Raw genomic sequence first — 56,300 nt, 5'->3', positions numbered from 1 at the left:
ACGAAAGACCCCGTCCGCCGAAGCGGGACGGGGTCTTGTCGCTGGAGCGCCGGGCAGGCCTTGCACCTGCATTTCCCCACAGGAAGTGGGGCGTCTTTCCTTGGACCACCGACGCGTGCGCAGTTCCCGGGACTCCCGGGCGGCTGCTCTGTGATCATCTTACCGCACGAACGGACCGTTGCCGAACACCCCAACGCCGCCCCCGGACAACGCGGCTGCCGGACCGTCAGTACGTGCCCACGTTCACCCGGGGCGGCCCGTCGTGCCAGGTGCAGAACACCGACACCCGGTCGGCGCCGGAACTGAACTCCACCCGGATCCACCGCTCCGTCTTCCACACCTGCATCGACCAGCCGGTGGCCGGCGTCGCCGACACCAGGGAGGCGGAGGTGGCGCCGACGTCGAAGACCGCACGCCCGCCCTCGGTGTCGTAGCTGCGCACCCGGCCCGTCGTGCTGGAGGCGGTGGCGGACGTGCTCGGCGAGGGCTCCCGGGTCGTCGCGGAGGGCTGCCGGGTCGGCGGCGGCGCGGCCTGGCTCGGGGCGGCGGGCGGCGGAGCCGACGACGACCGCGCGGAAGGCGTGTCCTCGGGCTCCTCCTCCTCGGACACCGTCGGGTCCGCGGCCGTCACCGGCAGGGCGCGCGGGGGGTCGTACGCCGTCGCGTCCAGGACGGTGTGGACACCCCAGGACGAGAGCGTGACCGCCGCGCCCGTGGCGAGCGACCAAGCCAGTACATGGGTGAGTCCTCGGAGCATCGGCCCATAGTGCCGCACGCGCTCCCGGGGTGTCCCGCCCGTGGACGCAACCGGTGTCAACCACCGCGTAGTCCACAGGCGCCCGCTGCGTGCCCCCGAATGGACTACGGTGCGGCGCATGGCAAGTGTGCTTGTGGTCGAGGACGACCAGTTCGTACGCTCGGCGCTGATCCGGCATCTGACCGACGCCGCCCACACCGTGCGCAGTGTCGGTACGGCCCTGGAGGCGCTCCGCGAGGTCGCCCATCACCGCTTCGACGTGGTGATCCTGGACCTCGGCCTGCCCGATCTGGACGGCGCCGAGGCGCTGAAGATGCTGCGCGGCATCACCGACGTACCTGTGATCATCGCCACCGCGCGCGACGACGAGACGGAGATCGTCCGGCTGCTCAACGACGGCGCGGACGACTATCTGACCAAGCCCTTCTCGGTGGAGCACCTGTCCGCGCGCATCGCCGCCGTGCTGCGCCGCTCCCGCGCCACCGCCGGAGAGGCCCCGCCCTCCCCGGTGCTGAGCGTCGGCGGCCTCACCGTCGACCCGCTGCGCCGCCAGGCCGAACTGGACGGCGTACGACTGGATCTGACCCGACGCGAGTTCGACCTGCTGGCCTTCCTCGCCGGACGGCCCGGTGTGGTCGTGCCGCGCCGTGAACTGCTGGCCGAGGTGTGGCAGCAGTCGTACGGCGACGACCAGACCATCGACGTCCATCTGTCCTGGCTGCGCCGCAAACTCGGCGAGACCGCCGCCAACCCCCGCTATCTGCACACCCTGCGGGGCGTCGGGGTCAAGCTGGAGCCCCCCGGAGCGGAGTCGCTGCGATGAGATGGGCCCTGGTCAAGGTCTCCCTCGCGGTGACCGCGATGGTCGTGGTCGCCTTCGCCGTACCGCTGGGCATGGTCATCAAGGAACTGGCCCGCGACCGCGCGTTCTCCGACGCCGAGCGGGACGCCGCCGAGATCGCGCCCGCCCTGTCCATCACCACCGACCACGAACAGCTCCAGCGCGTCGTCGCCTCGGCCGGCTCCGGCGACCGCATGGCCGTGCACATCCCGGCGGCCGGCGGCGGCATGGCGGCGGTCAACCTGGGGGTGCACCGCGCCGCCGAGGAGGACGTCGAGACCACCCGCCGGATGGGCCGGGCCTCCACCGCCAAGGTCCCCGACGGCTCCGCGCTGCTCCAGCCCGTCGCGCTCAGCTCCGGACAGATCGCCGTGGTGGAGGTCTACGTCCCCGACGCCGCCGTCGGCCGGGGCGTCGGCACCGCGTGGGCGACCCTCGCCGCCGTCGGTCTCGCCCTGATCGTCGGCTCGGTCGCGGTCGCCGACCGGCTCGGCATCCGGATGGTGCGGCACGCCCAGCGGCTGGCCGAGGGCGCGCGCGAACTCGGCGACGGCCGGCTCGGCGCCCGGGTCCCGGAGGAGGGCCCCTCCGAACTGCGGCTCGCGGCGGTCGCGTTCAACTCCATGGCCGACCAGGTCGTCCAGCTCCTCGCCAACGAGCGTGAGCTGGCCGCCGACCTCTCCCACCGGCTGCGCACCCCGCTGACCGTGCTGCGGCTCAACGCGGCCTCGCTCGGCGAGGGACCGGCCGCCGACCAGACCCGCGCGGCGGTCGAGCAGTTGGAGCGCGAGGTCGACACGATCATCCGCACCGCGCGCGAGGCCAAACCGCAGACCGCCGCGGCCGGACCCGGCGCCGGGTGCGACGCCGCCGAGGTGGTACGGGAGCGGATGGTGTTCTGGTCCGCGCTCGCCGAGGACGAGGGACGCAAATGGCGGGTGGCCGGGGCGGAACGGCCGGTGCGCATCCCGGTCGCCCGCGCCGATCTCGCCGCCGCCCTGGACGCCCTGCTCGGCAATGTCTTCCGGCACACCCCGGAGGGCACGGCGTTCGCCGTCGACCTGCACAACGGCGAGGACGCGGTGATCGTGCTGGTCTCCGACGCGGGCGCCGGAATCTCCGACCCGGAGGCGGCGATGGCCCGGGGCCGCGGTTCCGGCAGCGACGGCTCCACCGGGCTCGGCCTGGACATCGTCCGCCGGCTCGCCGAGGCCACCGGCGGTGACGTCCGTATCGGGTCCTCCGTCCTCGGCGGCACCGAGGTCCGGATCTGGATCCAGATCGCCGGCAGCCGCCCGGAACGCCGGGGCCACCGGGGCACGGTCCGCCGACGCCGCCCCCGCCGCTCGGCGCTGAGCTTCAACCGGTCCTGAGAGCGGGCCCATCCATCAACCCCCACCATCAACCCACCAGCAACCCACCATCAACCCCACCATCAACCCACCAGCAACCCCACCATTAACCACCCCCCATGCCATCCTTAAGCCCGTCCTAAGAATCCTGACTCAGATGCCCATGACAGGGTTTGCCCGGTTCGGATCCGCTAGCGTGCATCTCGTTCCCCCAGGGCATCGCCTCGGCGCCCGAACCTCCCCTGGCACACGGCGCCCTGACACGCCCGAACCCCGAGGGGAGTCAACCGGGGCGCGACACTTCCCCCCCCATTCGGTGTCGCGCCCCGTATCAACTCGCCCTCCGACGCGCCGCCGCCTCCTGCGCGCCGCCGCTCCCTACGCGCCGCCGCCACCGACGTCGCCCACCCCCGGCAGCACCCCGGTCCGCGCCGCCTGCCCGTACCACCGCGCGCTGGACTTCGGCGTCCGCTCCAGCGTCCCGTAGTCCACGTACACGGCACCGAACCGCTTCTCGTAGCCGTAGGCCCACTCGAAGTTGTCCAGCAGGGACCACAGGTAGTAACCCCGCACGTCCGCGCCGTCGGCCAGCGCCCGCCGCACCGCCGACAGATGCCCGTGCAGATACGCGATCCGCTCCGGGTCGTGCACCCGCCCGTCGGGGTCCGGCTTGTCGTCGTACGCCGCCCCGTTCTCGGTGACGTACAGCGCCAGCCCCGGCGCCTCACGCGCGTACCGCGTGATCAGGTCGTACAGCCCGCTCGGGTCGATGGTCCAGCCCATCTCGGTGCGCTCACCCGGCGTCTGGTGGAACACCACATCGTCCGCGCCCGGCCACGGCGAGTGCGCGCTCGCCCCGTGACCGTCGGCCCGCGGCCCGCCCGCCGCACCGTCCTCGGCCGGCCCCGACACCAGCGCCGGGGTGTAGTAGTTCAGCCCCAGCGCGTCCAGCGGCTGATGGATCGCCGCCGGATCGCCGTCCTGTACGAACGACCAGTCGGTGAGCCCCGCCGTCGCCGCCGTCAGCGTGTCCGGATAGGCGCCGTGCAGGACCGGCCCGTGGAAGATCCCGTTGGCCAGATCGTCGATCTTCCGTACGGCGGCCAGATCCGCCGGATCCCGCGAGAACGGCCGCACCACCGCGGAGTTGAGGCTGAGCGCGACCGAGTTGCGGGCCGGCATGACCGACCGCAGCGCCGACGTGGCCAGTCCGTGCGCGAGATTGAGATGGTGCGCGGCCCGCAGCGCGGCCACCGGGTCCGTACGGCCCGGCGCGTGCACCCCCGAGCCGTAGCCCAGGAAGGCGCTGCACCACGGTTCGTTGAGGGTGATCCACTGCTCCACCCGGTCGCCCAGCGCCTCCCCGACGAGCTGCGCGTACTCCGCGAACCGGTACGCCGTCTCCCGCTCCGGCCAGCCGCCCGCGTCCTCCAACTCCTGCGGCAGGTCCCAGTGGTAGAGGGTGATCGCCGGTTTGATGCCCCGGGCGAGCAGCACGTCCACCAGCCGCCGGTAGAAGTCCAGGCCGACCTGGACGGCCGGACCGCGGCCGGTGGGCTGCACCCGCGGCCACGACACCGAGAACCGGTAGGCGTTCAGCCCCAGGTCCGCCATCAGCGCGACGTCCTCGCGGTAGCGGTGGTAGTGGTCCACGGCGATGTCACCGTGCTCCCCGCCGGCCGTCCGGCCCGGTGTGTGGCTGAAGGTGTCCCAGATCGACGGGGTACGGCCGCCCTCCCGCGCGGCGCCCTCGATCTGGTAGGCGGAGGTCGCGGCACCCCAGAGGAAGGCCGAGGGGAAGGCCGAAGGGAAGGCGGCCGGGTGCTGCGGCGGTACGGACTCGGACTCGGACTCGGAACCAGACATGGAAGCGCTCCCATAGCGGGTCGTGAGGGGTGGTGGGAAGGGACTGGAAAGGCCGGGGACGGAGGCCGGGGAAGGGAAAGGGGAAGGGGAAGGGAACGGGAAAGGGGAAGGGAACGGGAAAGGGGAAGGGGGAGGGGACGTACCCCGCGCCCGGGCGGGTCACCCCTTGACCGCGCCCTGCATGATCCCGCCCACGATCTGCTTGCCGAAGACCGCGAACACCAGCAGCAGCGGCAGGGTGCCCAGCAGCGCGCCCGCCATGATCAGGGACTGGTCGGGGGTGTAGCCGCGACCCAGGCCCGCGACCGCGACCTGCACGGTGGGGTTGCCGGTCTGGGTGAGCACCAGGAACGGCCACAGGAAGTCGTTCCACGTCTGGACGAACATCAGCATGCCGAGGACGGCCATCGCGGGCCGCGCCGCCGGGAACACGATGTGCCACACCACACGCCAACTGCTCGCGCCGTCCACCCGCGCCGCCTCGATCAGCTCGTCCGGCAGCGCGGAGATCAGATACTGCCGCATGAAGAACACCCCGAAGGCGCTCACGATCGACGGCAGGACGACCGCCTGGAGCTGATCGGTCCAGTCCAGCTCGGCGACCATCATGTACAGCGGGATCACACTGAGCTGCGGCGGCACCATCATCGTCCCGATGACGATCAGCATCAGCGCGCCCCGCCCCTTGAACCGCAGTTTGGCGAAGGCGAACCCGGCGATGGTCGACAGGAACACGATCGTCGTCGCCGAGATCCCGGCCACGAGGGTGGTGTTCACGAACGCCTCGCCCAGGTTGGCGTCCGTCCAGGCCGTCTCCAGGTTGTCCATCAGGTTGGAGCCGAACCAGAACGGTGGCGGGGTCTCGGCCAGCCGCTGGTTGTCGCGCGAGGCGGCGATCGCCGTCCACACCAGCGGGAACAGCGAGCCGACGGTGAACAGGGCGAGTACGACGTAGGCGAGCGGACCGGCGTGCAACTGGCCGCCCGCACGGGCCGCCCTGGGGCGCCGCGGGCGTTCCTTCCCGGCGGCCGGGTCGGTCCGCCCGGGGCGGTCGGGGGGAGTCAGGGTCGTCGTCACGGCCGGTCTCCTAACTACCGGCGCCACTGCTGGCGCTGCTGGCGCGCAACCGGCGCGAGATGACGTGGTTGACGAGCCCGACCACGATCAGGATCAGGAACATCGTCCAGGCGATGGCGGAGGCGCGGCCCAGGTGCTGGTTGATCCAGCCCTGTTCGTACAGGTACAGGCCGAGCGTCTGGAACTGGTGCTGGGAGCCGCCCGACGCCCCCTTGTTCGCGTCGAACAGGAGTGGCTCGCCGAACAGTTGGGAGGCGCCGATGGTCGAGACGACACAGGTGAACAGGATGGTCGGGCGCAGCGACGGCAGCGTCACATGGAGGAACTGCCGCCAGCGGCTCGCGCCGTCCAGCGCGGCCGACTCGTACAGGTCGTGGGGGATGGCCTGCATCGCCGCCAGGTAGATCAGCGCGTTGTAGCCGGTCCAGCGCCAGATGACGATGGTCGACACGGCGATCTGGGAGGGCCACTTGTCGTTCTGCCAGTCGACGTGGTCGAACCCGACCGCCCCGAGCGCCCAGTTGATCATCCCGTAGTCGCGGCCGAAGAGCAGGACGAAGACGAGCGAGGCGGCGGCGATCGAGGTGGCGTAGGGGGCGAGCATCGCGACCCGGTAGAAGGTGGAGGCGCGCAGCCGGTAGTTGAGGATGTGGGCGAGGCCCAGCGCCATCAGCAACTGCGGGACGGTCGAGATGATCCCGATGGTGAGGGTGTTGCGCGCGGCGTTCCAGAAGAAGTCGTCGTCGAGGATCCGGGTGTAGTTGCGCAGCCCCACCCAGTTCATGTCGGTCGGCGCGGTCAGCTCGACCTGGTGCAGGGAGGCCCAGCCCGTGTAGAGCAGGGGGAAGAGTCCGAAGGCCAGGAACAGCAGGAAGAACGGGGCGACGAACGCGTACGGGCTCCATCTGACGTCCCGCTGCCAGCGCCGGGACAGCCGGGCCCGCCGCCTGCCCTCGCCGTCCGCCGGGCCCGTGCGCACGCTCGCCCCGACCGGGGCCGCGCCCCCCTCCTCGGCGGGGGACGCGGCGGTGGTGTCGTGCCGGGTGGCCATGCCGGTCACTGCTCCAGGTTGTTGTCGATGGTCTTCACGGCCGTGTTCCAGGCGTCCTCGGGGGACTTGCCCTGGGCGACCAGGATCACTCCGTTGTCGGTGAGGCCCTGCTGGATGATCTGGTCCTTCGGTCCGATCACCTGGACGGGGCTGTTCTTCGCGGCCTCGGCGAAGATGGTGCCGATGGGGGCGTCCCCGGTCATGTCGTTCTTGGCGTCCTTGACCACGGGCATGTCGTAGGCGGCGGGTGAGCTGGGGAAGCTGCCCTGCACCTCGAAGAGCTTGGCCTGCTGCTCGGGGGCGGTCAGCCAGGCGGCGAGCTTGGCGGCCTCGTCGGTGTTCTTGCCGGACTTGGGTACGGCGAGGAAGGAGCCGCCCCAGTTGCCGGCCTGCGGCGCGGCGGCCACGTCCCACTTGCCGGCGGCGTCCGGCTTCGACTTGCCCTTGATGTAGCCGAGCATCCACGGCGGGCAGGACATCGCGGCGAACTTGTTGTTGGCGATGGTGGTGTCCCAGGCGGGCTGGAACTGGGTCTGGTTGCCGACCAGCCCGTCCTCGGCGGCCTCGGCGGTCAGGTCGAAGGCCGCCTTCACCGCCGGGTTGGTCTTGTAGACGACCTTGCCGGAGGAGTCGTAGAACCGCTCGGTCTCACTGCCGAGGATCGCCTGGATCAGTCCGCCGGGGGAGTCGAGGAAGGTGGTCCCGTCGGGTGCCTTGTCCTGGTACCGGCGGCCCACGTCCACGAAGGTGTCCCAGGAGCCCGCCCAGAGCTTGCCGACCTCCTCGCGGTCGCTGGGCAGCCCGGCCTTCTCGAAGAGGTCCTTGCGGTAGCAGATCGCCATGGGGCCGACGTCGGTGCCCAGGCCGATGGTCTGCCCGTCCGCGGTGGTGGCCTGCTGCCACTTCCACTCCAGGAAATCGGCCTTCTTGCCGTGCTTCGACAGGTCGAGCAGCTTGGCGGCCTGGGTGTCCACCACCTCGGCTATGTTGCCGACTTCGACGGCCTGGATGTCCATGAGCCCGCTGTCGGTGGTCAGATGGTTGACCAGCGCGGGGTAGTAGTTCTCGTTCCGTTCGACGACGTTCTCTTTGATGGTGATGTCGGGGTTGAGCTTCATGTACGCGTCGTAGAGGCCGGCTTCCTTGAACCCCATCTGACCGAACAGGCCGAGCGTGATCGTGGTTCTGCCGCCGCCGCCCTCGGACGTGTCCGACGTGTCGCCGCCGTCGTCGGCACAGCCGGCCAGCAGGCCGGTGCCCAGTGACACGGCGGTCGCGAGGACCACCGCCTGGCGGCGGATCCGGGAAGGTGCTCGCATGTGCGTCCTCCTGTTGCCCAGTTACCAGTTGCCCAGTTGCCCTGACGTGCCGACCCCCGGCGCGACGCTCTGTCCGGCCCGCGGACACACCCGTGGACCCGACCGCCGTCGAGGGCGGACGCGCGGGCTGTTTCACGGCTGGTTCACGGCGGACAGGGGCGCACTGCCGCGTGGGCGGGGAACGTGCGGGAAGTGTATGGATCAGCTGCGTCGAGAGTGTGGGAGCGCTCCCATAAGTGATGTGTTGAAGGGTCGTGGCTCCCGGCGGGGGTGTCAAGGGACCGGACACGGCGAGCTGTGTTCAGTTATCGGCCTGTTAACCGCCCCTGGGGGGAAGGGGGAGGTGGGAGATCGGGACCGGCGTGTGCGGGGCGGTGACCGGGATCGTGCCTGGGCCTGTGCCTTGTGCCTTGTGCCTGGGCCGGGGCCCGTGCCTGGGCCCGTGCCTGTGCCCGCGCTTGTGCGCGTGCCTGGGCCTGCGACCCTGCCTCGGTCTGTGAGCCTGCCCTGTGCCCGGGTCTGTGACCAGGGCCGTGCCGGGGTCTGTGACCGTGTGCCGTGCGGGGGCTTGGGGCTGGGCCTGGGCTGGGGCCTGGGCTTGGGGCTGGGCTCATGACCATCCCCTGGCCTGGGCCCATGACCATCCCCCGGCCTGTGACCCTGTGCCGTGCCCCGGTCTGTGACCCTGTGCCGTGCTCCGGCTGTGATCATGACCCGCACTGTGATCGAGCCCGTACGGCCCCGCGGGCCCGGCGCACTGTTAGATTCCAGGCCAGCGTCTGTCGTCCGGATGGGCCCGGTTGTCGAAGCCGGGGTCGGTGGCGGGCCGGAGCGGGGGCGGATGCGCGGGCGAGGGTCCGCGACGGATGCCCGGGACGATTCACATGACCGGCCCTAGAGGTGTCCGACGGGAGGGTGAGCCGATGGCAGGCCAGGGAACGCGGGGCCGAGGGGGCGGGAGACCGACTCTGGAGGAGGTCGCCGCACGGGCGGGGGTGGGCCGGGGCACGGTCTCCCGGGTGATCAACGGTTCGCCCAGGGTCAGTGCCGCCACCCGTGCCGCCGTCGAGGCCGCGGTCGCCGAACTGGGCTACGTCCCCAACACTGCCGCCCGCGCGCTGGCCGCCAACCGCACCGACGCCATCGCGCTGGTCGTCCCCGAGCCGGAGACCCGGTTCTTCGCCGAGCCGTATTTCTCCGACATGCTGCGGGGCGTGGGCGCGGAGCTGGCCGAGACCGAGATGCAGCTGCTGCTGATCTTCGCGGGCAGCGACCGGGAGCGGGCCCGGCTGGCCCAGTACCTGGCGGCCCACCGGGTGGACGGCGTCCTCCTCGTCTCCGTCCACGCCGACGACCCGTTGCCCGACCTCCTGGCCCAACTGGAGATCCCCGCCGTCATCAGCGGCCCGCGCTCGGCGGCCGAACCGCTGCCGTCCGTGGACTCCGACAACTACGGGGGCGCCCGGGCGGCCGTGGAGCATCTGCTGGCCCAGGGCCGCCGCCGTATCGCCCACATCACCGGCCGCCTGGACGTGTACGGGGCCCAGCGGCGTATCGACGGCTACCGGGACGCCCTGCGGGACGCGGGCCGCGAGCCCGACGAACTCCTCGTGGAACCCGGGGACTTCACCGAGAGCGGCGGTTCCAGGGCGATGGCGGCGCTGCTGTCCCGCCGCCCCGACCTGGACGCCGTCTTCGCCGCCTCCGACGTCACCGCGGCGGGCGCCCGGCAGACCCTGCGTGAGGCGGGCCGCCGCATCCCGGACGACGTCGCCCTCGTCGGCTACGACGACTCCGCGATCGCCCGCCACATGGACCCGCCCCTGACCAGCGTCCGCCAGCCCATCGAGGAGATGGGCCGCCGCATGATCGACCTTCTCCTCACCGAGATAGCGGACCGTCGCCCGCGGGGCTCGCGCCGTGTGGAACGCCGGCAGGTGGTCCTGGCGGCGGAGCTGGTGCGGCGCAAGTCGTCGTGACGGTCGGCCCGCGATGTCCGGCGTGCGTCCGCGTGGTGAAGGGCCGGCGATCCGCCGTCGGTTTCCTGTCGGTCAGTTGGAGGGGTCGTGATAGCGGGGAGGGCCGCCCGCGTCGATGCGGTCCTGACCTGCGGGTGGCCGCGGACGGGGTGCGGTTCGCAGGGGGAGAGGGACCAAGGGCCGTCCCGGTCGATCGGGACGGCCCTTGGTGGTGAGGGTGAGTGACGGGACTTGAACCTCATTCCCATGGGAACCAGCCGCGAGGGCAGCCCGTGCTGGGGCAGCGGTGAATGGAAAAGTCCCCATCCGAGAGCACGAAGCTCAGCTCCCTCCCTCCCTGCTGTGTCTGCCGTCGGCACGAGACGCGTGTATCCGCGTGCACCCCGCTGTGCGCGCCGTCCGGGCCGCGCTTCACGGGCGGCCAGCGCTTAGCGAGCGAGGGGGCAAGCCGTTCATGGCCGCTCCGGGTTCGTGGACGGGGGCGGTCTGTCGGGGGGTTCTCGGGCACAGGTCGCGGCAGACGTGGATGTCGGCGCCGGGCCCGCTCGCCCCCGGATTCATGATCACCTCGGCGATTGCCGGGATCAGGGGCTTGTCACACCGAGCGCAGTGCACGAGGGCTCCCCGTTCCGGGCGGCGGGCCGCAGAGACCGGTGTGCGTGTACGCGCGGACCGGGACGGTGGCGGTCTCCCGGATGTGCGGCACGACGTGCTGGTCGGCGATCATCGCGACACCCTCGCAATCCGGGCAGTGCGGCGGACGCGTGGTCACCGCGGCGCGGGCTGCATCGTGCGCCTCGGCCAGCGGCCGGGCCTTGGCGCACCGGCTGGTGGAGCAGATCCAGCAAGTGTCCGTGTGTGCGCTCCAGGCGAGGTAGGTCCGCAGCGCGGTCAGGCGGGTCTCCCAGCAGCGGGGGCACGCCGAGGGCCGCCGGTCGCCGACGAACGCGAGTGGCACCATCCCGCCGCTTGCCGCTGCTCCGATTGCGCACCACACGCACGACTCGCCGAGCCGCTGGGCCCGGGTCAGTCTGGCCGGGGCCGACATCTCGTCGGTGAGCTGCCGGGTCTCCAGGTCGATCCCGAAGTGCTCCTCTATGGCGTCCATGGCCCGGTCAGGCATGGCTCACCGGCTCGTGGGTCAGAGACTGGTAGTGGTCGCACAGGGCCATCACCGAGCGGGCGAGAAGCTGCGCGTGCGCGATGCCCGCGGCCCGGGTCGCGGCGGGCTCTTTGTCGAGCCGCAGCCGTGCGTCCTGGACGCCGACGAGGGCGCAGGCGGCGGGGATGTCGTCCTCGGGGTGCTTGGTCGTCGCTTCCTGGACGGCGGGGATGGCGAGCATGAGGTGCCCCCGCAGGCGGCTGGTGAGGAGTTCCAGCTCGTCGTCGGTGACCATGCCCATCTGCCCACCGAGGGTGCTCCGGGCGGCGTCGCGCATCGCGTCGAGGTCGAGCGGGCCGCTCACGCCCCTTCGCACGGCGAGCCGGTAGAGGGCGCGGCCGATGTCGCACATGGCCTTCCGCTCCGTGCATTCCTCGCACTGGGGTACGTGGTCCAGCAGTGCGAGGTGTGCGCGGTCTCCGGCGTGCGCGCGGCAGGCGCGGGGGAACCAGTGGACGCCGGTGACCCGCTCGCCGAGGTCGACGGCGGACTCGGCGGTGAGAGGGCGCGTCTCACTGGCGTCCCAGACGCAGGTGGCGCCGCGCGCCTGGTCGTCCGTGAGCGTGTCCAGGGGAGGCAGGCCCAGCAGGTCGGCGACTGTGACGGGCGTGGCCTGGATGGCGTTGGTCATGGGGTCGCCCCCTCGGGCGGCCGGGCGGTACCGTGCTGCATGTCGGCGCTCCTTTGCGGCGTCGGTCACACCCCGGGAGGCTGCGCCGCCTCGCCGGGGTTTCCTCGTATCTCCCGACGCTAGGAAGTGAGGCATGGCCGTTGCCAGGAAGTTGCACCGAATTACAGAGCAGTTGAATCGTCGTGCTCATGGCCGACATGCGCTCTTGACCCTGTGGCACATGGCTACCAATGTGATGTAAATCGCTGCAATCGACTAGCGCGGAAGGCCAGCCACGATGACCATTCACTTCATCGGGATCGACCCCGAGACGGATGAGGACGGATGCCCCACAGTCTGGGTAGACACGAAGTCGAAGGACCTGCTGATCCAGAGCTACGAGGCCGACGACGAGACGACGGCCCAGTGCGACGCGCTGTCGCCGGCGAAGGCGCCGATCCCACCCGGCGAGGCCATCCTCAGGGTCCCGGCCCGAATGATCTCCATCATCAGAAAGGCATGCGATGAACTCGATCCCGGAGTTCGCTGAACTCCTGGCAGGTGCACGCGAATCAGCCGTGCACCTGGAGATGCGCGATGCCTACTACAGCAACCCCCGCTTCGAGGCGTGGCGAGACGGCCAACGCGTCGCCTGGGACAACCGGGCCACCTGGTGGCGTCCGTTCCACCAGGACATCGCGGACGCTGTCGCCCGCGGCGTTCACGTGCGCCGGGCCAGGGTGGTCTCCGAGCCGGTCACTGAGTACATCCGCTGGGAGCACTACCAGACGCGCGCCAATGTGGAAGCAGGCGAACAGGTGCGATGGCTGCCTCGGCATCGGGCCTGGGACCTGCTCCTGCCGGGCAGCGATCTATGGATCTTCGACGGGGCGCTGCTACGCGTCCATCACTTCTCCGGCGACGGCGAGTGGATCAGCAAAGAACTGTGCGACGACCCTGCCGTGGTCGGCCAGCACTCGACGGCGTTCGAGCAGGTGTGGGAGCGAGCCATCCCACACGACGAGTACGAGGTCGAGTAGCCGCTCATGTCGCCCTTCCCCACGTCCAGCGCGCAGAAAGCCCGTGCGGCGCTCGCGGCCCGCCTGCGGGAACTGCGCCTGGACGCGGGCATTACCGGCAAGGAACTCGCCCGCGCGGCTGGATGGTCCGTCGCCAAGTCCTCCCGAATAGAGAACGCCGTCACCGCGCCTGCTGACGCAGACATCCGGGCCTGGTGCTCGGCGTGCTGCGCCGATGATCAGGCCGAGGATCTGATTGCGGCGAACCGCCAGGCAGACGCCATGTACATGCACTGGAAGCGGCTTCAACGCACAGGTATGAAGCAGTTGGCCGAGTCCTCCGCGAAGCTCTACGAGAGCACCCGCTCGTTCCGCGTGTACGCCTCCCACGTGATGCCGGGCTACTTGCAGACCCCTGGGTACGCGTCCGCCCTCATGGGCACGATCGCGGGCTTTCGGGGAACGCCCGACGACGTGGCCGACGCGGTCGAGGTCCGGATGCGGCGGGGGCGCGTCATCTACGAGGGTGATCACCGCTTCGCGACGCTCGTTGAGGAGCACGTTCTCCATCACCGTGTCGGAGACGAGAACGTGATGATCGGCCAACTCGGCAATCTCCTCGCTGCGATGAGCCTGCCCTCCATGTCGTTGGGAATCATTCCGACCAGCGTGCCGCGAGAGGGCATGATGTGGCCCCTGGAGCAGTTCACGGTGTTCGATGACGCGCGCATCCATGTCGAACTGCTCGCGGCGAAGGTGACCGTTACAGCACCTGGCGAGCTGGACATCTACCTGCGGGCGTTCACGCGGCTCGCGGAATTGGCTGTGTATGGAGCGGAGGCGCGCGCGCTGATCCTGCGGGCCATCGAGGCACTGCGCTGACACACCGTTTCCGCAGGTCAGCTCTGGTGTGGGAATCCGTGTAGTTTTATGACCGCGAATCACACACCCCAGGACATGACGAATCGCCCCCTGCACAGCCCGCTCACGGCGGGGCTGTGCAGGGGGCGAGGTGGTTCAACTACGCCGATCATCGGCGTGACCCCCGCTCGTGCGGGGACTACCCCGCCTGCGCTCGCTTTCTACGCGGCGCTCGGAGCCGAGCCGGGCCAGGGGAAGGTGTTCTACCGAACGGGGGTCGAGTGACCGCCTGACGCGAGCGAGCCCGATCGGGAGGCGAGGGCGGGGAGTTCGCTGAGGCTGTCGATGCGGTAGTCCGCGTCGGCGGCTGCGGGCGTGTCGGCCCAGAGGTGCCCCCATGGGCCGTCAGGGTAGGTATCCCCGATGTCGAGCATCCGCGGATCGCGCGGCAGGCACTACGAGCAGATGTACCGAAAGGCCGGCGGCGTCGGGACCCGCGGACGAGTCCACCGGCTCGCCACCCTCGCCGCCACCCGCAGCGCGTCCACGCGCGAGGTGGTCGACCGGATCGACGAAACCCTTCGCATCCCGCTGTAGCCGCCTGTGATCGGATAGTGCGGGTCCCCTGAGGAGAGGCAGCAGCGTGTCAGTGTGGCAGAACCTCGGCGAGCACACCGTGTACGAGAACAGGTGGGTCAAGGTCGCAATGGCAGATGTCGAGCTGCCCGACGGCCGGCACTTGGACCACACCGTCATCCGGCTGCGCCCGGTGGCTGTGGCCACGGTCGTCAACGATGCGAACGAGGTGCTGCTGCTGTGGCGCCACCGCTTCATCACCGATGCGTGGGGGTGGGAACTCCCCTCCGGCGGCACTGGCGAGGGCGAGGACCCCGCGGCTGCAGCAGCACGCGAGTTCGAGGAGGAGACCGGCTGGCGCCCCGGGCCCATGCAACTGCTCCTGGCGGTCGACCCCATGCCGGGAATCTCGACCAGTCACCACCGCGTGTACTGGTCCGACCAGGCCCAGCGAGTCCGCGACGACCCGCGCGACGCATTCGAGTCGGCCCGCCGTGAGTGGGTGCCACTGGACCAGGTCCCCGATCTCATCGCGCGCGGCGATGTCCGGTCGGCCAACGCGGTCGCCGCACTGCTGATGCTCCACCATCGCCGCATCACACAGGCAGACGGCCACTGACCTGAGCATGGCGAATTGCGCGCTAGATCACCTGGAGCGCACTTGGTATGCCATGGGCATGGACCGGGTGCGCGAGGTACGCCGGACGCTGGCTCGGCACCAGCATGAGCAGTGTGTGAGGGAGCTGGACGACCGGCTGTACGGATGGTCCACGACGGTCAGCGCCCTCGCTCGTTGAACTGGCGGATGTGGCCCGACAGCTCCAAGAGGCTCTCGACGCGGAACGTGGGCAGTTTCTGCGCGGCCTCGCTGTTCCATTGGATCGTCGCCCAGGGGCCGCGGCGCACGAGAGCGGTGTGCATTCCGGCCTGGCGTGCGGGGCGGATGTCGTTGTCGACCCGGTCCCCGACATACAGCATCTCGTCGGGCTCGGCCGGGACGATTTCGGCGACGCGATCGAAGAAGGATCTGTCGGGCTTGCTGGCGCCCCAGTCGTCGGAGGTGCCGATCAGGTCCACGTCGGTGCTGAACAGCTCGCGGAGGATCTTCCCCGCGCGGACTGTCTGGTTCCCGGCGATGCCCAGCCAGAGGCCGTCCGCGCGGAGCGTGGCGAGGGTGTCGCGAACATCCGGGTACAGGTCGTCCTCCCCGAAGTGCTCGGGCCGGCCGGCCTCGGCGCGGCGCTCGCGCTCGGCGTAGAGGTCGAAGCCGGGCCGGAACTCCTGGAAAGCCTCGCGGTAGTCGCGGCCCTGGGCGATCACGGCTCCGAACACCGCGGCAAAGGTGTGCCTCGGCGTGCCGAGCCAGTCGGCCCAGGTGCCGTACTCCCGGGTCTCGTCCACGAGGCACTCGCCCACGTCGAAGATCACAGCTCGAATCATGCGGCGAGGGTACCGACCAACTTGGCTACCGGACCTGTCAGGCCGGTCACACTCCAGTTCGGTTGTGCTCGTCTCCCCACGCGGGCGGCGCAGGCGGCTCAATCCCATGCCCCCGCGTGGTGAAGGGTCGGCGATCCGCCGTCGGTTTCCTGGCGGTCAGTTGGAGGGGGCGTGACAGTGGGGCGGGCCGCCCGCGTCGATGCTGTCCTGACCTGTGGGTGGCCGCCGAAGGGGTGCGGTCCGCAGGGAGGGGAAAGACCAAGGGCCGTCCCGGTCGATCGGGACGGCCCTTGGTGGTGAGGGTGAGTGACGGGACTTGAACCCGCGGCCACCTGGACCACAACCAGGTGCTCTACCAACTGAGCTACACCCACCATGACCGGCGGTCGAAACTGCTGTCTCCCCGACCGGCTGAGAAAAAGTGTACAGGGTCCGAAGGGGTGCTCGCGCCCGGCTTTTCCGGGGGCGTCCCGGGGTCTTCCCGGTGGCCCCGGACCCGGCTACTGCGCAGGCAGGACGTGCTTCGCGGCGATGGATCTCGCGGTGTCGGAGTCGGGCCCCGGCTGGGGTACGAAGATCGCCTCGCGGTAGTAGCGCAGCTCGGCGATCGACTCCCTGATGTCCGCCAGCGCGCGATGGTTGCCGTTCTTCTCGGGGCTGTTGAAGTACGCCCTCGGGTACCAGCGGCGGGCCAGTTCCTTGACGCTGGAGACGTCCACGATGCGGTAGTGGAGGTAGCTCTCCAGGGCCGGCATGTCCCGCAGCAGGAAGCCGCGGTCCGTGCCGACGGAGTTGCCGCACAGCGGAGCCTTGCCGGGCTCCTTCACATGTTCGCGGATGTACGCCATGACCCGCTCCTCGGCGTCCGCGAGCGTCGTGCCCTCGGGAAGCTCGGCGAGCAGACCGGACGCGGTGTGCATCTCCCGTACCACCTCCGGCATCGTCTCCAGGGCGGTGTCCGGTGGACGGATGACGATGTCCACGCCCTCCCCGAGCACGTTCAGCTCGGAGTCGGTGACGAGGGCGGCAACCTCGATGAGCGCGTCGTCGGACAGCGAGAGGCCGGTCATCTCGCAGTCGATCCACACCATGCGATCGTTCATGCGACCACCCTACGGCCGACGTCCACGGATGCGGTCCCCGCGGGGGGTCCGGCGTCGCGGCCCGGCGTCGCGGCCCCGTGTCGTGGCCCCGTGCCGTGGTCCGGCGTCGTGGTCCTGCGTCGTGGTCCGGCTCGTTCCTGTCGGGTGGGCCGAAAGCGCCGTGGGCGCGGAAGGTGGTCCTTCCGCGCCCACGGCGTCGATCAGGTCGTCCCGGTCAGCTCACCCGGTCGTCCTCAGGGTCGTCCTCAGAGACGGCCTCATGAACCACTGCGCTGGCCCGGCAGGCTCGCCAGTGGTGCGCCCGCGCCCATCGCGCTCCCCGCGGGGGTGCGGCGGGTCTGGAGCGGGACCGGCGGGTCGGGGTGGAGATGGTGGGGCGGTGGGAGGTGGGACGGGGAGTGGGGCGAGGGTACGCCCTGGTCCGGGTCGATCACCTTGTCCGGCTGCGGTCTGCGGGCGCGGTACGCCGCGCGGTAGGCGGCCGGGGAGGAGCCGAGCTGGCGGCGGAAATGGCCGCGCAGGGCCACCGGGGAGCGGAAGCCGCAGCGGCCCGCCACCTCGTCCACCGAGTAGTCCGACGTCTCCAGCAGCCGCTGTGCCTGGAGCACCCGCTGGGTGATCAGCCACTGGAGCGGCGCGCTCCCGGTCAGCGACCGGAACCGGCGGTCGAACGTACGGCGGCTCATGTACGCGCGAGCCGCCAGGGTCTCCACGTCGAACTGCTCGTGGAGGTGTTCCAGCGCCCAGGCGACGACCTCGGCCAGCGGGTCGGCGCCGATCTCCTCGGGTAAAGAGCGGTCCAGGTAGCGCTCCTGGCCTCCGCTCCGACGCGGTGGGACCACCAGTCTGCGGGCCAGTGCCCCGGCGGCCTCGTTCCCGTGATCCGTGCGCACGATGTGCAGACACAGATCGATTCCGGCGGCGGTGCCCGCCGATGTCAGGACGTCCCCGTCGTCCACGAAGAGTTCCCGTGGATCCACGTGGACCGACGGATAGCGCTTGGCCAGCGTCGGCGCGTACATCCAGTGGGTGGTCGCCGGGCGGCCGTCCAGCAGGCCCGCCGCCGCGAGGACGAAGGCGCCGGTGCACAGCCCGACGATCCTGGCGCCTTCCTCATGGGCCCGGCGCAGTGCGTCGAGCGCCTCCTCCGGTGGCGGTGAAGTGATCGACCGCCAGGCCGGCACGACGACCGTGCCCGCTCGCGAGATCGCTTCCAGGCCATGCGGCGCACTCAGCTCCAGGCCCCCTGTGGTCCGCAGGGGGCCGTCCTCACCGCCGCACACCAACAGTCGGTAGCGCGGTACGCCGGCGTCCTGGCGGTCGATCCCGAACACCGACAGCGGTATGGAACTCTCGAAGATGGGGCCGCCGCTGAACAGCAGCACCGCGACGATCTCCTTGCGCCGTCGCCCGGACAGCTTCCGGGTCGCGGCTTCCGGCGCGGCAGTGGAGTCGTGGCTCATACTGCTAAGCCCCCCTCGGTGGTCGCGGCTCCTCGGTTGTGTCGCTCCTGCACGTTTCCCCTCGGTCCAGCACGAGTCCCCCGCCATACGACATTCAAGATCGAATCTACTGGGTTTCGCCCCGCCGGTGTGACCGGATCGCCACCCCTGCGGATTGTCGACTTGGCAACTTGGCGTAAAGCATTCGATCACGAAGCGTTGCACTCGCGGAGCGTGCAGGGAAGTACGCCTTGTCGCGGTGGCCAATCCGCATAGGGTGCGGAAGTGACCCGGGGCCCTTTCCGTGCAGGTCGAACGGGGGGTAGGGGGGAGGAAGACCAGTGGATGTGCGGCAACCAGAAGTTGGCTGAAAAGATACGGCCCGGTGCGCTGAAACCGGTCAGTCGGACGGGTATTGCACGCCGCCGCCCGCCCGTGTCCCGCCGGGCCTATCGCCCTCCCGGCCCGGCGGCCCCGTCCGGCCCGTCGGACCGCCCGCGGCACCGTCCGCCTGCCCGGCGTCCCATGATCCATACTTCTCGGCCGCGCCACGCTCCGCCGTCACCCCCCGCTCCGCCCGGCGCAGCAGCAGCCGGCACACCGCCGTGACGGCGGCCAGACCGAGCGCCGTGCCCGCCGTTCCGGCCAGCGAGGTGCCGTACCAGAGCAGGACCAGGGGGACGAGTACGCAGCTGAAGACCGCCCACCGGACCACATCCCCGGCCGGGTCCGCCGCCGGGTCCGTCACAGGGTCCGCCGCCGGGTCCACTGCCAGGTCCGGTGCCGGGTCCGGTGCCGGGTCCGCCGCGTCCGGGGCCGGTGGCGCGCCCTCCGGCCGGGCCGAGGTGGGCCCGCCGGGCGCGGGGGCCGCCGCGGTCGGGGCCCGGCGCAGCTCCTCGGGGGCGGTGCGGGGTGCGGACATGGCGTGCTCCCTGTGGAGTGGTTCACGCACTTCAACGTCCGCCCTCCTGCTCGGTCACTGTCAGCGACCAGGTGGCGGATCACCCTCCCGCGTCAGCGAATCCTGTGCAAACCGCCTGTACGGGGCAGCAACCATTGCGTGACGGGCGGGACCTCGTGCATGCTCCGGGGAACCCGCCGGGCAGCCGTGCGGGATCTGGGCGAAGGAGGCGTGCCGCCGTACCCTTGGGGGTATGGGGTTGGGAAGATGATTCCCGGACACAGCTCGGACGACCCTGTCGTCCCTCCTACGAAGGATCACAACGCCGAGACAGCCATGGCCGGTCACGAATTCTCCGAACCCGCGGACCGCAAGCGGCCGGTCGCCGACCCCACGGCGGCCGAGCCCCAGGCGGCGGAAGAACCACGTCATGCGTGTGACCCCGCTTTCAAGCACGGCGTCGTCGTCGGCTTCGACGGCTCCACCTCCAGCGAGCGTGCCCTCGCGTACGCCATCGGCATGGCCTGCCGTTCCCACTCGGGCCTGATCATCGTGCATGTCGCCAACCGGCTGCCCACCACGGTCTGGGCCGGCTGTGAGCCGCCCGTCTTCGTGGACGTGCCGGACCATCGCACCGAGGTGCTGGGCCTCGAACTGGCCTGTGCGGACTACCTCGCCGAGGTGCCCTGGATCCTGGTCGAGCGGGGCGGCGACATCTGTCACGAACTCGAAGAGGTCGGGCGGGAGTACGAGGCGGACGCCATCGTCGTCGGCTCCACCCACGGCATCGTGGGGCGCATCTTCGGCTCGGTCGCGGGACGGCTCGCCAAGCGGGCCAGGCGGCCCGTCGTCGTCATCCCGTGAGGCGTCCGCGGGCCAGGCGGCCCGTCGTCGTCATCCCGTGAGCCGTCCGCCCCGTCCTGCCCGGTCCGCTCCGTCCCTCCGCCGCACCGTCGCCTCGTCACCCCGTCCGCCCGCCGCCCTCGCGGCCCGCGCCCCCCTTCGGCAACTCGCCTTCCCTACCGGCGGGTTCACCGGAATCTACTCACGCGTACGAGTGTTTGTGTTCTTGTGAAGGGCATACAACGGTCACCGCGACGTGCGGCGGCCGGGGTGTGACGGCATCCGGCCGGCCGCGCCGGCCGGGGTGGGCTTCCGCGCCCCGGTGTGTATGACGGACCCCCCGTGCCTGGTGGCAGCACGCGGGGGTTCGTCCTCGCGCCCCTGGAGAGCGGGGCTACTCCACCGTGACCGACTTGGCCAGGTTCCTCGGCTTGTCGATGTCCCGGCCCAGGGCCAGGGCGGTGTGGTAGGCGAGGAGTTGGAGGGGGATGCCCATGAGGATGGGGTCGAGTTCGGGCTCGTTCTTGGGGACCAGGACGGTCTGGTCGGCCTTCTCCTGGGGCTGGTGGGCCACCGCGAGGATCTTGCCGGAGCGGGCCTTGATCTCCTCCATCGCGGCGCGGTTCTTCTCCAGGAGGTCGTCGTCCGGGACGATCGCCACCGTGGGCAGGGCCGGCTCGATCAGGGCCAGCGGACCGTGCTTCAGTTCCGAGGCGGGATACGCCTCGGCGTGGATGTAGGAGACCTCCTTGAGCTTCAGGGACGCCTCCCGGGCCACCGGATAGCCGCGCACCCGGCCGATGAAGAGCATCGAGCGGGCGTCCGCGTAGCTCTTGGCCAGCCGCTCGATCTCCGCCTCCTGGGTCATGATCGAGGCGATCTGGGCAGGCAGCCGCCGCAGCCCCTCGATGATCCGCTTGCCGTCGCGCACCGAGAGGTCACGGACCCGGCCCAGATGCAGGGCGAGCAGCGCGAAGGCGACCGTGGTGTTGGTGAAGCACTTGGTGGAGACCACGCAGACCTCCGGGCCCGCGTGGACGTAGATCCCGCCGTCCGCCTCCCGCGCGATGGCCGAACCGACCACGTTGACCACGCCCAGGACCTTGCCCCCCTTGCGCTTCAACTCCTGGACCGCGGCCAGCACGTCGTACGTCTCACCGGACTGGGAGACCGCGATGTACAGGGTGTCGGGGTCCACGACGGCGTTGCGGTAGCGGAACTCCGAGGCGGGCTCGGCGTCCGCGGGGATCCGGGCCAGCTCCTCGATCATCTGGGCGCCGATCATTCCGGCGTGGTACGAGGTGCCGCAGCCGAGGATCTTCACCCGGCGCACGGCGCGGGCCTCGCGGGCGTCCAGGTTGAGGCCACCGAGGTGGACGGTGGAGAACCGGTCGTCGATCCGGCCGCGCAGCACCCGGTCCACGGCCTCCGCCTGCTCGTGGATCTCCTTGTGCATGTAGGTGTCGTGGCCGCCCATGTCGTAGGAGGCGGCCTCCCACTCGACGGTGGTGGGCTCCGACGTGGTGCGGGTGCCCTCCGTGGTGTAGGTGCGGAAGTCGTCGGCCGTGAGGGTGGCCATCTCGCCGTCGTCCAGGGTCACTATCTGCCGGGTGTGGGTGACCAGCGCGGCGATGTCGGAGGCGACGAACATCTCCTTCTCGCCGATGCCGAGAACGACCGGGGAGCCGTTGCGGGCCACCACGATCCGGTCGGGGAAGTCGGCGTGCAGCACGGCGATGCCGTAGGTGCCCTCGATCAGCCGCAGCGCCTGGCGGACCTTGTCCTCCAGTTTCTCGGCCGGGGAGCGGGCGACGAGGTGGACCAGGACCTCGGTGTCGGTCTCGGAGAGGAAGGTGACCCCGTCCGCCTCCAGCTTGCGGCGCAGATCGGCGGCGTTGTCGATGATCCCGTTATGGACGACGGCGACCTTGCCCTCGGCGTCCAGGTGCGGGTGGGCGTTGGCGTCGGAGGGGGCGCCGTGGGTGGCCCAGCGGGTGTGGGCGATGCCCGTGGTGCCCTTGAAACGGGCCGGCACCTTGGCCTCCAGGTCACGGACCCGGCCCTTGGCCTTGACGGTCCTCAGCCCGGTGGCCTTGGGGGAGGTGACGGCTATGCCCGCCGAGTCGTAGCCGCGGTACTCCAGACGCTGAAGGCCCTCCAGGAGCAGCGGGGCGACATCGCGCCTTCCGATGTATCCAACGATTCCGCACATATGGGACTGTTCCTAGCCGTAGACGATGCGGCGCAGTTGGCGGAGCGACAGCTCCGGGGGTGCGACCGCCCGGTATGTGAGGTCCGCCTCGATCCGTTCGAAGATCGTCGCGTTCACCAGGCCCTGGGCCTGTAGCTCGCGGTGGCGGCGACGGACGTATTCCTCGGTCGTCTCGTCGAAGTAGGCGAGCACGTCCTGGATCACCCGCAGTGCCTCGCCCCGGCTGAGGGGGGTGGAGCGCGTCAGATGATCTACGAGTTCGTCGTGCACCCGGCTGATCCTGGAGGAGTGAGGAGGGCTTTCGCAAGAATTCTGCCCGATTTCGGGCAGGGGTGAGGCGAAAGGAGGGTGAATGGGGTGCGAAAGAGGTACGAAAGGGGTGCGAACGGGGTGCGATCGGGGTGCGATCGGGGTGCGAAAGGGTGACGATCTTGCCCCGAGCGCGTTACCCGCTGCTCGGGGAGGGCCCGCTTGCCCTCTACATCCGCTTAAGGACCGCCTGCTTGGCCAGGGTGAACTCCTCGTCCGTCAGCACCCCCGAGCGATGCAGTTCGCCCAGCTCACGCAGCCGGCGGAGCAGGGCGTCGTGATCGTCCTCCGCTGCGGGGGCGGACGGGGCCGCCGGGGCGGGGAGCGGGGGCGGGGGGTCGGCCGGCTCGACCGCCGGGGCGAGGGTGCCCGCGCCCGCCGCCGGGTGCGGGATACGGGCCTGGACCGCCGCCGCGACCAGCGCCATCAGGGGGTCCCGCTTGAAGCCCCAGAGGTCGACGCAGTTCGGGTCGTAGCGCGGCGGTGTCTTCGTCGGGGCGTTGCGCACGGTGAAGCGGAGGTAGCCGTTCTCCAGGCCCACCGCCGGATGCCATTCCACCCCGGTGATCTCCGCGAGGGGGATGGTCCGCGGGCCGCCCGCCGACTTGGCCTCCTCCGTCTTCCAGTTCCACTCGATCCGCACCTGCTCGCCGTCGAAGCTCGCGGTGCCGTCGCCCGCCGAGAACGACAGCGGCACCGAGGGGCCCGGCAGCAGATACGTGTCCACCGGATCACCCGGCACCTGGTCGAGCAGCAGCGCGTTGCGGACCTCGGCCACGAAGTACTCCGCGACCCCGTACCGGTCCGACTCCACCGCCAGCTGATATGGATCGTGTGACTCGCTCAGCCGGCCGCCGGTGGCGAGCAGCATCGGGTCCGCGCCGTCGCGCAACCGCAGCCGCACCCGGCCCGCCTTGCGCCCCTGCTCGAAGGAGACACCCGCCAACGAGCCCAGCGGGACGACGAGTTCGCCCAGCGTCCTGCGGAGCAGGCTGACGGACTTGTCCCGTCCGGGGGTCAGGCGCAGCGCGTCGCCGTCGAACTCCCAGGTGCCGTCCTTCTGGATGATTTCCGCCATGGGAGGGATTGTTCCACCGGACCCACGACGGCGTGGTCCACACCCGTAGAGCCCGCGTCTGCTGGGCATGACATCTGGTGGCACACCCCGGCCGGCACACCTGAGCCGGGCCGCCTGTCGGGTACCACTGTCGGGTACCACCGCCGGGTACCACCGTCGGACACCAAGGAAGGGACCGGCCCGTGAGACCGCACCGCAGTACCCTCCGCCTCCTGGGATCCCTGCTCCTCGCCACCGCGCTGGGCGCCTCGCTCACCGGCGCGACGGCCCCGCGACCCGGGGCCACCGACACCACCTCCCCGCTCGACCGGATCATCCCGGCGCCCTCCTCGGTCACCCCGGGCGGCACCCCGTACCGCATCACCGACCGCACCCGCATCCACGTCGGTGAGTCGCGTGAGGCCCGCCAGGTCGGCGAGTACCTCGCCGGACTGCTACGCCCCTCCACCGGCTACCGCCTCCCCGTCACCGCCCGGGGCACCGGCGGCATCCGGCTGCGGCTCGCGAAGGGACCGTACGGGGAGGAGGGCTACCGCCTCGACAGCGGACGTGACGGGATCACCATCACCGCCGGGCGCCCGGCCGGCCTCTTCCACGGTGTGCAGACCCTGCGCCAGTTGCTGCCCGCCGCCGTCGAGCACGACACCGTGCAGTCCGGCCCCTGGACCGTGCCCGGCGGCACCGTCGAGGACAGCCCGCGCTACGCCTGGCGCGGCGCTATGCTCGATGTCTCCCGGCACTTCTTCTCCGTCGCCGAGGTCAAGCGGTACATCGACCAGCTCGCCCTGTACAAGCTCAACAAGCTGCATCTGCACCTCAGCGACGACCAGGGCTGGCGGATCGCCATCGACTCCTGGCCGCGGCTGGCCACCTACGGCGGTTCCACCGAGGTCGGCGGCGGTCCCGGCGGCCACTACACCAAGGACGACTACAGGGAGATCGTCCGCTACGCCGCCTCCCGGCATCTGGAGGTCGTCCCCGAGATCGACCTGCCGGGGCACACCAACGCGGCGCTCGCCTCGTACGCCGAACTCAACTGCGACGGGGTGGCCCCGCCGCTGTACACCGGTACCGAGGTCGGCTTCAGCTCGCTGTGCGTACCGAAGGAGATCACGTACGACTTCGTGGAGGACGTCGTCCGCGAGATCGCCGCGCTGACGCCCGGCCGCTATCTGCACATCGGCGGGGACGAGGCGCACTCCACCAGCCACGAGGACTACGTCCGGTTCATGGACCGGGTCCAGCCGGTCGTGGCCGAGTACGGCAAGCAGGTCATCGGCTGGCACCAGCTCACCGGCGCCACCCCGGCCGAGGGCGCGCTCGTGCAGTACTGGGGGCTGGACGGTACCGATGCCGCCGAGAAGGAGCAGGTCGCGGCGGCGGCCCGGAACGGTACGGGGCTGATCCTGTCCCCGGCCGACCGGGTCTATCTCGACATGAAGTACGACGCCTCCACCCCGCTCGGGCTGAACTGGGCCGGGTACGTGGATGTGAGGCGGTCCTACGACTGGGATCCCGCGGGCTATCTGCCGGGGGCGCCGGACTCCGCGGTGCGGGGGGTGGAGGCGCCGCTGTGGTCGGAGACGCTGGAGGACAGCGGGCACATCGAGTACATGGCGTTCCCCCGGCTGCCGGGGGTGGCCGAGGTGGGCTGGTCGGCGCCGGGGGACCGGGGCTGGGAGGGGTATCGCGAGCGGTTGGCTGCGCAGGCTGAGCGGTGGGGGGTGTTGGGGATCGGGTTCCATCGGGCCGCGGGAGTGCCTTGGCCTTCGGCGTAGGGGGGTGGGGTGGGGCGGGGTGGGGCGGGGTGGTGGGGTGGGTGCGGCCCGGTTGTGGCTGGTCGCGCAGTTCCTCGCGCCCCTGAAGGGTGGGGGGTGGCAGGTGTTTCGACTGTGCTGGGGGCGCGGTTGTGGCTGGTCGCGCAGTTCCTCGCGCCCCTGAAGGGTGGGGGGTGGCAGGTGTTTCGACTGTGCTGCGGGCTCGGTTGTGGCTGGTCGCGCAGTTCCCCGCGCCCCTGAAGGGCGGGGGTGGCAGGTGCCCCCGGAGGGGGGGCGGGGGCGCCTGTCTGTTGGTCAGAATTCGGCCAGGGGGTTTTTCAGGGTGCCCACCAGTTGGAGGGCGGCTGAGGGGTCGGCCAGGTCGACCATCTGCTTGTTGTTGCGGAGCTGGAGGCGGTTGAGGCAGGACAGGCTGAACTCGGGGGCGAACATGTCGTACTGGGCGAATTTGTCGGCCAGTTCGGGCCTGCTGTCCTGGTAGGCGCGGGTGACCTCGGCGACCGTGCGCCAGAAGGTGTCCTCCGCCAGGACCCCCTCGGCGGCGAGGTTCGCGGCCAGGAAGCGGAAGAAGCAGTCGAAGACGTCGGTGAAGACGGAGAGGAGTTTCATCTCCTCGGGGACGTCCACGCGCAGCCGCTCCACCGTCGGGGGCAGGACCGCGTCCGGGTCCATGACGGCGATCTCCTCGGCGATGTCCTTGTAGATCGCCCGCTCGACCGCGCCGTCCTTGAGGACCAGGATGACGTTCTCGCCGTGCGGCATGAACACCAGGTCGTAGGCGTAGAAGCTGTGGAGCAGCGGGGTGAAGTAGGCGCGGAGGTAGCCGCGGAGCCACTCCTGGGCGGGGAGCCCGGAGCGTTCGATCAGCGCGGCGGCCATCGAGGTGCCCTCGTGGTCGATGTGCAGCAGGGACGCCATGGTGGCGAGGGACTCGCCGCTCTGGAGGGTCGGCACGGGGCTCTCCCGCCACAGGGCGGCCAGCATCTTGCGGTAGGGGGAATAGCGGTCGGTGGCGCGCTCGTACTCCAGATGCCGGTAGCCGACGGCCGCGCGCTCGCGGATGATCGACAGACCGGTGGACTTGAGGACCTCGTCGTTGTCGATGAGCTGGGCGAGCCAGTCGTTGATGGCGGGGGTGGCCTCCATGTAGGCGGCCGAGAGTCCGCGCATGAAGCCCATGTTGATGACGGACAGGGCCGTCTTGACGTAGTGCTTGTGCGGGGCGGTGGTGTTGAAGAAGGTGCGGATGGATTGCTGGGCGAGGTAGGCGTCGTCGCCCTCGCCCAGACACACCAGGTGGCGGCGGGCCACCTCGGCGGCGAAGGTGACGGAGAGCTTGTTCCACCACTGCCAGGGGTGGACCGGGATGAGGAGGTAGTCGGCCGGGTCCAGGTCCTGGGCGCGCAGGGTGGCGTGGAAGCGGTCGACGGTCTTAGCGCCCAGTTCGTCGCGGAGGAACGGCTCGTACTCGATGCCGGCGCCGGCGGTGAACGCGGCGCGTGAGCGGTGGGCGGCCAGCCAGACCAGGCGGACCGGGCTCGCGGTCTCGGGGGCGTACGACAGGTACTCGTGGACGCCGAAGCCGAGGCGGCCGTTGTTGGCGACGAAGCAGGGATGGCCCTCGGTCATCCCGGTCTCGATCGCCTGGAAGGAGCCCGCCGCCAGCTCGGCCGCCGTGAGCTGCGCTTTGGTGAGCTTGTAGCAGGTGCCGGCGAGGGTGGAGGAGATCTCCTCCAGATAGACCGGCAGAACCTCCTCGCTCAGGCCCAGGGACTGCCGCAGTTCGATGAAGAAGTCCAGTGCGGCCAGGGGGAGTTCACCCTCGGGGCCGTGCCGGGTGATCGAGTCGGCGTCGATCTGCCAGTGGTCCAGGGCGCGGCGGGTGGCGGTGAAGCGGTAGCGGGTGCGGTCGTCGTCGGCGCGGACGACGTACGCTCCCCAGCCGCCTGCGCGTTCGCCCCGTACGGCCTCCTGGTCCGGCTCCGGGGTGATCAGCCGCTCGTGGGCGAACTCGGCGAGGGCTTTGCGGATCAGCAGGCGTTCGGCCCGCGCCCAGCGGTGGGGGGACAGATGCGCCACGGCGTCGGACTGGGTCATACGGCGACTCCTCGGGCGGCCAGGAACTGTTCGCGCGTGCAGAAGCTGAGCAGGGCCCGCTTCTCGGGCTTGTCGATCTCCCGCTCGGGGACGAATCCGACGGCGGCGTTGAGCGCGTGCACCGCCTTGTTGTCCACGTCGGGCTCCACGACGACCCGCCGGGTGGCGGGGTCGGCGAAGAGTTCGGTCATGACCGCGGTGATGACGGCCCGGGTGAAGCCGTGCAGCGGCCGGTCGGTGGGGGCGACCAGGAAGTGCATGCCGACGTCCCCGGGCTCGGGCTCGTACAGCCCGACCAGTTCGACATGGCGGGGGTCGTACCACTCCATCAGGAAGGCGGGTTCGCCGTCGTGCAGTCCGATGGAGGCGTGGTGGTGCTCGTGCGCGGCGATGCGCATGTACTCGCGTTCCACGTCCTGGAGGCGGGCGTCCTGCATCATCCAGAACGCGGCTTTGGGGTGGGTGACCCAGCCGTGCAGCAGCCCGGCGTCCTCCAGCGGGTCGAGGGGGCGCAGGGTGAGGGTGCCGATGCTCATACCGCGAACTCCTGGAAGGCGATGGTCTTCTCCACCGGGTAGTACTCGGTGCCGAGCAGTTCCCGGATGATGTAGCTGTTGCGGTAGGCGCCCATGCCCAGGTCGGGCGAGGTGATGCTGTGGGTGTGGACGCCGGCGTTCTGGAGGAAGACGCCGCGGCCCGTGGTGTCGATGGTGTAGTTGCGGGCCACGTCGAAGTTGCCCTGGGAGTCGCGGACCAGCCGGTCGGTGATCGGGGCCAGGAACTCCGGCTCGACGTACTTGTAGCCGGTGGCCAGGACCAGTCCGTCCGAGGTCAGCTCGAAGTCTTTCTCCTGCTCCTCCTGACGGAAGCCGAGGGTGTAGGTGCCGTCGGTGTACGTCGCGCCGGTGAGGGCGGAGTTGGTGAGCAGCCGGGTGGGGACCGGGCCGCGGAGGTTCTTCTGGTAGAGCAGGTCGAAGATCTCGTTGATCAGATCGCCGTCGATGCCCTTGAACAGGCCCTTCTGCTGGGCGGTGAGCCGGTAGCGGGTGGCCTCGGGCAGTTCGCGGTAGTAGTCGACGTACTCCGGGGAGGTCATCTCCAGGGTAAGTTTGGTGTATTCGAGGGGGAAGAAGCGCGGGGAGCGGGTGACCCAGTTCAGGCGGTAGCCGTGGACGTCGATCTCGCTCAGCAGGTCGTAGTAGATCTCGGCGGCCGACTGGCCGCTGCCGACCAGGGTGATCGACTTCTTGCGCTGGAGTTCCGCCTTGTGCTGGAGGTAGCGGGAGTTGTGCAGGAAGTCGCCGCCGAGGTCCGCGCACGCCTCGGGGAGGTAGGGCGGGGTGCCGGTGCCGAGGACCAGGTGGCGGGCGTGGAAGCGGTCGCCGCGGTCCGTGTGGACGACGTACAGGTCGTTCTCGTACGTCACCTGCGTGACCGTCGTGCCGAAGCGGATGCCGCGGAGTTTGGAGGCGGCCCAGCGGCAGTAGTCGTCGTACTCGACGCGCAGGGGGTAGAAGTTCTCACGTATGTAGAAGGAGTACAGCCGTCCCTGTTCCTTCAGGTAGCTGAGGAACGAGTACGGGCTGGTCGGGTCGGCGAGGGTGACCAGGTCGGACAGGAACGGGGTCTGGAGGTGGGCGCCGTCCAGGAACATGCCCGCGTGCCACTCGAAGTCCGGCTTGGACTCCAGGAAGACGCCGTCCAGTTCCTCGATGGGCTCGGTGAGGCAGGCGAGGCCGAGGTTGAACGGGCCGAGCCCGATGCCCACGAAGTCGTAGGTCCGCTCGGTGGTGGGGGTGGGCTCAGGAAGCGCGGTCAAGGGAGTCTCCCAGGTACTGCTCGGCGTGGCCGGCGATCAGATCGAGGACGGCGGCGATGTCGCCGGTCGTGGTCTCGGGGTTGAGCAGGGTGAACTTCAGATGGTGACGGCCGCCGACCTTGGTGCCCGCGACGATGGCCTCGCCGGAGGCGAACAGGGCCTTGCGGGCGTAGAGGTTGGCGCGGTCGATCTCGGCCGGGTCGGTCACGGCGGCCGGGACATAGCGGAAGACCAGGGTGGACAGGGTGGGCTCGACGACGACGTCGTAGCGCGGGTCGGCGGCCAGCAGCTTCCAGCCCTCCGCCGCGAGATCGCAGACCTCGTCGAAGAGGCCGCCTATGCCGTCGGCGCCCATGGTGCGCAGGGTCATCCACAGCTTGAGCGCGTCGAAGCGGCGGGTGGTCTGGAGGGACTTGTCCACCTGGTTGGGGATACGTTCCTGCACCATCCGGCGCGGGTTGAGGTACTCCGCGTGGTAGGTGGCGTGGCGCAGGGTGGCCGCGTCCCGGACCAGCACGGCGGAGGAACTCACCGGCTGGAAGAAGGACTTGTGGTAGTCGACGGTGACCGAGTCGGCCCGCTCGATACCGGTGAGCAGGGCGCGGCGGCGCGGTGAGGCGAGCAGCCCGCAGCCGTAGGCGGCGTCGACGTGCATCCAGGTGCCGTACTGGGCGCACAGCGCGGCGATCTCGGGCAGCGGGTCGATGGAGCCGAAGTCGGTGGTGCCCGCGGTGGCGACGACGGCCATCGGCACGAGCCCGGCCGCGGTGCAGCGCTCCAGTTCGCGGGCGAGTGCGACGGTCTGCATCCGCTTGTCGTGGTCGACCGGGATGGAGATGACCGCGTCCGGGCCGAGGCCCAGCAGTTTCGCCGACTTCTTGACGCTGAAGTGGCTCGCCTCGGAGGCGAGGATCCGCAGCTTGGCGTACGGGATCGCGTCGGCCCGCTCCTCCTGGCCGGGCTTGGCCTCCTCGCGGGCCAGCAGCAGCGCCTGGAGGTTGGACTGGCTGCCGCCGGAGGTGAAGACCCCGTCGGCGGCCGGGCCGAGCCCGATGCGCTCGGCGGTCCAGTCGATCAGTCTGCGCTCGATCAGGGTGCCGCCGGCCGACTGGTCCCAGGTGTCGAGGGAGGAGTTGACGGCGGACAGGATGGCCTCGCCGAGCACGGCCGGGATGACGACCGGGCAGTTGAGGTGGGCGAGATAGCGGGGGTGGTGGAAGTAGACGGCGTCCTGGAGGTAGACGTCCTCCAGTTCGTCCAGGACCGCTGTGGTGTCGTGCAGCGGTCGGTCCAGGTCGATCTGCTCGATGCGAGGGGCGAGGGCGTCGGCCGTGACGCCGGTGAACGGGCGGCCGGTGGTGGCGAGTCGGGCGGCCACCCGCTCCACTCCCTCGGTCACGGAGCGGCGGTACCGCTCCGCGGTCGTGTCATTGAGCAGGTGCGAGCGCATGTGGGGGTCCTCCGGTGGGACGGTCCTTGGTTTCGCGGGGGTGGCGCGGGGGACGGGCCGGGGCAGAACGGAACCCCGACTTCAACTTAGGTTAGCCTAACCTAATCTAGTTTGATCTACGCCGGGCCCGGCCGTAACGTCCGTCACACCGAACGGAGTTGGGGGATCACGCGGAGTGCGGGAAGCGGGTGCGGCTGCGCCGCGTGTGCGCCGGGTACGGGCGATTCACTCGCCCTGCTCCCGCATCTGGTCCTCGGAGAGCCCCTGACGCCAGTACCCCACGAAGGTCACCCGGCGTCTGTCGATCCCGCGCTCACCGACGAAATGCCGCCGCAGCCGCTTCACACAGCCCGACTCGCCCGCGATCCAGACGTACGGGTGCGCGGCGGACGGCAGCCGGGTCCCGCGCAGGACGTCGAGCGCCAGGGGGGACCCCTCGCCGCCGCGCTGGACCAGCCACTCGACCTCCGCGTCGGCGCGGGTCGTGAGCCTCTGGACGTCCCCCGGGTCGCGCACCTCCAGCCACACCCGGGCCGGGAGCCCGGCGGGCAGCGTCTCCAGGATCGCGGCGACGGCGGGCAACGCGGTCTCGTCGCCCCACAGCACCACCAGGTCGGTGTCGGCGGGCGGCCGGAACCGGATCGCCCGGTTGTCCGCGACCGCCGGACCGAGGACCAGCACCCGGTCCCCGGCGGTGGCCCGCGCGGCCCAGCGCGAGGCGGGACCGGCGGGGCCGGCGGCGACCGGCTCGACGCCGTGCAGCACGAAGTCGATGTCGATCTCGTCGGGGTCCCGGCGCAGCGCCCGCAGGGTGTACGACCGCATCACGGCCTGTACGTCGTCCGGCAGTTCGCGCCACCCCTGCCACCAGCCGTCCCCGAGGTCCAGCCGTGCCTGCGGCTCGCTCTGCCCCGGTCGCGGCAGGAACAGCGACAGCGACTGGTCCCGCCCGTCGGAGTGGAACCGGGCGAGTTCCTCGCCGCCGAAGGTGACCCGCACGAGCGAGGGCCCGAGCCGCAGGCTCCGTACGACGTGGAGCGGGAAGAACCGGAAGGGGTTGTCGACGGCGGTGGACACGGGTGGAGCGGCTCCTTCGGCTGCGGCGGCTGGGGTGGTAGGGGGCGGCTGCGACGACTGTGGCGACTGGGGATGTTGTGGCGGCTGGGGTGGCTGTGACGACGGGGGAGGCTGTGACGACGGGGGCGGCTACGGCGGCTGTGACGACTGGGGTGGCTGTGAGGCATGGCGGGCATGCCTCTGGTGGGACCTCGGACGAACCCACGTGAAGGCATGGCGGGCATGCCTCCGGTGGGGCCTCGGACGAGCCCACGCGGAGAAAGGTTAGCCTAACCTCACCTGATGTCCAGGGGGTCTGAGGGGCCCAGGGGACCCAAGGGGCGCCGGCGGGGCCGGGAGGCCGCGGTGGGAGGAGGGCCCCGGGAGGCCCGGCCGACCCGCACGGACGCCCCCCGGTCCCTCGACCGAAGGGCGTCCGCCGTCCCCGCTCGCTCAGCCGGTCAGCCCCAACTCCCGTGCGATCAGCATGCGTTGCACCTCGCTCGTGCCCTCGCCGATCTCCAGGATCTTGGAATCCCGCCACATCCGGGCGACCGGGTACTCGTTCATGAAGCCGTAACCGCCGTGGATCTGGGTGGCGTCCCGGGCGTTGTCGACGGCGATGGTGGAGGAGTGCAGCTTGGCCAGGGCCGCCTCCTTCTTGAACGGCTCGCCCGCCACCAGCCGGTAGGCCGCGTCCCGCCAGGCGAGGCGGGCGGTGTGGGCCCGCACCTCCATGTCGGCGATCTTGAACTGGATGGCCTGGTACTCGCCGATCGCCCGGCCGAAGGCGTGCCGCTGCTTCGCGTACCGCACCGACTCGTCCACACACCCCTGCGCCAGCCCGGTCGCGAGCGCCGCGATGGCGATCCGGCCCTCGTCCAGGATCCGCAGGAACTGGGCGTACCCTCGGCCCTGCTCGCCCAGGAGGTTGGCCCGGGGCACCCGGACGTCCGCGAAGGACAGCTCACGGGTGTCCGAGGCGTTCCAGCCGACCTTCGAGTACGGCGCCGCCACCGTGAAGCCGGGGGTGCCCGACGGGACGATGATGGCGGAGATCAGCGGCCGGCCGTCCGGCTTGCGCCCGGTGACCGCGGTGACCGTCACCAGACCGGTGATGTCCGTACCGGAGTTGGTGATGAAGCACTTGGTGCCGTTGATCACCCATTCGTCGGTCGCCTCGTCCAGCCGGGCCGTGGTGCGGGTCGCGCCCGCGTCCGAACCGCCGTCCGGCTCGGTCAGCCCGAACGCGCCCAGGATCTCGCCGGAGCATAGCCGGGGCAGCCACTCCCGCTTCTGCTCGGGGCTGCCGAAGAGGTGGACCGGCATCGCGCCCAGCGAGACCCCGGCCTCCAGGGTGATGGCGACCGAGGAGTCCACCCGGGCCAGTTCCTCCAGCGCCACGCCCAGCGCGAGGTAGTCGCCGCCCATCCCGCCGTACTCCTCCGGGAACGGCAGCCCGAACAGGCCCATCCGGCCCATCTCGCGGACGATCTCGTACGGGAACTCGTGCCGCTCGTAGTGGTCGCCTATCTTCGGCGCGACCACGTCGTGCGCGAACTCCTCCACCGTGCGGCGGAGTTCTTCCAGTTCGGGGGAGAGACGGTGATTCATCTGCTGCCTCACTGCTCCTGCTGGTCCGTGTCCTTGTGGGACAGGGCTCTGACGGTGCGGGACGGGCTGGGACGGCCCAGCCGTTCGGCCAGCCACACGCTGGTGGCGGTGAGCCGGCCGAGGTCGACGCCGGTCTCGACCCCGAGACCGCGCAGCATCCACACCAGGTCCTCGGTGGCGAGATTGCCGGTGGCGGACCGGGCGTACGGGCAGCCGCCGAGGCCGCCCGCCGAGGCGTCCACGGTGGTGACGCCGTGCTGGAGGGCGGCCAGGGTGTTGGCGAGGGCCTGGCCGTAGGTGTCGTGGAAGTGCACACCGATCGCGGAGGTCGGCACGCCCTCCTCGTTCAGCTCGGCCAGCAGGGCCTGGACATGGGCGGGGGTGGCCACACCGATGGTGTCGCCGAGGCTCAGCTCGTCACAGCCCAGGTCCATCAGGGCCTTGCTGACCCTGACCACCTGATGGATCGGGACCGGCCCCTCCCAGGGGTCGCCGAAGCACATGGAGAGATAGCCGCGGACCCACACCCGGTCCGCCTTGGCCCGCCGCACCACCGGCTCGAACATGCCGAGGGCCTCGTCCACCGAGCGGTTGAGGTTGGCCCTGGCGAAGGACTCCGTGGCGCTGGCGAAGACGGCGACCCGGCGGGCGCCGAGGGCCAGCGCGCGGTCCAGGCCCCGCTCGTTCGGCACCAGCACCGGCAGTTCCACGCCGGTCAGGTCGCCGACCATCGGATAGAGCCGCTCGGCGTCCGCGAGCTGCGGCACCCACGCGGGGTGGACGAAGCTGGTGGCCTCGATCGTGGTCAGCCCGGCGTCGGCGAGGCGGTGGATGAACTCCGCCTTGATCTCCGTGGGGACGGTGGCCCGCTCGTTCTGGAGCCCGTCACGCGGGCCGACCTCGTGGATCCGGACCCGGGCGGGGAGGTCCGGGGCGGGGACGACCATGGGCAGGGAGGGCTCGGGCGCCGCGCTCATGCCGACACCCCCTCGGCGGCGGGCGGCTCGCCGGACCCGGCGGAGGTGTCCCGGGGGGTGGTGGACGTTGCTTCGGCGGGGGTGTCCCGGGGGGTGGTGGACGTTGCTTCGGCGGGGGTGTCCCGGGGGGTGGTGGACGTCGCTTCGGCGGAGGTGTCCCCGGGGGCGGTGGACGTCGCTTCGGCGGCGGGTGTCCCGTCCGGTGCGACGACCGCGAGGACCTGGTCCATGGCGACCGTCGCCCCCGCGGTGACGTCCAGTTCGGTGACCGTCCCCGCGTGCGGCGCGGAGATGACGTGCTCCATCTTCATCGCCTCCACCACCAGCAGACTCTGACCCGCGCCCACCCGGTCCCCGACGGCGACCTTCACCACCGTCACCGTGCCAGGCATCGGCGCGGTCAGCGAGTCGGCGCCCGAGCGGGCGGCACCGGTCAAGGACGCCGCGACCGGGTCGTGGTCCCGTACGTGCCAGGCGTCGCCGTCGCGGCCCAGCCACTCACCGGCACGGTCGAAGGTGTGCCGGACCCCGTCGAGGGTGACGCTGACCCGGTCGTCGGTGACCGTGTGGGCGCCGCGCGGCGTGTACTCCACCGGCTCGCCCCCCACCCGCAGCGGGAAGACGACCGGCCGGGCCGTGCCGCCCAGCCGCCAGCCGCTCGGCACCGAGAACGGGTCCGTCCAGCCGGCGCCGTCGCCGGCGGGCCGCAGCGCGTCCAGCCGTACGGCCGCCGCCGCCTCGTAGACCTCCTCCGGTACGCCGGTGGGGACCAGGGCGTCCGCCTCGCGCTCCACCAGACCGGTGTCCAGTTCGCCCGCGACCACCGCCGGATGGGCCAGCAGCCTGCGCAGGAACCCGGCGTTGGTGGGCACGCCCAGCGTCACCGTCGCGGCGAGCGCCGCCCGCAGCCGGCGCAGGGCGCTCGCGCGGTCGGGGCCGTACGCGATGACCTTGGACAGCATCGGGTCGTAGAGACTGCCGACCTCCGTGCCCTCGCTCAGACCGGAGTCGGTGCGCACCCCGTCGCCCTCGGGCTCGCGCAGCCGCAGCACCGTGCCGCCGGACGGCAGGAAGCCGCGGGCCGGGTCCTCGGCGCAGATCCGGGCCTCGACCGCGTGCCCGGTGAGGGTGATGTCGTCCTGGGCGAAGGGCAGCGGCTCCCCGGCGGCCACCCGCACCTGCCACTCCACCAGGTCGAGGCCGGTGATCAGCTCGGTGACCGGGTGCTCCACCTGGAGCCGGGTGTTCATCTCCATGAAGGAGTACGCCGACGGGTCGTCGCCCGGGACGATGAACTCCACCGTGCCCGCGCCGACGTACCCGCAGGAGCGGGCCGCCTGCACGGCCGCCTCGCCCATCGCCGCGCGGGTCGCCTCGTCCAGGAGGACGCTCGGCGCCTCCTCGATGATCTTCTGGTGGCGGCGCTGGAGGGAACACTCGCGCTCGCCGAGGTGGACGACGCTGCCGTGGGCGTCGGCCAGTACCTGGATCTCGATGTGCCGGGGCCGGTCGATCCAGCGCTCCACCAGCAGGGTGTCGTCACCGAAGGAGGCGGCGGCCTCGCGGCGCGCGGCGGCGATCTCGTCGTCCAGCGCCGCCAGGTCGCGGACCAGACGCATGCCCTTGCCGCCGCCGCCCGCGCTGGGCTTGAGCAGCACCGGGGCGCCGAGCGCGCGGGCCGCCCCGGCGAGGTCGGGGTCCCGGCCGCCGGGCACCACCGGCACCCCGGCCGCCGTCACCGTCTCCTTGGCGCGGATCTTGTCGCCCATGAGGGAGATGGCGTCGGCGGGCGGCCCGATGAAGACCAGCCCGGCGTCGGCGCAGGCCCGCGCGAAGGCGGCGTTCTCGGCGAGGAAGCCGTAGCCGGGGTGGATCGCCTGGGCGCCGGTGCGGGCGGCGGCGGCGAGGATCCGCTCGGTCGACAGATAGCTCTCGACCGCGGGCGCGGGACCGATCCGTACGGCCGTGTCCGCCTCCCGCACATGCCGGGCGTCCGCGTCGGCGTCGGAGAACACGGCGACCGAGCGGATCCCGAGGGCGCGGAGCGTACGGATCACGCGGACGGCGATCTCACCGCGGTTGGCGACGAGGACGGTGTCGAACATGGCCGTCCGGCGGGGAGGCCGGGGGCGCTGCGGGGCCTCGGGGTGCTGTCCGGTCCCGGGGCGCTTCCCGGCATCGGAGTTCCGTCCTGTGTTCTGTCCTTCCCCAGGGTGCTGCGAGGGCCTCGCGCTCCGGGGTGTCGCCGGGTTCTGCTGTGTCTCGGGCATCTGAGTGGGGTCCCCTCACATCCGGAAGACGCCGAACTGGGGGTCACCCAGGGGCGCGTTGGCGCACGCGGTCAGGGCCAGGCCCAGCACCTGGCGGGTCTCCAGCGGGTCGATGACCCCGTCGTCCCAGAGCCGGGCGGTGGCGTAGTAGGCGTTCCCCTGGCGCTCGTACTGCGCGCGGACCGGGGCCTTGAACGCGGCCTCGTCCTCGGCGGCCCAGGACTCGCCGCGCCCTTCGAGCTGATCCCGCTTGACGGTCGCGAGGACGGAGGCGGCCTGCTCACCGCCCATGACGGAGATCTTGGCGCCGGGCCACATCCACAGGAAGCGGGGGGAGTAGGCCCGCCCGCACATCGAGTAGTTCCCGGCGCCGTACGAGCCGCCCACCACCACCGTCAGCTTGGGTACCCGGGTGGTGGCGACGGCGGTGACCATCTTTGCCCCGTGCTTGGCGATGCCCCCGGCCTCGTAGTCCTTGCCGACCATGAACCCGGAGATGTTCTGGAGGAACAGGAGCGGGATGCCGCGCTGGTCGCACAGCTCGATGAAGTGCGCGCCCTTCTGGGCGGACTCGGAGAACAGGATCCCGTTGTTGGCGACGACGCCGACCGGGTGGCCGTGGATCCGGGCGAACCCGGTGACGAGGGTCTGCCCGAACTCCGCCTTGAACTCGGCGAACCGCGAGCCGTCCACGACCCGGGCGATGATCTCGCGCACGTCGTAGGGCGTACGGGGGTCGGCCGGCACGGCGCCGTAGAGCCCGTAGGGGTCGACCTTGGGCTCGGCGACCGGCGCCACGTCCCAGGGGAGCGGGCCGCGCGCGGGGACGGTGGCGACGATGTCCCGGACGATGCGCAGCGCGTGGGCGTCGTTCTCGGCGAGATGGTCGGTGACCCCGGAGACCCGGGAGTGGACGTCGCCGCCGCCCAGTTCCTCGGCGGTGACCACCTCACCGGTGGCGGCCTTCACCAGCGGGGGCCCGCCGAGGAAGATCGTGCCCTGGTTCCGGACGATGACGGCCTCGTCGCTCATGGCGGGCACATACGCGCCACCGGCGGTGCAGGACCCCAGCACGGCGGCGATCTGCGGGATCCCGGCGGCCGACATCCGGGCCTGGTTGAAGAAGATCCGCCCGAAGTGGTCACGGTCGGGGAAGACCTCGTCCTGGAGCGGCAGGAAGGCGCCGCCGGAGTCGACGAGGTAGACACAGGGAAGCCGGTTGTCGAGCGCGACCTCCTGCGCCCGCAGATGCTTCTTCACCGTCATGGGGTAGTACGTCCCCCCTTTGACGGTGGCGTCATTGGCGACCACGACACACTCGCGCCCGCTGACCCGCCCGATCCCGGCGATGACCCCGGCGGCCGGGGCCTGTCCCTCGTACATCCCGTCGGCCGCGAGCGGGGCCAGTTCCAGGAAGGGCGAGCCGGGGTCGAGCAGGGTGTCGACCCGGTCGCGCGGGAGCAGCTTGCCGCGCGCGGTGTGCCGGGCCCGCGCCTTCTCGCCGCCGCCGAGCCGGGCCCCGGCGAGCTTGCCGTGCAGCTCCTCGACCAGCGCGCGCTGGGCGGCCTCGTTGGCGCGAAAGCCTTCCGACGCGGGGTCTGCCGCGCTGGTCAGCTCGGGTGCCTGGTCCATCCCGCGAGCCCCCTCATCTGGTTAATAAGCGTTAACGCGTCCCCTTCAGGTTAACGACCGCTAACCTCCCTGTCTAGAATTGGCGCCATGGCCATCAGAACCGACGCCCCCACCCGCCGCGAGCAGATCCTCAAGCAGGCGGCCCGGCTCTTCGCCGAACGCGGTTTCCACGGCGTGGGCGTGGACGAGATAGGCGCGGCCGTCGGCATCAGCGGTCCGGGCCTCTACCGACACTTCCCCGGCAAGGACGCGATGCTCGCGGAACTGCTGGTCGGCATCAGCGGCCGGCTCCTGACGGGCGCGAAGCGCCGGGTGGCGGAAGCGGGCGCGGGCTGCGGGCCGGGCGGGATCCTGGACTCCCTCATCGAGGGCCATATCGACTTCGCCCTGGACGACCGCCCGCTGATCACCCTCCACGACCGTGAGCTGGACCGGCTCCGCGACACCGACCGCAAGCTGGTGCGTCAGCTCCAGCGCCAGTACGTCGAGCTGTGGGTGGGGGTGGTGCGGGACCTGTATCCCGCCCTCCCGGAACCGACGGCCCGCTCCGCCGTCCACTCCGTCTTCGGGCTGCTCAACTCCACGCCCCACCTGGGCCGCCGGGGCACCCTCCCGGGCCGGGGGGCGACGGCGGAGCTGTTGCACGGGATGGCGCGGGGGGCGTTCGCCGCCGCCGCGGCGGCGGACGGGGCCGATGGGACCGATGGGATCAACAGGGCTGTCGGGACCGATGGGGCCGACGGGACCAGCAGGGCTGTCGGGACCAACAGGGCTGTCGGGGCCGAGGGGGTCGACGGGGGCGTTTAGCGGGTTATCGCCACCCACAGGCGATTATCAGCCAGTACTTAGGTTAGGCTAAGCATAGTTGCACATTCATGCAGCCGCTTCGCCCTGCGCCGACGGCTGCCCCGCCCGTCCCAGGAGTCAGCCGCCGTGCGTTCTCACCGCTTCCGCAAGCCCCTCGTCGTGACCGGTTCGGTCCTGTGTGCGGGGCTGGTGCTGAGCGCCTGCGGCGCCTCCGACGACAAGAAGGACACGGCCGGATCCAAGGGCGGCGGCACCGTCACCATCACCACCGCCCAGGGCGAGATGGACGTCCCCGTGAAGCCCGCCCGGGTCGCCGCGCTCGACAACACCTCGTTCGCGACGCTCAAGGCGTTCGGTGTGAAGCCCGTCGCGGTGCCCAAGGCGCTGCTGCCGACCGAGGGCTTCGAGGACTGGCAGAACGACGCCTCGATCAAGGACGTCGGCACCCACCGCGAGCCCCGGTTCGAGGAGCTGAACGCCGCCGAGCCGGACCTGATCATCGGCGGCTACCGCTTCACCGACCACCACGACAAGCTGTCCAAGATCGCCAAGACGGTGGACGTGGCCCCCTCCGACGAGGCCGCGGACGGCTACGTCGCCTCCCTGAAGACGCAGACCGAGACCCTCGGGAAGGTCTTCGGCCAGGAGGCCGATGCCAAGGAGATCGTCGGCGCCCTGGACCAGGCCGAGAAGGACGCCGCCGGAGCCACCCGGGGCGAGAGCGTGTTCCTCGCCGTCGCCAGCGCCGGGAAGGTCGACAACGGGGCCAGCCGCATCGGCCGGCTCGCCGAGCCGCTGAACCTGAAGAACGTGCTCAGCGCCGAGGGCGAGGACAGCACCTCCGTGCACAACGACTCGGGCCTCGCCCCCGAGACGGTCGCCGAGCTGAACCCCGACTGGGTCATCATGCTGGACCGGGACGCGGCCGTGGGCACCGAGGACGGCTCCGAGGCCATCGCCGCGAAGAAGATCGTGGACGGCATGGAAGCCTGGGACAAGACGACCTTCCGCCAGCAGGACCAGGTCATCTACCTCGACGACGACTTCTACCTCTCCGAGGGCATCCAGGCGTACACCGACGCCTTCGACCAGGTGGCGACCGCGTTCGACGCGGCCGGCTGACACCCCACCTGACCCGTCGACGCGGCCCCGCACCGGTGCGGGGCCGCGTCGTCCTCCCTCGCCCCGGAAGCCCCATGCGCCGACTTCCCCTGCCGCTCGCCGCCCTCACCGTGCTGGCCCTGATCGTCGTCTCGCTCTTCGTCGGCGGGTACGACATCGACCTGCACGCGCTGTTCACCGACCCCGAGGCCCGGCGGATGTTCCTGATCTCCCGGGTACCGCGCACCCTCGCCCTGATCCTCGCCGCCGCCGCGATGGCCGTGTCCGGTGTGGTCCTGCAGATGCTGGTGCAGAACCGGTTCGTGGAGCCGACCACCACCGGCACCAGCGAGTGGGCGGCCCTGGGCGTCCTGCTGCTGACCCTTCTCGCACCGGCCTCCTCGCCCCTGGTGAAGATGGGGGCCGCGAGCGCCTTCGCGTTCGTCGGCGCGCTGGTCTTCCTGTTCGTGCTCGGCAGGATCGCGCTCAAGTCCCAGGTCATCGTGCCGATCGTCGGCATCATGCTGGGCGCGCTGGTCAGTGCGGTCACCCTGTACATCGCGTCCTCCACCAACCTCCTTCAGATGCTCGCCACCTGGCGCTCGGGCGGCTTCAGCTCCGTGGTGCGCGGCACCTACGAACCGCTGTGGGTGGTGGGGGCCATCGTCGTCGGGCTGTATCTCGCGGCCGACCGCTTCACCATCGCCGGGCTCGGCCGTGACACGGCCGTCAGCCTCGGGCTGCCCTACCGGCGCATCCTGTTCATCGGGCTCACCATGGTCGCCCTGGCCACCGGTGTGACCACGGTCGTGGTCGGGTTCATCCCGTTCCTCGGTCTGATCGTGCCGAACCTCGTCTCCATGGCCCGCGGCGACGACGTCCGCAAGAACCTGCCCTGGGTGGTGCTCAGCAGCGTCGCCCTGATGATCGTCTGCGACCTCGTCGGCCGGCTCCTCGTCTTCCCGCTGGAGATCCCGGCGACGGTGGTGCTGGGCGCGGTCGGCGCGTTCGTGTTCGTCGCGATGATCCTGCGTCAGCGAGGGAAGGCCCATGTCTGAACGTCACCTGCCGACCGCCGCGCCCACCGAGGGGAAGCCCGCGCCGGCCGATCACGGGAAGTCCACACCGGCCGATCACGGGAAGTCCACACCGGCCGATCACGGGAAGCCCGCGCCGGCCGATCACGAGAAGTCCACACCGGCCGAGGGCGGGAAGCCCGCGCCGGCCGAGGGCGGGACGTCCGCGCCCGGGATCCCCGGGGGACCGGGCGTCGGCGTCCGACGCGGGCTGCCCGCCGCCGCCCGGCTCGCCGTGGCCGCCGGGCTCGCCGCCGCCTCCGTGTGCGCCTTCCTCTTCCTGTTCATCGAGGGCTCCTTCGCGTTCGCCTTCGAGCGGCGGCTGACCATGTTCGGCACCATGGCCGTGGTCGCGTTCGCGCAGGCGATGGCGACGGTCGTGTTCCAGACCATCACCCACAACCGGCTGCTCACCCCGTCGATCATGGGCTTCGACGCCGTCTACATCCTGATGCAGACCCTGCTGGTCTCCGTGTTCGGCGGCAGCGTCCTCGCCGTGACCGACGGGATGCCGAAGCTCATCACCCAGACGCTGCTCATGGCCGGCTTCACCATGCTGCTGTTCGGCTGGCTGTTCTCCGGCCGCAAGGGCAGCCTCCATGTGCTGCTCCTGGTCGGCGTGGTGCTGGGGCTCGCCTTCCGCAGCCTGTCGGACTTCCTGCAACGACTGCTGTCGCCCGCCGAGTACGACGTCCTGTCGACCCGTCTGTTCGGACGGCTCAGCACCGCCGAGGCCGAGCATCTGCCGCTGGCCGGCGCGGTGTGCCTGATCGTCGGCGTCGTGATCTGGCAGCGCCGCTACCGGCTCGACACCCTGCTGCTCGGCCGGGACACCGCGACCAACCTGGGCATCGCGCACAAGCGTGAGCTGATGGTCATGCTGCTGCTGATCTCCGTGCTCATCGCGATGTCCACCGCGCTCGCCGGCCCCATGACCTTCTTCGGATTCGTCACCGCGATGCTCGCCTACCAGCTCGCGGGCACCCACCGGCATGTCGTCGTCCTGCCGATGGCGTTCCTCATCGGGCTGATCACCCTGGCGGGCGGACAGTTCCTCATGGAGCACGTCTTCTACGCCTCCGGCATGCTCACCGTCGTCATCGAGTTCCTCGGCGGGGCGGTCTTCCTCATCCATCTCCTCAGGAAGGGCACCCTGTGATCGAGTTCACCGACATCCGCAAGAGCTACGGCGACGACACCGTGCTCGGCCCCGTCTCCGGGCAGATCCCCGCGGGCGGCGTCACCTCGCTGGTCGGTCCCAACGGTGCCGGGAAGTCCACCCTGCTGACCATCATCGGCCGGCTCGCCGAGCCGACCTCCGGCACGGTCACCGTCGACGGCCTCGACATCCACCGGGCCAAGTCCCAGGAGGTGGCCAGGACCCTGTCCATCCTGCGCCAGGAGAACCACTTCACCGCCCGGGTGACCGTACGCGAACTGGTCTCCTTCGGACGCTTCCCGCACAGCCGCGGGCGGCTGACCCCGCAGTGCGTGGCGCAGGTGGACGACGCGCTCGACTTCCTCCACCTCGGCGACCTCCAGCACCGCTACCTCGACCAGCTCTCCGGCGGTCAGCGCCAGCGGGCCTACGTCGCGATGGTGCTGGCCCAGGACACCCGGTACGTCCTGCTGGACGAGCCGCTCAACAACCTCGACATGAAGCACTCGGTGCGGATGATGGGCCAGTTGCGCCGGGCCGCCGACGAACTCGGCAAGACCGTCGTCCTGATCGTCCACGACATCAACTTCGCCGCGGCCTACTCCGACCGGATCATCGCCCTGCGCGACGGCCGGATAGCCGCCGCCGACACGGTCGACGCGATGATGCGCGCCGACGTCCTCACCGAGGTGTTCGACACCCCGGTGAGGATCCACGAGATCGACGGCAAGCGGACGGCCGTGTACTACCAGTGACCCGGCGCACCCGAAGGGGCGTTCAGCCCAGGTGCGTCGGCGCGAACATCCGCAGCAGCGCCGGGAGGACCACCACCGACGGGCCCGGTGTCGCCAGGGCCTTGGTGAGGTCCGACTCCAGGGTCTCCGGGGTCGTGCGGACGCCCGGGACGCCGAAGGACTCGGCGAGGGCCACGAAGTCGGGGCGGGTCAGCTCCGTCGCCGTGGGCTCGCCGAAGGCGTCGGTCATGTACTCGCGCAGGATGCCGTAGCCGCCGTCGTCCACGATCAGCCAGGTGACCGGCAGCCCGTACTGCTGGGCCGTGGCCAGTTCGGCGAGGGAGTACAGGGCGCCGCCGTCGCCGGAGACCGCGAGGACCGGGCGGGTCGGGTCGGCCGCCGCCGCGCCGAGGGCGGCGGGGAAGCCGTAGCCGAGGCCGCCCGCGCCCTGCCCGGAGTGCATGGCGTTGGGGCGTCCGGCGTCGAACGCGGACCACGCCCAGTACGCCAGGATCGTCATGTCCCAGAAGGACGGCGAGTCGGTCGGGAGGGCGGCCCGGATCGAGGCCAGGAGCCGCTGCTCCAGGGAGAGGTCCTGGGACGCGATCCGCGCCCGCACCTTCTCCAGCACCGTCCGCACCCGCTCCGGCGCCGTCGGGTCCGTGCGCTCCTCCACCGTCTCCAGCAGGGCCTGGAGCGCCGGGCGGGCGTCCGCGTGGATGCCGAGGGCGGGGTGGTTGGACTCCAGTTTGCCGAGGTCGGCCTCGATCTGGACGACCCGGCCGCGCGGCTTGAAGGTGTGGTAGTTCGAGGAGAGTTCACCGAGGCCCGAGCCGACGACGAGGAGGACGTCCGCGTCCTCCAGGAAGTCGGTCGTGTGCCGGTCCTCCAGCCAGGACTGGAGGGACAGCGGGTGGTCCCAGGGGAAGGCGCCCTTGCCGCCGAACGTCGTCACGACCGGCGCGTCCAGCCGCTCCGCCAGCGCCAGCAGCTTGCCGGAGGCGTCCGCCCGGACGACCCCGCCGCCCGCGATGACCGCCGGGCGGTCGGCACGGGACAGCAGGTCCGCCGCCACCGCCGTCAGCTCCACCCGGGGGACCAGGTCCTCCGGGTGCGCGTCCACCCCGGTCACCACCGGCAGCGGCGTCGGCGCCAGCAGCACGTCCTGCGGGATCTCCACCCACACCGGGCCGTGCGGGGCGGTCAGCGCCGAACGCCACGCCTCCGCGAGCGCCGACGGTATCTGGGACTGCGTACGGACCTGGTGGACGGACTTGACCACGCCCCGGAACGAGGCCGCCTGGTCGGGGAGTTCATGGAGGTAGCCGTGCCGCCCGCCGCCGAGGCCCGCCGTCGGGACCTGGCTGCTGATCGCCACCACCGGCGCGGAGGCGGCCCGCGCCTCCTGGAGCGCGGGCAGCGCCGTCAGCGCCCCCGGCCCGGTCGACAGCAGCAGCGGGGCCGCCTCACCGGTGACCCTGCCGTAGGCGTCCGCCGCGAAGCCCGCGTTGTTCTCGACCCGCAGCCCCACGTACCGCAGGGCGCTGCGGCGCAGCGCGTCGAACATGCCGAGGGCGTGCTGGCCGGGCAGCCCGAAGACGGTCGTCGCGCCGAGCCCGGCCAGGGTCTCCACGACCAGGTCCCCGCCGTTGCGGCCGGTCGGCGGATTCAGGGCCTGCTCGGTCTGGGCCCGGGTGGGGCGGAGCACCAGATCGTGGTCGTGCGTCACTTGGTCTCGGTGCCCTTCCGCGCCGCGGCGATCTGCCGGGACATGATGGTGGTCAGTTCGTACGCCGTGTGGGACGCGGCGACCGAGGTGATCTCGGCGTGGTCGTACGCGGGCGCCACCTCCACCACATCGGCGGAGACGAGCCGGCAGGAGGCCAGTCCGCGCAGGATCTCCAGCAGCTCGCGGGAGGTCATGCCGCCCGCCTCGGGGGTGCCGGTGCCGGGCGCGTGGGCCGGGTCGAGGCAGTCGATGTCGATGGAGATGTACAGGGGGCGGTCGCCGATGCGCTGCCGGAGCTGGTCGGCCACCTCGTCGGCGCCGCGCCGGTACACATCGGCCGAGGTGACGATGCCGAAGCCCATCTTCTCGTCGTCCGTGAGGTCCTGCTTGCCGTAGAGCGGGCCGCGGGTGCCGACGTGGGAGAGGGCGGAGGTGTCGAGGATGCCCTCCTCCACCGCGCGCCGGAACGGGGTGCCGTGGGTGTACTCGGCGCCGAAGTAGGTGTCCCAGGTGTCGAGGTGGGCGTCGAAGTGCAGCAGGGCGACCGGGCCGTGCCTCTTCGCCACCGAGCGCAGCAGCGGCAGCGCGATGGTGTGGTCGCCGCCCAGCGTCATCAGCCGGGCGCCGGTGCCGAGGAGGTCGTCGGCGGCGGCCTCGATCGTGTCGACGGCCTCGTGGATGTCGAACGGGTTGACCGCGATGTCCCCGCCGTCGGCGACCTGCGCGAGCGCGAAGGGGGAGGCGTCCTGGGCGGGGTTGTACGGCCGCAGCAGCCGGGACGCCTCACGGATGGCGTTGCCGCCGAAGCGGGCGCCCGGCCGGTACGAGACCCCCGAGTCGAACGGCACGCCCACCACGGCGACATCGGCGGCGGGCACCTCGTCGAGGCGGGGCAGCCGGGCGAAGGTCGCGGGCCCGGCGTACCGCGGGACGCGGGAGGAGTCGACGGGACCGCGGGGCGTCTCGGCGCTGCTCATTCTGGTGTGCCTTCCTTCTCACGCTTCAGCTGTGATGCGTGACTTGTCAATCTATGCGCGACTTGTGAATCGTCATACGACTCTACTGGCAGCCGGTCAGTGGTGTGCCGGGGCCGGCTCCTCGGTCGGTTCGGCGCCCCGGCCCGCCAGCCGCTCCCGCCAGGCGGCCAGCACGGCGGCGTCGGTGGGCGGGGTGGCGAGGGAGACGAGCACGTAGGCGGCGAGGGCGGCCAGCAGACCGTAGTAGATCGGCTCGTTGGCGAGGATGCCGTACGTCGCCATCAGGACGACCACCGACAGACCGCCGACCGTGACACCCGCGAGCGCGCCCTGGACCGTGCCGCGCTTCCACAGCAGCCCGCCGAGGATCGGCACGAGGAGCCCGCCGACGAGCAGGTTGTACGCCACCGTCAGCGCCTCGATGACATTGTTGAGCACGATCGCGGTGAGGACCACGGCGATGCCCATGAGCAGGATGAAGACCCGGTTGCCCTTCACCTCGTCGTGCGCCTCGTCGGGCTGCCGGCCGCCGGCCGTGACCAGTCCGCGCAGCCGCGACCAGATGTCGTTGTTGGCGACCGTGGCGCAGGCGATCAGCGCGCCGGAGGAGGTGGACATCACGGCCGCGAGCGCGGCGGCGAGCACCAGGCCGCGCACGCCCATGGGGAGTTCCTCCTTGACGATCGTGGCGAAGGCGTCGTCCGGGCTGGCCAGGTCGGGGTACATCACCTTGGCGGCGGTGCCGATGACGGCACCGGCGAGCGCGTAGGCCAGACAGTAGGTACCGGCCACCGTGCCGCCCCACTTGGCCGTACCGTCACTGCGGGCGGTGAACACCCGCTGCCAGATGTCCTGCCCGATGAGCATGCCGAAGGTATAGATCAGGACGTACGTGAAGATGGTCTCGCCGCCGATGCCCAGCGGGTCGAAGTACTCGGTCGGCAGCTGGGCCTTCATCTCGGCGAAGCCGCCCGCCTTGACGACGGCGATGGGCAGCAGGAGCAGCAGCACCCCGATGGTCTTCACCACGAACTGCACCATGTCGGTCAGGGTGATCGACCACATGCCGCCGAGGGTGGAGTAGGCCACCACGATCGAGCCGCCCAGCACGATCGCGAGCGTGCGGTTCATGTCGAAGATGACATCGAAGATGGTGGCGTACGCGATGGTCGAGGTGACCGCGAGCATCAGGGTGTACGCCCACATCACCACGCCGGAGATCACCCCCGCCCGGCCGCCGTAGCGCAGGTCGAGCATCTCCGAGACCGTGTACACCTTCAGCCGGGCGATGCGCGCCGAGAAGAAGATGGACAGGGCGAGCAGGCCGAGGCCGATGGTGAACACCATCCAGGCGCCGGAGAGGCCGTACTGGTAGCCGAGGCCGACACCGCCGATGGTGGACGCGCCGCCGAGCACGATCGCGGCCATGGTGCCGGAGTACATGGCGGGGCCGAGCCGGCGGCCCGCGACCAGGAACTCGCTCTTGGACCTGGCGCGGCGCATGCCCCACCAGCCCATGGCGAGCATGCCGGCCAGATAGACGAGGATCACGAGATAGTCGACGGCCATGACAGGGCCTCCTTCACACAGGGCGCCCAGAGGGGGCCGCCGGTACGGACAGACCCTAGGTGGCCGAAAAGCAGCTGCGAAGTGTACGTTTCATCCATTCTGGAGAAGCGGAATGGAGGATAGGCACACCATGACGGACACCCCGCCGCGGGCCCCGGTCCCCTCCGCCGCCCGGGCCCCCGCGATGCCGCCCACCCCTTCCGTGCCGCTCTCCGCGCTGCTGGCCCGGGAGGATCTCGCCCTGCGGCAGCTGGCGGGACCCGCCGCCTCCGGAGTGGTCCTGCACGGGGCGCACACCTCGGAGATGGCCGACCCGTACCCCTATCTGCTCGGCGGTGAGCTGCTGCTGACCGCGGGCGTACACATTCCGGCCACCGAGGCGGGCTCGGGCAGCGGGGCCGGGGCGGGAACGGGGCCGGGATCGGGGCTGGGGTCGGAGCCGGGACCGGGGCCGGGATCGGGACTGGGATCGGGGCTGGGATCGGGGCCGGGATCGGGACTGGGATCGGGGCCGGGATCGGGGCTGGGACCGGAGCCGGGACCGGGGGCCGACCTCGACGCCTACGCCGCCCGGGTCGTCGCCGCCGGCGGGGCCGCGCTCGGCTTCGGCCTGGCACCCGTCCACGACATCGTGCCGCGGGCCCTGGTCGCGGCCTGCACGGCACACGGACTGCCCCTGATCGAGGTGCCGCCGCGGACCACCTTCGCCGCCGTCGCCCGAGCCGTCTGGCAACTGGTCGCGCAGGCCAGGAACGCCGAACTGCGCCGGGTCACCGAGGCCCAGCAGAGCCTCGCCGCCGCCGCGGCCCGCCCCGACCCCGTCCCGGCCGTACTACGTCAGCTCGCCCGGCGGGTCGGCGGCGCCCGGGCCGTGCTGTACGGGCCGCAGGGCACGGAGATCGCGGGCGCGGGACGGCCCCCCGCGGCGCCGGTCGCCGAGGCGCTCGCCCGGCTGACCCGGGTCGTCACCGGCCGCTCCTCCAGCACCACCGCCACCGACACCGTGAGCGGCGTCCAGCTCACCGCGTACGCCCTCGGCGCCGGACAGGGCTTCGTGCTCGGCGTGGCCGCGCCGCGCCGGGACCCCGGGGACCACACCGTCGCCTCGGTCGCCGCCGTCCTGCTGTCCCTGCTGACCGGCGAGCACCAGAGCGCCACCGAGGCGGCCCGCTCGTCGGCGCTGGTACGGCTGCTGCTCGGCGCGGAACCGGCGGCGGTGGCGCCGCTGCTGCGCGGGGACCCGGCCGGGGCCGCCGGACCCTGGCTCGTCGTGCACGCCCGCCCCCTCGCCCGCCCCGCCGACCAGGTCGCCGCCGCCGGGCTCGGGGCCGCGCTCGGCTCGGCGCTGGTCGACCTGGTGGACCGGGGCGCCGGAGCCGACGGGGTCGTCCGGGTGCTGATGCCCGCCGTGCGGGAACCGGGGCCGCAGCCGGGATGGAGGCTCGGGGTCAGCGCGCCCGTGGGGCCCGGCGAGTGGCCCGCCGCCGACACCCAGGCGGCCCGCGCGCTGACCCGCGCCCGCGCCTCCCGCGCCCTCCTGGTACGGCACGGCCCGCGGCCCGCGCTCACCGACCTCGTCCCGCCGGACCAGGCCGAGGCCCACGCGCGGGCCCTGCTCGCGCCGGTCGCGGACACCCCGGCGCTGGCCGACACCCTGCGGGCCTGGCTCTCCCTGCACGGCAGCTGGGACCGGACCGCCGTCGCCCTGTCGGTGCACCGCAACACCGTGCGCCAGCGCATCGCCCGCTGCGCCGCGCTGCTGGAGACGGACCTGGACGATCCGGACGTACGGATGGAGCTGTGGTTCGCGCTGCGGCGCTGCTGACCCAGGTCGCGGGCCGGCGGCCCCCGTCGGGTGTCACGGTTCAGTGCCGTGCCGTCACAGTTCGGTGACCCATGTCCCAGCGTCCGGGACGTCAAGGACGGACACGGGGATCTGGACCACAATGGGAGCCATGCCGATACCCGGGACGCCCAGCCGCGCCGAACTCGTCGACCACCTCGTCAGCACCCGTATCGCGGGCCAGGTCGCCACCCCGCGCGAGAACAACCTCTCCCACTACCGTCAGCTCGCCAACGGCGTACGCAACTTCTGGCTCGGTCTGGAACTGGGCGACCGCTGGACCGACGAGCAGGACGTGCTCGCGGTGATGGCGGAGCGGGTCGGCGTCAACGACGACCCCGAGTACCGGCACGGCCAGGACACCATCGACCCCGAGCTGACCGTGGCCGGCCTCGACCGGATGGCGGCCCGGCTGCGCAAGGCGGCGGCGGGCGGGCAGCGGGTGCTGTTCGCGACCGGGCACCCCGGCGGGCTGCTGGACGTGCACCGGTCGACGGCCGCCGCGCTGCGCGCCGCCGGCTGCGAGATCGTGGTCATCCCCGAGGGCCTGCGCACCGAGGAGGGCTACGTCATGCAGTTCGCGGACGTGGCCATGCTGGAGCACGGGGCCACGCTCTGGCACACCCACTCCGGCGAGCCGATGAGGGCCATCCTCACCGCCCTGGAGCACGAGGGCCGCCCGCTGCCCGACCTGGTGGTCGCCGACCACGGCTGGGCGGGGTACGCGGGCCACCACGGCGTCGACTCCGTCGGCTACGCCGACTGCAACGACCCGGCGCTGTTCATCGCGGAGGCCGAGGGGACCGTACAGGTGGCGGTGCCGCTGGACGACCATGTGATCAGCCCGCGCTCCTACGACCCGATGGTCGCCTACCTGCTGTCGGAGGCGGGACTGGCCTGACCGTCGGGGACGTCGGGGCGGTCGGGGCTGTCGGGGGCGTCGGGACCAGGGGCCGGGCCTTCCCCGCGGCGCTGCCCGGGTCCCGGCGTCGGGTCCAGATACACGCGGCCGATCGCCGGGAACGCCGCCCTGAGCCGCTGTTCGGCGGTCTCGCAGGCCCACTCGACCTGCGCGGCCGTGGCGATGTCCCGGAAGTCCACCTTGGCGGCGACCAGCGCCTGCCGGGGCCCCTGCACCAGGGTCGTCAGCTCCAGTACGGCCTCCACGTGCTCCACCGCGAGCAGTTCGGCCCGGATCCGCTCCCGCACCGGCCGGGGCAGCGCCCGCCCGATCAGCAGCACGGCGTTGGACCGGCCCAGCTCCCAGGCGACGTGCAGCAGGAGCAGGCCGATGAGGAGGGAGGCGACGCCGTCCCAGACGCCGGTGCCGGTGAGCTGGCCGCCGAGCAGTCCGCCGGCGGCGAGGACCAGTCCGACGAGGGCGGCGGTGTCCTCGAAGACGACGGCCTTCACGGCGGTGTCCGGGGTGTGCCGCAGATAGCGCCGGAAGGGTGCCTTGAGCCGGGCGGCCTCGCCGCGGGCCTGGCGCAGGCCGGTCCGGAGGGAGTAGCCCTCCAGGAGGAAGGCGACGCCGAGGACGAGGTACGAGACGACGGGGTCGCCGGGTTCCTCGCCGTGGGTGAGGGTGTGGACGCCGTCGTAGATCGCGAAGACGGCGCCGCCGACGAAGGTGGCGACGGCGGCGAGCAGCGCCCAGATGTAGCGTTCGGCGCCGTGGCCGAGGGGGTGGTCCTCGTCGGCGGGTTTCGCGCCGCGCTTGAGGGCGACGAGCAGCATCAGCTCGGTGACGGTGTCGGCGACCGAGTGCGCGGCCTCGGAGAGCATCGCGCTGGAGCCGCTGACGACACCGGCCACGGTCTTGGCGGCGGCGATCCCCAGATTGGCCGCGGCGGCGACGAGCACGGTGGTGGTGCTCTCGCCGCCGGTCGCGTCCCGCGGTCCGGGTGGGGGTTCGGGTCCGGCCATGTCCCTCAGTCTCACCGAGGGACGCGGACCACGCCTTCCTGGACGACCGAGACCGCCAGCCGGCCGTCCTGGGTGTAGATACGGGCCTGGCCCAGGCCCCGGCCGCCGTGGGCCGCGGGGGACTCCTGGTCGTAGAGCAGCCATTCGTCGGCGCGGAAGGGTCGGTGGAACCACATGGCGTGGTCGAGCGAGGCCCCCACGACGTCCCCCACGGCCCAGCCGCCGCGGCCGTGCGCGAGCAGCACCGAGTCGAGCAGGGTCATGTCGGAGACGTAGGTGGCGAGGACGACATGGAGGAGGGGGTCGTCGGCGAGCTTGCCTTCGGTGCGGAACCAGACCTGGGAGCGGGGGGCGCGCGGGGTGCCGTAGCGGCCGTGCGGGGGGTCGTCCACGTACCGCAGGTCGACGGCGTCCCGGGCCTCCAGGAACCTCTCCACGACCCCGGGGTCCAGATGGCCGTAGTCGCGCAGCCGTTCCCGGGAGGTGGGCAGGGTGACCGGGTCGGGGGCGGGCGGCATGGGGGCCTGGTGGTCGAGCCCTTCCTCGTACGTCTGGAAGGACGCGGACAGCGCGAAGATCGGCCGGCCGTGCTGGACGGCGACGACCCGGCGGGTGGTGAAGGAGCGGCCGTCCCGCATCCGGTCGACGGTGTAGACGATGGGGGCGCCCGGGTCGCCGGGGCGCAGGAAGTAGGCGTGCAGGGAGTGCGCGGGCCGCCCGGCGGGGACGGTGCGGCCCGCCGCGACCATCGCCTGGGCGGCGACCTGTCCGCCGAAGACCCGGGGGACGACGGCGGAGCGGGACCGCCCGCGGAAGATGTCCTCCTCGATCTGCTCCAGGTCGAGCAGATCGAGGAGGGACCGGAGTGCCTCGCTCATGGCGTCGGGCTACAGGCCCATGTCCTTGGCGATGATCGTCTTCATGATCTCGCTGGTGCCGCCGTAGATGCGGTTGACGCGGTTGTCGGCGTAGAGGCGGGCGATCGGGTACTCGTTCATGTAGCCGTAGCCGCCGTGGAGCTGGAGGCAGCGGTCGATCACCCGGTGGGCGACCTCGGTACAGAACAGCTTGGCGCCGGCGGCCTCGGCGGGGGTCAGCTCACCGGCGTCCAGGGCTTCGAGGGCGCGGTCGGCGACCGCCTCGGCGGCGTCCACCTCGGCCTTGCAGGCGGCCAGCTCGAACTTGGTGTTCTGGAAGTGGGCGACGGGCTTGCCGAAGACCACGCGCTCCTGGACGTACCGCTGGGCGAAGCGTACGGCGGCGGCGGCCTGCGCGTACGCGCCGAACGCGATGCCCCAGCGCTCGGAGGGGAGGTTCGCGCCGAGGTAGGAGAAGCCCTTGTTCTCCTCGCCGAGCAGGTCCTCCACGGGGACCTTGACGTCGGCGAAGGCCAGTTCGGCGGTGTCGGAGGTCTTCAGGCCGAGCTTGTCGAGCTTGCGGCCGACGCTGTAGCCCTCGGAGCGGGTGTCCACGGCGAACAGGGAGATGCCGTGGCGGCGGTCCTCGGCGCCGGCCGGGGCGGTGCGGGCGCAGACGATGACGCGGTCGGCGTGGACACCGCCGGTGATGAAGGTCTTGGCGCCGTTGAGGACGTAGTGGGTGCCGTCCTCGGAGCGCTTGGCGGTGGTCTTCATGCCGGCGAGGTCGGAGCCGGTGCCGGGCTCGGTCATCGCGATGGCCCACATCTCCTCGGCGGAGACGAACTTCGGCAGGTACCGCTTCTTCTGCTCGTCGGTGGCGAGCATCTTGATGTACGGGAGGGCGAGCAGCACATGCACCCCGGACCCGCCGAAGGTGACGCCCGCGCGGGCGGTCTCCTCGTACTGGACGGCCTCGAACTTGTGGGTGTCCAGGCCCGCGCCGCCGTACTCCTCCGGGACGTTGATGCCGAAGAGGCCCAGCTCGGCGAGCTTGTGGTAGAACTCGCGCGGCGTCTGGCCGGCGGCGAACCACGCGTCGTACTCCGGGACGACCTCGGCCTCGATGAAGGCGCGCAGGGTCTCCCGGAACGCCTCGTGATCCTCGTTGAACACCGTACGGCGCACGCCGCCTCCTCCTTGCCGATGTCTAAGCGCTTGCTCACCCCAAGATACCGGCGAGTACGGAGGTCCGTCCAGCCTGGGTTTGCCTACCCGGGGTGGGGTAGGGGGCCCCTGCTCCACGGGGCTTTGCCCCGGACCCCATCCCTTCGCCCACCCGCCCACCCGTGGCGGGTCGGCCGAGCGGCACCCTCACGGGGCTCCGCCCCGGACCCCGGTCCTTCGCCCACCCGCCCGCCCGTGGCGGGTCGGTCGAGCGGCACCCTCACGGGGCTCCGCCCCGGACCCCGTCCTTCGCCCACCCGCCCGCCCGTGGCGGGTCGGTCGAGTGGCACCCTCACGGGGCTCCGCCCCGGACCTCGTCCTTCGCCCACCCGCCCGCCCGTGGCGGGTCAGTCAGCGGCTCGCCCCCGCGGGGCTCCGCCCCGGACCCCGGGTTCCGGCGGGGCAGCCCCCCCAGCGATCGGACAGGGTCTCGGAATTGCCCGCATGGGATGAGCAGCCGGGGATCAGGGCGTCAGGCCAAGTGCCAGCGCATCGCCGCCGAGCGGCTCGCGGGATCGCGGTGGGGTGCTGGGGCCGGCGGAGGGCGAGCGGGTCTGTGTCCGCCGCCGGCGCTACACCCTCGACGGCACACCCGTCCGCCTCGCCACCTCGTACCTCCCCGCCGGTCTCGTCGCCGGTACCCCGGTCACCCGGCCGGACACCGGTCCCGGCGGGGTCTACGCCAGGCTCGCGGAACTGGGCCGCGCCCCCGTGCGGTTCCGTGAGGAGATCCGCTCGCGGATGCCGGGCGGCGAGGAGGCGGACGCGCTGGAGTTGCCGGCGGGTGTCCCCGTCGTGCTCGTCGTCCGGACCGCCTTCGACGCCTGAGCCGCGGCGCCCGTCCGTTGGGTTCCCGCTCTGCTACCAGATCGCCTCGACCCACTCCGGGTGGTCGATGAACGGGTTCCGGTTGCCCTGGTAGTCGCTGTGGATCAGTTCGTTGCGGCGCTGTTCGCCGGCGTCCGGCGGGTCCTCGTCGTTCCACTGCTTCAGGACCGAGAGCCGGCCGTGGTACGGGACGCTGCCGTTGCTGACGGAGTTGTTGGGCTCCAGGTCGGGCCAGCTGTCGCCGCCCTCGTAGCGGACGGCCATGTAGAGGATCATGCGGGCCACATCGCCCTTGACGGCGTCGCGCGGCTCGAAGGAGTCGGAGTCGGTGAGGCTGCCGCCGCCGTTGGTGACGGGGCTGCCGCCGTTGTCGAAGTCCTTGTTGCCGCGGACCGAGTTGAGCTGGACGTCCTCGGGGCGAAGGTGGTGCAGGTCGGTGCCGGGGCCGGCGGAGGTGCCGAAGCCGCCGTGGGACTGGGCCCACACGTGCTCGCGGTTCCAGTTGCCGGAGTTGCCGCCGTTGAGCGTCTTGCTGCGGGAGAGACCGGAGTACAGGAGGACCACGTTTCCGCTGTTGCGGGGGTCCTGGTCGGTGACCTTCAGCGCCTCCCAGACCGCCGAGTAGGAGAGCTTGGTCTGGTCGCTGATGATCGTGTGCAGGGCGCTCTTCAGCGCCGGGCCGGTCTTGCCGGTCGCGTCCGCGTAGTAGTCGGCGGCGGGGGCGGGGGTGGTGGCGTCGGCGGTGGCGGAGGCGGGCCGAGGGGCGGGGGGTGTCGCCGTGGCCGGGGTGGTCGTCAGGGCCGGGAGGGTCAGGGCGAGGAGGACGGCCGAGGCGGCCAGGGCCACGGGGCGGCGGTGGCGCGGGTGCGTCACGGGCATGGGGTGTCCGTTCTACGCGGGTTGAGGGTGGGCCCTTCGAGCGTGACATGGACATGTATGCCGGTGGGTGAAGGTCAGGTGACCTTCGCGTGTGAACTGTCTCCCCGTGGTAACGGATCCGTCAGCTTTGGCCAGGCATACAACCCTTCACGCCGGCTCATACGTCGTGCTTGGCATGACCATTGGGATATCCAGGAAAGCGCGCTGGGTCGCGGGCGGAGTGCTGGTCGCGAGCGTGACCGCGCTCACCCCGACCGCTGCCGCCGCCACCCCGACCGTCGCCTGCACCTCCGCCAAGGCGGGACTCGCGACCAAGCTGAAGAAGGACATCACCGCCGCCCTCGCCAACCGCAAGGGCACGGTCGCCGTCGGCGTCCACGACCGCACCACCCACACCACCTGCACGCTGCGCGGCTCCACCTCCTACGACTCCGCCAGCGTCGTCAAGGTCACCGTGCTCGCCGCACTGCTGTGGGACGCGAAGAAGACCGACCGGTACCTCACCGACCGCGAGACCAAGCTCGCCGAGGCCATGATCACCAAGTCGGACAACGCCGCGACCTCCACCCTGTGGAAGCAGCTCGGCATGACGAAGATCAAGGGCTTCCTCACCGCCGCCAAGATGACCAGGACCAAGCCGGGCGCCGACGGCTACTGGGGTCTGACCCAGATCAACGTCACCGACGAGCAGAAGCTGCTCAAGCTGGTCCACGCCAAGAACAGCGTCCTCAGCGACAACTCCCGCGCCTACATCCGCCGGCTCATGGGCAAGGTCGTCTCCTCCCAGCGCTGGGGCACCCCGTACGGCGCCCCCTCCGGTGTCAGCGTCGCCGTCAAGAACGGCTGGCTCCAGCGCTCCACCCACGGCTGGCGCGTCCACAGCGTCGGCGTCTTCAAGGGCGGGGGCCACGACTACACCGTCACCGTGCTCACCCACGGCAACAGCACCATGAACTACGGCATCTCCACCATCCAGGGCGTCGCCAAGGCCGTCCACAAGGACCTCGCCGCGAGCTGACCCGGCCCCGTCGCCGGCCGTTCCCGGCCACGCCCCCGGTGATCCGGCCAACCCTTCACGGGGTGGCCCACCCCCGGTC

At 71.4% G+C, this 56,300-nt stretch carries 47 protein-coding genes, 1 tRNA gene and 3 pseudogenes; 20 read left to right on the top strand and 31 right to left on the bottom strand.

Annotation, left to right across the window (positions count from 1 at the left end; all coding sequences use genetic code 11):
* Positions 1-226 precede the first annotated feature (226 nt).
* Positions 227-757, bottom strand: coding sequence for a hypothetical protein (locus ACIQNG_RS06665; RefSeq protein WP_401482894.1), 531 nt, complete (start codon positions 755-757; stop codon positions 227-229).
* A 118-nt stretch (positions 758-875) separates the two neighbouring features.
* Here ACIQNG_RS06665 and ACIQNG_RS06660 point away from each other — a divergent pair, with 118 nt between their 5' ends.
* Both ACIQNG_RS06660 and ACIQNG_RS06655 read left to right on the top strand, forming a co-directional pair.
* On the top strand, positions 876-1,580 hold the full coding sequence (locus tag ACIQNG_RS06660; RefSeq protein WP_401433284.1) for a response regulator transcription factor: 705 nt from the start codon (positions 876-878) through the stop codon (positions 1,578-1,580).
* Entirely contained in the window at positions 1,577-2,971 is a 1,395-nt protein-coding gene (locus ACIQNG_RS06655) for a sensor histidine kinase (RefSeq protein ID WP_401482893.1), read from the top strand. The genes ACIQNG_RS06660 and ACIQNG_RS06655 overlap by 4 nt, the downstream gene beginning before the upstream one ends.
* Positions 2,972-3,328: 357 nt before the next feature.
* Here ACIQNG_RS06655 and ACIQNG_RS06650 read toward each other — a convergent pair whose 3' ends face one another.
* From ACIQNG_RS06650 to ACIQNG_RS06635, 4 genes are all read right to left on the bottom strand, one after another.
* On the bottom strand, positions 3,329-4,816 hold the full coding sequence (locus ACIQNG_RS06650; RefSeq protein WP_401482892.1) for a GH1 family beta-glucosidase: 1,488 nt from the start codon (positions 4,814-4,816) through the stop codon (positions 3,329-3,331).
* 159 nt (positions 4,817-4,975) lie between these two features.
* Positions 4,976-5,893: a carbohydrate ABC transporter permease gene (locus tag ACIQNG_RS06645; RefSeq protein WP_401433276.1), complete on the bottom strand. Its 918-nt coding sequence runs from the start codon at positions 5,891-5,893 to the stop codon at positions 4,976-4,978.
* 10 nt (positions 5,894-5,903) lie between these two features.
* Entirely contained in the window at positions 5,904-6,944 is a 1,041-nt protein-coding gene (locus ACIQNG_RS06640) for a carbohydrate ABC transporter permease (RefSeq protein ID WP_401433274.1), read from the bottom strand.
* Positions 6,945-6,949: 5 nt separating this feature from the next.
* Positions 6,950-8,263, bottom strand: a complete 1,314-nt coding sequence (locus ACIQNG_RS06635; RefSeq protein WP_401482891.1) for an extracellular solute-binding protein — start codon at positions 8,261-8,263, stop codon at positions 6,950-6,952.
* A 923-nt stretch (positions 8,264-9,186) separates the two neighbouring features.
* On the opposite strand from ACIQNG_RS06635, the gene ACIQNG_RS06630 reads away from it, so the two are divergent.
* Positions 9,187-10,242, top strand: a complete 1,056-nt coding sequence (locus ACIQNG_RS06630; protein WP_401433269.1) for a LacI family DNA-binding transcriptional regulator — start codon at positions 9,187-9,189, stop codon at positions 10,240-10,242.
* Positions 10,243-10,837: 595 nt separating this feature from the next.
* Here ACIQNG_RS06630 and ACIQNG_RS06625 read toward each other — a convergent pair.
* Together ACIQNG_RS06625 and ACIQNG_RS06620 are read right to left on the bottom strand one after the other, a co-directional pair.
* The gene (locus ACIQNG_RS06625; protein ID WP_401482890.1) at positions 10,838-11,365 is read right to left on the bottom strand and encodes a hypothetical protein; all 528 of its coding nucleotides are present in this window, start codon (positions 11,363-11,365) and stop codon (positions 10,838-10,840) included.
* Positions 11,358-12,035: a DUF6415 family natural product biosynthesis protein gene (locus ACIQNG_RS06620; RefSeq protein WP_401482889.1), complete on the bottom strand. Its 678-nt coding sequence runs from the start codon at positions 12,033-12,035 to the stop codon at positions 11,358-11,360. Before ACIQNG_RS06620 ends, ACIQNG_RS06625 begins: the two co-directional genes overlap by 8 nt.
* A gap of 277 nt (positions 12,036-12,312) precedes the next feature.
* Between ACIQNG_RS06620 and ACIQNG_RS06615 the strand changes: the two genes are divergently transcribed.
* The 6 genes and pseudogenes from ACIQNG_RS06615 to ACIQNG_RS06590 form a co-directional block, all read left to right on the top strand.
* Complete coding sequence (locus ACIQNG_RS06615) at positions 12,313-12,564, top strand: hypothetical protein (RefSeq protein ID WP_401482888.1); 252 nt, start codon at positions 12,313-12,315, stop codon at positions 12,562-12,564.
* A complete protein-coding gene (locus ACIQNG_RS06610) occupies positions 12,539-13,054 on the top strand; it encodes a DUF6879 family protein (RefSeq protein ID WP_401482887.1) in 516 nt (171 codons plus the stop codon). Before ACIQNG_RS06615 ends, ACIQNG_RS06610 begins: the two co-directional genes overlap by 26 nt.
* 6 nt (positions 13,055-13,060) lie before the next feature.
* A complete protein-coding gene (locus tag ACIQNG_RS06605) occupies positions 13,061-13,915 on the top strand; it encodes a DUF5753 domain-containing protein (RefSeq protein ID WP_401482886.1) in 855 nt (284 codons plus the stop codon).
* Positions 13,916-14,317: 402 nt separating this feature from the next.
* Positions 14,318-14,491 (top strand): hypothetical protein, encoded by a 174-nt coding sequence (locus tag ACIQNG_RS06600; protein ID WP_401482885.1) that lies wholly within the window; start codon positions 14,318-14,320, stop codon positions 14,489-14,491.
* Between the two features lie 46 nt (positions 14,492-14,537).
* Positions 14,538-15,089, top strand: a complete 552-nt coding sequence (locus ACIQNG_RS06595) for an NUDIX domain-containing protein (RefSeq protein ID WP_401482884.1) — start codon at positions 14,538-14,540, stop codon at positions 15,087-15,089.
* 19 nt (positions 15,090-15,108) lie between these two features.
* Positions 15,109-15,267, top strand: a pseudogene (locus ACIQNG_RS06590) (transcriptional regulator); the annotation flags it as partial.
* Here the strand turns inward: ACIQNG_RS06590 and ACIQNG_RS06585 are convergent.
* The 5 genes from ACIQNG_RS06585 to ACIQNG_RS06565 form a co-directional block, all read right to left on the bottom strand.
* Positions 15,248-15,910, bottom strand: coding sequence for an HAD family hydrolase (locus tag ACIQNG_RS06585; RefSeq protein WP_401433254.1), 663 nt, complete (start codon positions 15,908-15,910; stop codon positions 15,248-15,250). The pseudogene ACIQNG_RS06590 and the gene ACIQNG_RS06585 sit on opposite strands and share 20 nt — an antisense overlap.
* A 301-nt stretch (positions 15,911-16,211) precedes the next feature.
* Positions 16,212-16,284, bottom strand: a tRNA-His gene (locus ACIQNG_RS06580).
* Positions 16,285-16,410: 126 nt separating this feature from the next.
* Positions 16,411-17,013: an oligoribonuclease gene (gene orn, locus ACIQNG_RS06575; protein ID WP_401433252.1), complete on the bottom strand. Its 603-nt coding sequence runs from the start codon at positions 17,011-17,013 to the stop codon at positions 16,411-16,413.
* Positions 17,014-17,270: 257 nt separating this feature from the next.
* Positions 17,271-18,476 (bottom strand): helix-turn-helix domain-containing protein, encoded by a 1,206-nt coding sequence (locus tag ACIQNG_RS06570; protein WP_401433249.1) that lies wholly within the window; start codon positions 18,474-18,476, stop codon positions 17,271-17,273.
* Positions 18,477-18,855: 379 nt separating this feature from the next.
* On the bottom strand, positions 18,856-19,377 hold the full coding sequence (locus ACIQNG_RS06565) for a hypothetical protein (protein ID WP_401482883.1): 522 nt from the start codon (positions 19,375-19,377) through the stop codon (positions 18,856-18,858).
* Between the two features lie 315 nt (positions 19,378-19,692).
* Here ACIQNG_RS06565 and ACIQNG_RS06560 point away from each other — a divergent pair, with 315 nt between their 5' ends.
* Positions 19,693-20,220: a universal stress protein gene (locus tag ACIQNG_RS06560; RefSeq protein WP_401433243.1), complete on the top strand. Its 528-nt coding sequence runs from the start codon at positions 19,693-19,695 to the stop codon at positions 20,218-20,220.
* 373 nt (positions 20,221-20,593) lie between these two features.
* On the opposite strand, the gene glmS is transcribed toward ACIQNG_RS06560, so the two are convergent.
* The 3 genes from glmS to ACIQNG_RS06545 all read right to left on the bottom strand — a co-directional run bounded on the left by glmS (position 20,594) and on the right by ACIQNG_RS06545 (position 23,798).
* Entirely contained in the window at positions 20,594-22,411 is a 1,818-nt protein-coding gene (glmS, locus tag ACIQNG_RS06555; RefSeq protein ID WP_401482882.1) for a glutamine--fructose-6-phosphate transaminase (isomerizing), read from the bottom strand.
* A gap of 12 nt (positions 22,412-22,423) precedes the next feature.
* Positions 22,424-22,681: a hypothetical protein gene (locus tag ACIQNG_RS06550; RefSeq protein WP_401433238.1), complete on the bottom strand. Its 258-nt coding sequence runs from the start codon at positions 22,679-22,681 to the stop codon at positions 22,424-22,426.
* Between the two features lie 208 nt (positions 22,682-22,889).
* Entirely contained in the window at positions 22,890-23,798 is a 909-nt protein-coding gene (locus ACIQNG_RS06545) for a DUF4429 domain-containing protein (RefSeq protein ID WP_401482881.1), read from the bottom strand.
* A gap of 182 nt (positions 23,799-23,980) precedes the next feature.
* Between ACIQNG_RS06545 and ACIQNG_RS06540 the strand changes: the two genes are divergently transcribed.
* Positions 23,981-25,576 carry a beta-N-acetylhexosaminidase gene (locus ACIQNG_RS06540; RefSeq protein WP_401482880.1) on the top strand — a complete coding sequence of 532 codons (1,596 nt, stop codon included), beginning with the start codon at positions 23,981-23,983 and terminating at the stop codon, positions 25,574-25,576.
* Positions 25,577-25,870: 294 nt separating this feature from the next.
* Here ACIQNG_RS06540 and ACIQNG_RS06535 read toward each other — a convergent pair whose 3' ends face one another.
* From ACIQNG_RS06535 to ACIQNG_RS06495, 9 genes are all read right to left on the bottom strand, one after another.
* Positions 25,871-27,673 carry an IucA/IucC family protein gene (locus ACIQNG_RS06535; RefSeq protein ID WP_401482879.1) on the bottom strand — a complete coding sequence of 601 codons (1,803 nt, stop codon included), beginning with the start codon at positions 27,671-27,673 and terminating at the stop codon, positions 25,871-25,873.
* On the bottom strand, positions 27,670-28,209 hold the full coding sequence (locus ACIQNG_RS06530; RefSeq protein WP_401482878.1) for a GNAT family N-acetyltransferase: 540 nt from the start codon (positions 28,207-28,209) through the stop codon (positions 27,670-27,672). The genes ACIQNG_RS06535 and ACIQNG_RS06530 overlap by 4 nt, the downstream gene beginning before the upstream one ends.
* Positions 28,206-29,492, bottom strand: a complete 1,287-nt coding sequence (locus ACIQNG_RS06525; RefSeq protein WP_401433226.1) for a lysine N(6)-hydroxylase/L-ornithine N(5)-oxygenase family protein — start codon at positions 29,490-29,492, stop codon at positions 28,206-28,208. The genes ACIQNG_RS06530 and ACIQNG_RS06525 overlap by 4 nt, the downstream gene beginning before the upstream one ends.
* A complete protein-coding gene (gene desA, locus ACIQNG_RS06520; protein WP_401482877.1) occupies positions 29,476-30,942 on the bottom strand; it encodes a lysine decarboxylase DesA in 1,467 nt (488 codons plus the stop codon). The genes ACIQNG_RS06525 and desA overlap by 17 nt, the downstream gene beginning before the upstream one ends.
* 225 nt (positions 30,943-31,167) lie before the next feature.
* The gene (locus ACIQNG_RS06515; RefSeq protein ID WP_401482876.1) at positions 31,168-32,019 is read right to left on the bottom strand and encodes a siderophore-interacting protein; all 852 of its coding nucleotides are present in this window, start codon (positions 32,017-32,019) and stop codon (positions 31,168-31,170) included.
* Positions 32,020-32,451: 432 nt separating this feature from the next.
* Positions 32,452-33,612 carry an acyl-CoA dehydrogenase family protein gene (locus tag ACIQNG_RS06510; protein ID WP_401433219.1) on the bottom strand — a complete coding sequence of 387 codons (1,161 nt, stop codon included), beginning with the start codon at positions 33,610-33,612 and terminating at the stop codon, positions 32,452-32,454.
* An 8-nt stretch (positions 33,613-33,620) separates the two neighbouring features.
* Positions 33,621-34,589 (bottom strand): hydroxymethylglutaryl-CoA lyase, encoded by a 969-nt coding sequence (locus tag ACIQNG_RS06505; RefSeq protein WP_401433217.1) that lies wholly within the window; start codon positions 34,587-34,589, stop codon positions 33,621-33,623.
* Complete coding sequence (locus ACIQNG_RS06500; RefSeq protein ID WP_401482875.1) at positions 34,586-36,694, bottom strand: biotin carboxylase N-terminal domain-containing protein; 2,109 nt, start codon at positions 36,692-36,694, stop codon at positions 34,586-34,588. Before ACIQNG_RS06500 ends, ACIQNG_RS06505 begins: the two co-directional genes overlap by 4 nt.
* Positions 36,695-36,874: 180 nt before the next feature.
* Positions 36,875-38,491: a carboxyl transferase domain-containing protein gene (locus tag ACIQNG_RS06495; protein ID WP_401433214.1), complete on the bottom strand. Its 1,617-nt coding sequence runs from the start codon at positions 38,489-38,491 to the stop codon at positions 36,875-36,877.
* Between the two features lie 87 nt (positions 38,492-38,578).
* Between ACIQNG_RS06495 and ACIQNG_RS06490 the strand changes: the two are divergent.
* The 5 genes and pseudogenes from ACIQNG_RS06490 to ACIQNG_RS06470 form a co-directional block, all read left to right on the top strand.
* Positions 38,579-39,172: pseudogene (locus ACIQNG_RS06490) on the top strand (TetR/AcrR family transcriptional regulator); the annotation flags it as partial.
* A gap of 252 nt (positions 39,173-39,424) precedes the next feature.
* Entirely contained in the window at positions 39,425-40,420 is a 996-nt protein-coding gene (locus ACIQNG_RS06485) for a siderophore ABC transporter substrate-binding protein (RefSeq protein ID WP_401482874.1), read from the top strand.
* Positions 40,421-40,494: 74 nt separating this feature from the next.
* Positions 40,495-41,457 carry an ABC transporter permease gene (locus ACIQNG_RS06480; protein ID WP_401482873.1) on the top strand — a complete coding sequence of 321 codons (963 nt, stop codon included), beginning with the start codon at positions 40,495-40,497 and terminating at the stop codon, positions 41,455-41,457.
* On the top strand, positions 41,450-42,634 hold the full coding sequence (locus tag ACIQNG_RS06475; protein ID WP_401482872.1) for an iron chelate uptake ABC transporter family permease subunit: 1,185 nt from the start codon (positions 41,450-41,452) through the stop codon (positions 42,632-42,634). The genes ACIQNG_RS06480 and ACIQNG_RS06475 overlap by 8 nt, the downstream gene beginning before the upstream one ends.
* Positions 42,631-43,389 carry an ABC transporter ATP-binding protein gene (locus ACIQNG_RS06470; RefSeq protein ID WP_401482870.1) on the top strand — a complete coding sequence of 253 codons (759 nt, stop codon included), beginning with the start codon at positions 42,631-42,633 and terminating at the stop codon, positions 43,387-43,389. The genes ACIQNG_RS06475 and ACIQNG_RS06470 overlap by 4 nt, the downstream gene beginning before the upstream one ends.
* A 22-nt stretch (positions 43,390-43,411) precedes the next feature.
* Here ACIQNG_RS06470 and ACIQNG_RS06465 read toward each other — a convergent pair whose 3' ends face one another.
* The 3 genes from ACIQNG_RS06465 to ACIQNG_RS06455 form a co-directional block, all read right to left on the bottom strand.
* Positions 43,412-45,097, bottom strand: a complete 1,686-nt coding sequence (locus ACIQNG_RS06465; protein ID WP_401482869.1) for a thiamine pyrophosphate-binding protein — start codon at positions 45,095-45,097, stop codon at positions 43,412-43,414.
* Positions 45,094-46,074, bottom strand: a complete 981-nt coding sequence (gene speB / locus ACIQNG_RS06460; protein WP_401433199.1) for an agmatinase — start codon at positions 46,072-46,074, stop codon at positions 45,094-45,096. Before speB ends, ACIQNG_RS06465 begins: the two co-directional genes overlap by 4 nt.
* Before the next feature lie 96 nt (positions 46,075-46,170).
* Positions 46,171-47,643 (bottom strand): sodium:solute symporter, encoded by a 1,473-nt coding sequence (locus tag ACIQNG_RS06455; protein ID WP_401482868.1) that lies wholly within the window; start codon positions 47,641-47,643, stop codon positions 46,171-46,173.
* 130 nt (positions 47,644-47,773) lie between these two features.
* Between ACIQNG_RS06455 and ACIQNG_RS06450 the strand changes: the two genes are divergently transcribed.
* Together ACIQNG_RS06450 and ACIQNG_RS06445 are read left to right on the top strand one after the other, a co-directional pair.
* Positions 47,774-49,468, top strand: coding sequence for a helix-turn-helix domain-containing protein (locus ACIQNG_RS06450; protein ID WP_401482867.1), 1,695 nt, complete (start codon positions 47,774-47,776; stop codon positions 49,466-49,468).
* 130 nt (positions 49,469-49,598) lie between these two features.
* Positions 49,599-50,387, top strand: coding sequence for a phosphatase (locus ACIQNG_RS06445; protein WP_401482866.1), 789 nt, complete (start codon positions 49,599-49,601; stop codon positions 50,385-50,387).
* Here the strand turns inward: ACIQNG_RS06445 and ACIQNG_RS06440 are convergent.
* The 3 genes from ACIQNG_RS06440 to ACIQNG_RS06430 are packed head-to-tail and all read right to left on the bottom strand — an operon-like array spanning position 50,357 to position 53,457.
* Complete coding sequence (locus ACIQNG_RS06440) at positions 50,357-51,412, bottom strand: cation diffusion facilitator family transporter (RefSeq protein ID WP_401482865.1); 1,056 nt, start codon at positions 51,410-51,412, stop codon at positions 50,357-50,359. The genes ACIQNG_RS06445 and ACIQNG_RS06440 overlap by 31 nt on opposite strands.
* Positions 51,413-51,423: 11 nt before the next feature.
* Positions 51,424-52,290: an acyl-CoA thioesterase gene (locus ACIQNG_RS06435; RefSeq protein ID WP_401482863.1), complete on the bottom strand. Its 867-nt coding sequence runs from the start codon at positions 52,288-52,290 to the stop codon at positions 51,424-51,426.
* Between the two features lie 9 nt (positions 52,291-52,299).
* Positions 52,300-53,457 carry an acyl-CoA dehydrogenase family protein gene (locus ACIQNG_RS06430; protein ID WP_401433187.1) on the bottom strand — a complete coding sequence of 386 codons (1,158 nt, stop codon included), beginning with the start codon at positions 53,455-53,457 and terminating at the stop codon, positions 52,300-52,302.
* Between the two features lie 564 nt (positions 53,458-54,021).
* Here ACIQNG_RS06430 and ACIQNG_RS06425 point away from each other — a divergent pair.
* Positions 54,022-54,315: pseudogene (locus ACIQNG_RS06425) on the top strand (UTRA domain-containing protein); the annotation flags it as partial.
* 42 nt (positions 54,316-54,357) lie between these two features.
* Here the strand turns inward: ACIQNG_RS06425 and ACIQNG_RS06420 are convergent.
* Positions 54,358-55,203: an endonuclease I family protein gene (locus tag ACIQNG_RS06420; RefSeq protein ID WP_401482862.1), complete on the bottom strand. Its 846-nt coding sequence runs from the start codon at positions 55,201-55,203 to the stop codon at positions 54,358-54,360.
* A 175-nt stretch (positions 55,204-55,378) separates the two neighbouring features.
* Between ACIQNG_RS06420 and ACIQNG_RS06415 the strand changes: the two genes are divergently transcribed.
* Positions 55,379-56,221: a serine hydrolase gene (locus ACIQNG_RS06415; protein WP_401482861.1), complete on the top strand. Its 843-nt coding sequence runs from the start codon at positions 55,379-55,381 to the stop codon at positions 56,219-56,221.
* Positions 56,222-56,300: the final 79 nt, after the last annotated feature.

Origin of the sequence: Streptomyces sp. NPDC091377, from assembly GCF_044757045.1 — a bacterium.
Classification (GTDB): domain Bacteria; phylum Actinomycetota; class Actinomycetes; order Streptomycetales; family Streptomycetaceae; genus Streptomyces.
This window is presented reverse-complemented; position numbering and strand designations above follow the sequence as displayed.

Bases quoted from the DNA above. Each gene is read 5' to 3' on its own strand.
- ACIQNG_RS06600 (WP_401482885.1), top strand. From the start codon at position 14,318: ATGTCGAGCATCCGCGGATCGCGCGGCAGGCACTACGAGCAGATGTAC.
- ACIQNG_RS06420 (WP_401482862.1), bottom strand. From the start codon at position 55,203: ATGCCCGTGACGCACCCGCGCCACCGCCGCCCCGTGGCCCTGGCCGCC.
- ACIQNG_RS06655 (WP_401482893.1), top strand. From the start codon at position 1,577: ATGAGATGGGCCCTGGTCAAGGTCTCCCTCGCGGTGACCGCGATGGTC.
- ACIQNG_RS06505 (WP_401433217.1), bottom strand. From the start codon at position 34,589: ATGAGCGCGGCGCCCGAGCCCTCCCTGCCCATGGTCGTCCCCGCCCCG.
- ACIQNG_RS06620 (WP_401482889.1), bottom strand. From the start codon at position 12,035: ATGACCAACGCCATCCAGGCCACGCCCGTCACAGTCGCCGACCTGCTG.
- ACIQNG_RS06480 (WP_401482873.1), top strand. From the start codon at position 40,495: ATGCGCCGACTTCCCCTGCCGCTCGCCGCCCTCACCGTGCTGGCCCTG.
- ACIQNG_RS06415 (WP_401482861.1), top strand. From the start codon at position 55,379: ATGACCATTGGGATATCCAGGAAAGCGCGCTGGGTCGCGGGCGGAGTG.
- ACIQNG_RS06455 (WP_401482868.1), bottom strand. From the start codon at position 47,643: ATGGCCGTCGACTATCTCGTGATCCTCGTCTATCTGGCCGGCATGCTC.
- ACIQNG_RS06625 (WP_401482890.1), bottom strand. From the start codon at position 11,365: ATGCCTGACCGGGCCATGGACGCCATAGAGGAGCACTTCGGGATCGAC.
- ACIQNG_RS06475 (WP_401482872.1), top strand. From the start codon at position 41,450: ATGTCTGAACGTCACCTGCCGACCGCCGCGCCCACCGAGGGGAAGCCC.
- ACIQNG_RS06570 (WP_401433249.1), bottom strand. From the start codon at position 18,476: ATGAGCCACGACTCCACTGCCGCGCCGGAAGCCGCGACCCGGAAGCTG.
- ACIQNG_RS06565 (WP_401482883.1), bottom strand. From the start codon at position 19,377: ATGTCCGCACCCCGCACCGCCCCCGAGGAGCTGCGCCGGGCCCCGACC.
- ACIQNG_RS06610 (WP_401482887.1), top strand. From the start codon at position 12,539: ATGAACTCGATCCCGGAGTTCGCTGAACTCCTGGCAGGTGCACGCGAA.
- ACIQNG_RS06635 (WP_401482891.1), bottom strand. From the start codon at position 8,263: ATGCGAGCACCTTCCCGGATCCGCCGCCAGGCGGTGGTCCTCGCGACC.
- ACIQNG_RS06445 (WP_401482866.1), top strand. From the start codon at position 49,599: ATGCCGATACCCGGGACGCCCAGCCGCGCCGAACTCGTCGACCACCTC.
- ACIQNG_RS06530 (WP_401482878.1), bottom strand. From the start codon at position 28,209: ATGAGCATCGGCACCCTCACCCTGCGCCCCCTCGACCCGCTGGAGGAC.
- ACIQNG_RS06450 (WP_401482867.1), top strand. From the start codon at position 47,774: ATGACGGACACCCCGCCGCGGGCCCCGGTCCCCTCCGCCGCCCGGGCC.
- ACIQNG_RS06495 (WP_401433214.1), bottom strand. From the start codon at position 38,491: ATGGACCAGGCACCCGAGCTGACCAGCGCGGCAGACCCCGCGTCGGAA.
- ACIQNG_RS06545 (WP_401482881.1), bottom strand. From the start codon at position 23,798: ATGGCGGAAATCATCCAGAAGGACGGCACCTGGGAGTTCGACGGCGAC.
- ACIQNG_RS06605 (WP_401482886.1), top strand. From the start codon at position 13,061: ATGTCGCCCTTCCCCACGTCCAGCGCGCAGAAAGCCCGTGCGGCGCTC.
- ACIQNG_RS06560 (WP_401433243.1), top strand. From the start codon at position 19,693: ATGGCCGGTCACGAATTCTCCGAACCCGCGGACCGCAAGCGGCCGGTC.
- desA (WP_401482877.1), bottom strand. From the start codon at position 30,942: ATGCGCTCGCACCTGCTCAATGACACGACCGCGGAGCGGTACCGCCGC.
- ACIQNG_RS06435 (WP_401482863.1), bottom strand. From the start codon at position 52,290: ATGAGCGAGGCACTCCGGTCCCTCCTCGATCTGCTCGACCTGGAGCAG.
- ACIQNG_RS06660 (WP_401433284.1), top strand. From the start codon at position 876: ATGGCAAGTGTGCTTGTGGTCGAGGACGACCAGTTCGTACGCTCGGCG.
- ACIQNG_RS06615 (WP_401482888.1), top strand. From the start codon at position 12,313: ATGACCATTCACTTCATCGGGATCGACCCCGAGACGGATGAGGACGGA.
- ACIQNG_RS06440 (WP_401482865.1), bottom strand. From the start codon at position 51,412: ATGGCCGGACCCGAACCCCCACCCGGACCGCGGGACGCGACCGGCGGC.
- glmS (WP_401482882.1), bottom strand. From the start codon at position 22,411: ATGTGCGGAATCGTTGGATACATCGGAAGGCGCGATGTCGCCCCGCTG.
- ACIQNG_RS06500 (WP_401482875.1), bottom strand. From the start codon at position 36,694: ATGTTCGACACCGTCCTCGTCGCCAACCGCGGTGAGATCGCCGTCCGC.
- ACIQNG_RS06630 (WP_401433269.1), top strand. From the start codon at position 9,187: ATGGCAGGCCAGGGAACGCGGGGCCGAGGGGGCGGGAGACCGACTCTG.
- speB (WP_401433199.1), bottom strand. From the start codon at position 46,074: ATGAGCAGCGCCGAGACGCCCCGCGGTCCCGTCGACTCCTCCCGCGTC.
- ACIQNG_RS06650 (WP_401482892.1), bottom strand. From the start codon at position 4,816: ATGTCTGGTTCCGAGTCCGAGTCCGAGTCCGTACCGCCGCAGCACCCG.
- ACIQNG_RS06665 (WP_401482894.1), bottom strand. From the start codon at position 757: ATGCTCCGAGGACTCACCCATGTACTGGCTTGGTCGCTCGCCACGGGC.
- ACIQNG_RS06535 (WP_401482879.1), bottom strand. From the start codon at position 27,673: ATGACCCAGTCCGACGCCGTGGCGCATCTGTCCCCCCACCGCTGGGCG.
- ACIQNG_RS06640 (WP_401433274.1), bottom strand. From the start codon at position 6,944: ATGGCCACCCGGCACGACACCACCGCCGCGTCCCCCGCCGAGGAGGGG.
- ACIQNG_RS06585 (WP_401433254.1), bottom strand. From the start codon at position 15,910: ATGATTCGAGCTGTGATCTTCGACGTGGGCGAGTGCCTCGTGGACGAG.
- ACIQNG_RS06510 (WP_401433219.1), bottom strand. From the start codon at position 33,612: ATGAATCACCGTCTCTCCCCCGAACTGGAAGAACTCCGCCGCACGGTG.
- orn (WP_401433252.1), bottom strand. From the start codon at position 17,013: ATGAACGATCGCATGGTGTGGATCGACTGCGAGATGACCGGCCTCTCG.